This is a genomic window from Streptomyces sp. NPDC004327 (assembly GCF_042873935.1).
Lineage (GTDB): Bacteria > Actinomycetota > Actinomycetes > Streptomycetales > Streptomycetaceae > Streptomyces.
On record NZ_JBIAME010000003.1, the window covers coordinates 750,107 to 801,737 of the forward strand.

50 protein-coding genes and 1 pseudogene (1 of these 51 only partly in view) are annotated in these 51,631 nt (G+C 73.8%); 23 read left to right on the top strand and 28 right to left on the bottom strand.

Annotated elements, in window-relative coordinates; genetic code table 11:
• Both ACFYU9_RS14000 and hutH read left to right on the top strand, forming a co-directional pair.
• Positions 1 to 517, top strand: the 3' end of a protein-coding gene (locus ACFYU9_RS14000; RefSeq protein ID WP_389344712.1) for a tetratricopeptide repeat protein. 1,625 nt of this gene lie to the left of the window's left edge; only the last 517 of its 2,142 coding nucleotides appear in the window; its start codon lies off the left edge, out of view; it ends in the stop codon at positions 515 to 517.
• 110 nt (positions 518 to 627) lie between these two features.
• On the top strand, positions 628 to 2,169 hold the full coding sequence (gene hutH / locus ACFYU9_RS14005; protein WP_389344778.1) for a histidine ammonia-lyase: 1,542 nt from the start codon (positions 628 to 630) through the stop codon (positions 2,167 to 2,169).
• A gap of 149 nt (positions 2,170 to 2,318) precedes the next feature.
• On the opposite strand, the gene ACFYU9_RS14010 is transcribed toward hutH, so the two are convergent.
• The gene (locus ACFYU9_RS14010; protein ID WP_389204599.1) at positions 2,319 to 2,597 is read right to left on the bottom strand and encodes a hypothetical protein; all 279 of its coding nucleotides are present in this window, start codon (positions 2,595 to 2,597) and stop codon (positions 2,319 to 2,321) included.
• Between the two features lie 145 nt (positions 2,598 to 2,742).
• Between ACFYU9_RS14010 and ACFYU9_RS14015 the strand changes: the two genes are divergently transcribed.
• Together ACFYU9_RS14015 and ACFYU9_RS14020 are read left to right on the top strand one after the other, a co-directional pair.
• The gene (locus ACFYU9_RS14015) at positions 2,743 to 3,087 is read left to right on the top strand and encodes a hypothetical protein (protein ID WP_389204598.1); all 345 of its coding nucleotides are present in this window, start codon (positions 2,743 to 2,745) and stop codon (positions 3,085 to 3,087) included.
• Between the two features lie 193 nt (positions 3,088 to 3,280).
• Complete coding sequence (locus ACFYU9_RS14020) at positions 3,281 to 4,549, top strand: Ig-like domain-containing protein (protein WP_389204597.1); 1,269 nt, start codon at positions 3,281 to 3,283, stop codon at positions 4,547 to 4,549.
• Positions 4,550 to 4,728: 179 nt separating this feature from the next.
• On the opposite strand, the gene ACFYU9_RS14025 is transcribed toward ACFYU9_RS14020, so the two are convergent.
• Positions 4,729 to 5,595 carry a helix-turn-helix transcriptional regulator gene (locus tag ACFYU9_RS14025; RefSeq protein ID WP_389204596.1) on the bottom strand — a complete coding sequence of 289 codons (867 nt, stop codon included), beginning with the start codon at positions 5,593 to 5,595 and terminating at the stop codon, positions 4,729 to 4,731.
• Between the two features lie 129 nt (positions 5,596 to 5,724).
• Between ACFYU9_RS14025 and ACFYU9_RS14030 the strand changes: the two genes are divergently transcribed.
• Positions 5,725 to 6,768, top strand: coding sequence for an NAD(P)-dependent alcohol dehydrogenase (locus tag ACFYU9_RS14030; RefSeq protein WP_389204595.1), 1,044 nt, complete (start codon positions 5,725 to 5,727; stop codon positions 6,766 to 6,768).
• 77 nt (positions 6,769 to 6,845) lie between these two features.
• Complete coding sequence (locus ACFYU9_RS14035) at positions 6,846 to 7,253, top strand: DUF1330 domain-containing protein (protein ID WP_389204594.1); 408 nt, start codon at positions 6,846 to 6,848, stop codon at positions 7,251 to 7,253.
• Here the strand turns inward: ACFYU9_RS14035 and ACFYU9_RS14040 are convergent.
• Positions 7,239 to 7,667 (bottom strand): VOC family protein, encoded by a 429-nt coding sequence (locus ACFYU9_RS14040; protein ID WP_389204593.1) that lies wholly within the window; start codon positions 7,665 to 7,667, stop codon positions 7,239 to 7,241. The two genes, ACFYU9_RS14035 and ACFYU9_RS14040, sit on opposite strands and share 15 nt — an antisense overlap.
• Before the next feature lie 52 nt (positions 7,668 to 7,719).
• On the opposite strand from ACFYU9_RS14040, the gene ACFYU9_RS14045 reads away from it, so the two are divergent.
• Entirely contained in the window at positions 7,720 to 8,550 is an 831-nt protein-coding gene (locus tag ACFYU9_RS14045) for a helix-turn-helix transcriptional regulator (RefSeq protein ID WP_389344713.1), read from the top strand.
• Positions 8,551 to 8,565: 15 nt separating this feature from the next.
• Here the strand turns inward: ACFYU9_RS14045 and ACFYU9_RS14050 are convergent, their stop codons facing one another.
• Positions 8,566 to 9,096, bottom strand: coding sequence for a hypothetical protein (locus tag ACFYU9_RS14050; RefSeq protein WP_389204591.1), 531 nt, complete (start codon positions 9,094 to 9,096; stop codon positions 8,566 to 8,568).
• A gap of 179 nt (positions 9,097 to 9,275) precedes the next feature.
• Here ACFYU9_RS14050 and ACFYU9_RS14055 point away from each other — a divergent pair, with 179 nt between their 5' ends.
• Positions 9,276 to 9,395 carry a CGNR zinc finger domain-containing protein gene (locus ACFYU9_RS14055; protein ID WP_389344715.1) on the top strand — a complete coding sequence of 40 codons (120 nt, stop codon included), beginning with the start codon at positions 9,276 to 9,278 and terminating at the stop codon, positions 9,393 to 9,395.
• Positions 9,396 to 9,465: 70 nt separating this feature from the next.
• Here the strand turns inward: ACFYU9_RS14055 and msrA are convergent, their stop codons facing one another.
• Both msrA and ACFYU9_RS14065 read right to left on the bottom strand, forming a co-directional pair.
• Complete coding sequence (msrA, locus tag ACFYU9_RS14060; protein WP_389344717.1) at positions 9,466 to 10,128, bottom strand: peptide-methionine (S)-S-oxide reductase MsrA; 663 nt, start codon at positions 10,126 to 10,128, stop codon at positions 9,466 to 9,468.
• Positions 10,129 to 10,199: 71 nt separating this feature from the next.
• Entirely contained in the window at positions 10,200 to 11,306 is a 1,107-nt protein-coding gene (locus tag ACFYU9_RS14065; RefSeq protein WP_389204588.1) for a hypothetical protein, read from the bottom strand.
• Between the two features lie 73 nt (positions 11,307 to 11,379).
• On the opposite strand from ACFYU9_RS14065, the gene ACFYU9_RS14070 reads away from it, so the two are divergent.
• Complete coding sequence (locus ACFYU9_RS14070; protein WP_389204587.1) at positions 11,380 to 12,534, top strand: cystathionine gamma-synthase; 1,155 nt, start codon at positions 11,380 to 11,382, stop codon at positions 12,532 to 12,534.
• Between the two features lie 161 nt (positions 12,535 to 12,695).
• On the opposite strand, the gene ACFYU9_RS14075 is transcribed toward ACFYU9_RS14070, so the two are convergent.
• The 4 genes from ACFYU9_RS14075 to ACFYU9_RS14090 form a co-directional block, all read right to left on the bottom strand.
• A complete protein-coding gene (locus ACFYU9_RS14075; RefSeq protein ID WP_389204586.1) occupies positions 12,696 to 12,887 on the bottom strand; it encodes a DUF1059 domain-containing protein in 192 nt (63 codons plus the stop codon).
• Positions 12,888 to 12,956: 69 nt separating this feature from the next.
• A complete protein-coding gene (locus tag ACFYU9_RS14080; RefSeq protein WP_389204585.1) occupies positions 12,957 to 13,211 on the bottom strand; it encodes a hypothetical protein in 255 nt (84 codons plus the stop codon).
• Complete coding sequence (locus tag ACFYU9_RS14085; protein WP_389344719.1) at positions 13,208 to 13,663, bottom strand: sigma factor-like helix-turn-helix DNA-binding protein; 456 nt, start codon at positions 13,661 to 13,663, stop codon at positions 13,208 to 13,210. Before ACFYU9_RS14085 ends, ACFYU9_RS14080 begins: the two co-directional genes overlap by 4 nt.
• A 46-nt stretch (positions 13,664 to 13,709) precedes the next feature.
• Positions 13,710 to 14,222 carry a MarR family winged helix-turn-helix transcriptional regulator gene (locus ACFYU9_RS14090; RefSeq protein ID WP_389204583.1) on the bottom strand — a complete coding sequence of 171 codons (513 nt, stop codon included), beginning with the start codon at positions 14,220 to 14,222 and terminating at the stop codon, positions 13,710 to 13,712.
• 215 nt (positions 14,223 to 14,437) lie between these two features.
• On the opposite strand from ACFYU9_RS14090, the gene ilvA reads away from it, so the two are divergent.
• The 3 genes from ilvA (at position 14,438) to ACFYU9_RS14105 (ending at position 17,761) form a co-directional block, all read left to right on the top strand.
• Complete coding sequence (ilvA, locus tag ACFYU9_RS14095) at positions 14,438 to 15,733, top strand: threonine ammonia-lyase (protein WP_389344721.1); 1,296 nt, start codon at positions 14,438 to 14,440, stop codon at positions 15,731 to 15,733.
• A gap of 121 nt (positions 15,734 to 15,854) precedes the next feature.
• Entirely contained in the window at positions 15,855 to 16,907 is a 1,053-nt protein-coding gene (locus ACFYU9_RS14100) for an ATP-binding cassette domain-containing protein (RefSeq protein ID WP_389344723.1), read from the top strand.
• Positions 16,904 to 17,761, top strand: a complete 858-nt coding sequence (locus ACFYU9_RS14105) for an ABC transporter permease (protein ID WP_389204580.1) — start codon at positions 16,904 to 16,906, stop codon at positions 17,759 to 17,761. The genes ACFYU9_RS14100 and ACFYU9_RS14105 overlap by 4 nt, the downstream gene beginning before the upstream one ends.
• A gap of 29 nt (positions 17,762 to 17,790) precedes the next feature.
• Here ACFYU9_RS14105 and ACFYU9_RS14110 read toward each other — a convergent pair whose 3' ends face one another.
• The 4 genes from ACFYU9_RS14110 to ACFYU9_RS14125 form a co-directional block, all read right to left on the bottom strand.
• Positions 17,791 to 20,127: a protein kinase gene (locus tag ACFYU9_RS14110; RefSeq protein ID WP_389344725.1), complete on the bottom strand. Its 2,337-nt coding sequence runs from the start codon at positions 20,125 to 20,127 to the stop codon at positions 17,791 to 17,793.
• A gap of 48 nt (positions 20,128 to 20,175) precedes the next feature.
• Entirely contained in the window at positions 20,176 to 22,782 is a 2,607-nt protein-coding gene (locus ACFYU9_RS14115; RefSeq protein WP_389344727.1) for a PQQ-binding-like beta-propeller repeat protein, read from the bottom strand.
• 107 nt (positions 22,783 to 22,889) lie between these two features.
• On the bottom strand, positions 22,890 to 23,387 hold the full coding sequence (greA, locus tag ACFYU9_RS14120; RefSeq protein ID WP_389204577.1) for a transcription elongation factor GreA: 498 nt from the start codon (positions 23,385 to 23,387) through the stop codon (positions 22,890 to 22,892).
• A 213-nt stretch (positions 23,388 to 23,600) separates the two neighbouring features.
• A complete protein-coding gene (locus tag ACFYU9_RS14125; protein WP_389344728.1) occupies positions 23,601 to 24,002 on the bottom strand; it encodes a DUF4307 domain-containing protein in 402 nt (133 codons plus the stop codon).
• Between the two features lie 121 nt (positions 24,003 to 24,123).
• Here ACFYU9_RS14125 and mca point away from each other — a divergent pair, with 121 nt between their 5' ends.
• On the top strand, positions 24,124 to 25,005 hold the full coding sequence (mca, locus tag ACFYU9_RS14130; protein WP_389204575.1) for a mycothiol conjugate amidase Mca: 882 nt from the start codon (positions 24,124 to 24,126) through the stop codon (positions 25,003 to 25,005).
• Positions 24,998 to 25,240, top strand: coding sequence for a hypothetical protein (locus tag ACFYU9_RS14135; RefSeq protein ID WP_389344730.1), 243 nt, complete (start codon positions 24,998 to 25,000; stop codon positions 25,238 to 25,240). The genes mca and ACFYU9_RS14135 overlap by 8 nt, the downstream gene beginning before the upstream one ends.
• Positions 25,241 to 25,315: 75 nt before the next feature.
• Here ACFYU9_RS14135 and ACFYU9_RS14140 read toward each other — a convergent pair whose 3' ends face one another.
• Entirely contained in the window at positions 25,316 to 26,290 is a 975-nt protein-coding gene (locus ACFYU9_RS14140) for a GlxA family transcriptional regulator (RefSeq protein WP_389344732.1), read from the bottom strand.
• A 109-nt stretch (positions 26,291 to 26,399) separates the two neighbouring features.
• Between ACFYU9_RS14140 and ACFYU9_RS14145 the strand changes: the two genes are divergently transcribed.
• The 3 genes from ACFYU9_RS14145 (at position 26,400) to ACFYU9_RS14155 (ending at position 28,941) form a co-directional block, all read left to right on the top strand.
• Complete coding sequence (locus tag ACFYU9_RS14145; RefSeq protein WP_389344780.1) at positions 26,400 to 27,329, top strand: NADP-dependent oxidoreductase; 930 nt, start codon at positions 26,400 to 26,402, stop codon at positions 27,327 to 27,329.
• Between the two features lie 282 nt (positions 27,330 to 27,611).
• Entirely contained in the window at positions 27,612 to 28,007 is a 396-nt protein-coding gene (locus tag ACFYU9_RS14150) for a rodlin (protein ID WP_389204572.1), read from the top strand.
• A gap of 430 nt (positions 28,008 to 28,437) precedes the next feature.
• Positions 28,438 to 28,941 (top strand): nucleoside deaminase, encoded by a 504-nt coding sequence (locus ACFYU9_RS14155; protein ID WP_389204571.1) that lies wholly within the window; start codon positions 28,438 to 28,440, stop codon positions 28,939 to 28,941.
• 89 nt (positions 28,942 to 29,030) lie between these two features.
• On the opposite strand, the gene ACFYU9_RS14160 is transcribed toward ACFYU9_RS14155, so the two are convergent.
• Positions 29,031 to 29,648 carry a histidine phosphatase family protein gene (locus ACFYU9_RS14160; protein ID WP_389204570.1) on the bottom strand — a complete coding sequence of 206 codons (618 nt, stop codon included), beginning with the start codon at positions 29,646 to 29,648 and terminating at the stop codon, positions 29,031 to 29,033.
• A gap of 263 nt (positions 29,649 to 29,911) precedes the next feature.
• On the opposite strand from ACFYU9_RS14160, the gene ACFYU9_RS14165 reads away from it, so the two are divergent.
• Positions 29,912 to 31,936, top strand: a complete 2,025-nt coding sequence (locus ACFYU9_RS14165) for a thioredoxin domain-containing protein (RefSeq protein WP_389204569.1) — start codon at positions 29,912 to 29,914, stop codon at positions 31,934 to 31,936.
• A gap of 203 nt (positions 31,937 to 32,139) precedes the next feature.
• On the opposite strand, the gene ACFYU9_RS14170 is transcribed toward ACFYU9_RS14165, so the two are convergent.
• Complete coding sequence (locus ACFYU9_RS14170) at positions 32,140 to 33,162, bottom strand: LCP family protein (protein WP_389344734.1); 1,023 nt, start codon at positions 33,160 to 33,162, stop codon at positions 32,140 to 32,142.
• Between the two features lie 118 nt (positions 33,163 to 33,280).
• Here ACFYU9_RS14170 and ACFYU9_RS14175 point away from each other — a divergent pair, with 118 nt between their 5' ends.
• Both ACFYU9_RS14175 and ACFYU9_RS14180 read left to right on the top strand, forming a co-directional pair.
• Positions 33,281 to 33,484, top strand: coding sequence for a hypothetical protein (locus ACFYU9_RS14175; RefSeq protein ID WP_389204567.1), 204 nt, complete (start codon positions 33,281 to 33,283; stop codon positions 33,482 to 33,484).
• 171 nt (positions 33,485 to 33,655) lie between these two features.
• Positions 33,656 to 33,889: a chaplin gene (locus ACFYU9_RS14180; protein ID WP_389204566.1), complete on the top strand. Its 234-nt coding sequence runs from the start codon at positions 33,656 to 33,658 to the stop codon at positions 33,887 to 33,889.
• 88 nt (positions 33,890 to 33,977) lie between these two features.
• Here the strand turns inward: ACFYU9_RS14180 and ACFYU9_RS14185 are convergent, their stop codons facing one another.
• Together ACFYU9_RS14185 and ACFYU9_RS14190 are read right to left on the bottom strand one after the other, a co-directional pair.
• The gene (locus ACFYU9_RS14185) at positions 33,978 to 35,252 is read right to left on the bottom strand and encodes an FAD-dependent oxidoreductase (RefSeq protein ID WP_389344782.1); all 1,275 of its coding nucleotides are present in this window, start codon (positions 35,250 to 35,252) and stop codon (positions 33,978 to 33,980) included.
• 267 nt (positions 35,253 to 35,519) lie between these two features.
• Positions 35,520 to 36,860 (bottom strand): ATP-grasp domain-containing protein, encoded by a 1,341-nt coding sequence (locus tag ACFYU9_RS14190; protein WP_389344736.1) that lies wholly within the window; start codon positions 36,858 to 36,860, stop codon positions 35,520 to 35,522.
• A gap of 172 nt (positions 36,861 to 37,032) precedes the next feature.
• Between ACFYU9_RS14190 and ACFYU9_RS14195 the strand changes: the two are divergent.
• Positions 37,033 to 38,202, top strand: a pseudogene (locus tag ACFYU9_RS14195) (glycoside hydrolase family 26 protein); the annotation flags it as partial.
• Positions 38,203 to 38,946: 744 nt separating this feature from the next.
• On the opposite strand, the gene ACFYU9_RS14200 reads toward ACFYU9_RS14195, so the two are convergent.
• The 9 genes from ACFYU9_RS14200 to ACFYU9_RS14240 form a co-directional block, all read right to left on the bottom strand.
• A complete protein-coding gene (locus ACFYU9_RS14200) occupies positions 38,947 to 40,158 on the bottom strand; it encodes a GNAT family N-acetyltransferase (protein WP_389344737.1) in 1,212 nt (403 codons plus the stop codon).
• Positions 40,155 to 40,817 carry a lipopolysaccharide biosynthesis protein gene (locus ACFYU9_RS14205; RefSeq protein ID WP_389204562.1) on the bottom strand — a complete coding sequence of 221 codons (663 nt, stop codon included), beginning with the start codon at positions 40,815 to 40,817 and terminating at the stop codon, positions 40,155 to 40,157. The genes ACFYU9_RS14200 and ACFYU9_RS14205 overlap by 4 nt, the downstream gene beginning before the upstream one ends.
• Positions 40,818 to 40,836: 19 nt before the next feature.
• A complete protein-coding gene (locus tag ACFYU9_RS14210; protein WP_389344784.1) occupies positions 40,837 to 42,000 on the bottom strand; it encodes a glycosyltransferase in 1,164 nt (387 codons plus the stop codon).
• A gap of 8 nt (positions 42,001 to 42,008) precedes the next feature.
• Positions 42,009 to 42,797 carry a polysaccharide deacetylase family protein gene (locus ACFYU9_RS14215; RefSeq protein WP_389344739.1) on the bottom strand — a complete coding sequence of 263 codons (789 nt, stop codon included), beginning with the start codon at positions 42,795 to 42,797 and terminating at the stop codon, positions 42,009 to 42,011.
• Positions 42,709 to 44,532 carry a murein biosynthesis integral membrane protein MurJ gene (murJ, locus tag ACFYU9_RS14220; protein WP_389205260.1) on the bottom strand — a complete coding sequence of 608 codons (1,824 nt, stop codon included), beginning with the start codon at positions 44,530 to 44,532 and terminating at the stop codon, positions 42,709 to 42,711. Before murJ ends, ACFYU9_RS14215 begins: the two co-directional genes overlap by 89 nt.
• 403 nt (positions 44,533 to 44,935) lie before the next feature.
• A complete protein-coding gene (locus ACFYU9_RS14225) occupies positions 44,936 to 46,243 on the bottom strand; it encodes an O-antigen ligase family protein (RefSeq protein WP_389344741.1) in 1,308 nt (435 codons plus the stop codon).
• 23 nt (positions 46,244 to 46,266) lie between these two features.
• A complete protein-coding gene (locus tag ACFYU9_RS14230; RefSeq protein WP_389204559.1) occupies positions 46,267 to 47,706 on the bottom strand; it encodes an exopolysaccharide biosynthesis polyprenyl glycosylphosphotransferase in 1,440 nt (479 codons plus the stop codon).
• Positions 47,703 to 48,869, bottom strand: a complete 1,167-nt coding sequence (locus ACFYU9_RS14235; RefSeq protein ID WP_389344743.1) for a glycosyltransferase — start codon at positions 48,867 to 48,869, stop codon at positions 47,703 to 47,705. Before ACFYU9_RS14235 ends, ACFYU9_RS14230 begins: the two co-directional genes overlap by 4 nt.
• A 49-nt stretch (positions 48,870 to 48,918) precedes the next feature.
• Entirely contained in the window at positions 48,919 to 50,037 is a 1,119-nt protein-coding gene (locus ACFYU9_RS14240; protein WP_389204557.1) for a DUF3344 domain-containing protein, read from the bottom strand.
• Positions 50,038 to 50,416: 379 nt separating this feature from the next.
• On the opposite strand from ACFYU9_RS14240, the gene ACFYU9_RS14245 reads away from it, so the two are divergent.
• Positions 50,417 to 50,656: a chaplin gene (locus ACFYU9_RS14245; protein ID WP_389204556.1), complete on the top strand. Its 240-nt coding sequence runs from the start codon at positions 50,417 to 50,419 to the stop codon at positions 50,654 to 50,656.
• A 301-nt stretch (positions 50,657 to 50,957) separates the two neighbouring features.
• Positions 50,958 to 51,485 (top strand): hypothetical protein, encoded by a 528-nt coding sequence (locus ACFYU9_RS14250; protein ID WP_389344744.1) that lies wholly within the window; start codon positions 50,958 to 50,960, stop codon positions 51,483 to 51,485.
• The last annotated feature ends 146 nt before the right edge of the window (positions 51,486 to 51,631 follow it).

Genomic DNA, 51,631 nt, shown 5'->3' on the forward strand with positions numbered 1-51,631 from the left:
CGAGCAGGTCCTCGCCGACAGTGAGCGGCTCTTCGGACCCGAGGATCCGAACACCATCGCCGAGCGGCACAACCTGGCCTCCTCCTACTACCGGATGGACCGCTTCGACGAGGCCGTCGCTCTGGGCAGGCGCGTGGTCGTCGACTGCGAGAGCGTCTTCGGCGCCGACCACCCGGCGACCCTCTCCGCCCGGGCGAACCTGGCGGTGGCGCTGCAAGCGACGCTGGGGCCGGACGAGACGATCGAGCTGGAGGAGCAGGTGCTCGCCGACCGCGAGCGGGTCCTGGGCACGGAGCACCCGGACACCATCACGTCCCGCGCCAACCTCGCCGCCTCGTACAGCAGGGCGGGGCGCGACGCCGATGCCCTCGCCCTGCTCACGCAGGCCGTCGCCGAGGCCGAGCGCGTGCTCGCGCCCGGCCACCCCGACCTCGTCGTGTATCAGGAGGCGCTTGCCATGCTGCTCCACGCCCACCCGCGCCCCCGCCCCCGCCTGCGCCGGCTCTTCCGCCGCTGAGCGGAGGCCGCAGAGCGGCGCCGGGGCACAGACTGGAAGCGGGCCGGCGCCCAACCGCCGGCCAGCTAGTGACATGTCGCTCTTCAGTCCGTAGGGTGCTGAATATGGATATGCAGACTGTCGTCCTTGGGACGTCCGGCACCACCCCGCAGGACGTCATCGACGTCGCCCGCCACGGCGCGCGCGTCGAGCTGTCATCCGACGCCGTCCAGGCGCTCGCCACCGCCCGCGCCAGCATCGACGCGCTCGCCGCCAAGCCCGAGCCCGTCTACGGCGTCTCCACCGGCTTCGGCGCGCTCGCCACCCGGCACATCGGCCACGACCTCCGCACCCAGCTGCAGCGCAACATCGTGCGCTCGCACGCCGCCGGCATGGGCCCGCGGGTCGAGCGCGAGGTCGTCCGCGCGCTGATGTTCCTGCGGCTGAAGACCGTCGCCTCCGGTCACACCGGCGTCCGCCCCGAGGTCGCCCAGACCATGGCCGACGTGCTCAACGCCGGCATCACCCCGGTCGTCCACGAGTACGGCTCGCTCGGCTGCTCCGGCGACCTCGCCCCGCTCTCCCACTGCGCGCTCGCGCTCATGGGCGAGGGCGACGCCGAGGGCCCCGACGGCGTGGTCAAGCCGGCCGGCGAGCTGCTCACCGCCGCCGGCATCGAGCCCGTCGTGCTGAAGGAGAAGGAGGGCCTCGCCCTCCTCAACGGCACCGACGGCATGCTCGGCATGCTGATCATGGCCCTCGCCGACCTCGACACGCTCTACAAGTCGGCCGACGTCACCGCCGCGCTCTCCCTCGAAGCCCTCCTCGGCACCGAGAAGGTCCTGGAGCCCGAGCTGCACGCCATCCGCCCGCACCCCGGCCAGGCCGCCTCCGCCGCCAACATGCTCGCCGTCCTCAAGGGCTCCGAGCTCACCGGCCACTACCAGAGCGGCGAGGCCCCGCGCGTCCAGGACGCCTACTCGGTGCGCTGCGCCCCGCAGGTCGCCGGCGCCGGCCGCGACACCATGGCGCACGCCCTGACCGTCGCCGAGCGCGAGCTCGCCGCGGCCGTCGACAACCCGGTCGTCCTCGGCGACGGCACCGTCCGCTCCAACGGCAACTTCCACGGCGCCCCGGTCGCGTACGTCCTCGACTTCCTCGCCATCGCCGCCGCCGACCTCGCCTCCATCGCCGAGCGCCGCACCGACCGGCTCCTCGACAAGAACCGCTCGCACGGCCTGCCGCCGTTCCTCGCGGACGACGCCGGCGTCGACTCCGGCCTGATGATCGCCCAGTACACGCAGGCCGCCCTGGTCAGCGAGATGAAGCGGCTCGCCGTCCCGGCCTCCGCCGACTCCATCCCGTCCTCGGCGATGCAGGAGGACCACGTCTCCATGGGCTGGTCCGCCGCCCGCAAGCTGCGCACCGCGATCGGCAACCTGAACCGGGTCATCGCCGTCGAGCTGTACGCCGCCACCCGCGGCATCGAGCTGCGCCACGGCCTGGCCCCGGCGCCGGCCTCCGCCGCCGTCATCGAGGCGCTGCGCGCCGCCGGCGTCGAGGGCCCCGGCCCGGACCGCTTCCTCGCGCCCGACCTGGCCGCCGCCGACGCCTTCGTCCGCGAGGGCCGCGTGGTCGCCGCCGTCGAGCCGGTCATCGGACCGCTCGCGTAACGCCCCGCGGTCACCGGACCGCTCGCGTAACGCCGCGCGGTCACCGGACCGCTCGCGTAACGCCGCGCGACGCGCGCACCGCGTACGGCATCGCGTACGACCAGGGCCGCCCCCGACTCGACGGGGGCGGCCCTCGTCGTGCGTACGGATCAGGAGGCCCGGCCGCCGCGCCGCATGGCCAGTGTCACGAAGCCCGCGCCCGTGCCCAGGAACAGCGTCCCGCCCAGGAGGTACGGGACCGAGTTCGGGCCGCCGGTCTCCGCGAGTCCCTCATCGCCCTGCGAGTCCGTCACGTCCGTCACGGACGACTGCGGGGCGTCCGATCTGCCGCCCCCGCCGGAGGCGTTCGCGTTCGGCACGAACCAGAGCGCAAAGAGCAGGGTCCCCGCTGCGGTGGCGGTGATCAGCGGGCGTCGGGCGACGGACACGTTCTTTCGATCCCCCTTGAGGAAACCGTCAATTGACACGGCGTGACACCGTGCGCGAGCACCGGGAATCGGTGGGTGCGCCGATGCTAATGAACACACCGGGTCGCGGGAAAGCCGAGGCCTCCCGGCGCTCTACGCTCCGGCCATGAGCACTTCCGAGACATCACGCTATGTACGGCTTCGCATCGATCTCGTCCTGGAGATCGACGGCCCCGCCGAACTGGCCGGCGCCGCCGCCCTCCGGATCGACGCCGATCCGGCGCTGCCGGAGGAGGAGCGCGTACACGCCCGGGCCGCCGTCGCCGAGGACAGCGCCGAGGCCCTCGCGTACCTCGTCGAGCCCTTCGACGTGGTCACGGCCGTGCCCGGCGTGGAGGTCGTCCAGGCGTCCTGGACCAGCGAGGAGATCGAGTACGACCCCGATGCGATGGAGTGGGAGCCCGACGACGAAGATGGTGGGTGGGAGGACGACGAACCCAACCGCGCCTGACCCGCCCCGGCCTTCGGGGCAGGGCCCCGGGACGGCCGCGTCCCGGGGCCCTCGCACGCCGTGGGGAAGGACCGGGAACCGGACGCTCCGCGGGCGCGTGTTGATCAGTGGTGTTCCCCACAAACCCCCGGGGAAGGCAACCGGAGGGGTACTCATGGGTGTTTCAGTGGGAAGTGGCAGGTAGTCGGCGACGATGGAGAAGCGTGTGATGACGGACGGCAAGCGCCGTAGGGGCCTGGCGGCCGCAGCCGCGGTGCTCGGCGGCGTGCTGGTGCTCTCGGCGTGCAACGACGGCGACAAGGGCGGCAGCGCCGACGCCTCGCAGAGCGCGCAGTCACAGGCTCAGGTCGACGAGGCCGCCGCGCAGAAGACGTCGAAGGCGCAGATCACCATCTCGCCGAAGAACGGCTCGCAGAACGCCTCGATCAACAACGACGCCAAGGTCACCGTCAGCGACGGCAAGCTCACCGAGGTCACCATGACCGCCGAGGGCGGCGGCACGGTCGAGGGCAAGATATCGGCGGACGGCCTCAGCTGGCAGCCGAGCGTCCAGCTCAAGCGCGCCACGGTCTACAAGATCGCCGCGACCGCGAAGGACGCCGACGGCCTGGAGGCCCACGAGAACGGCTCCTTCACCACCGTCTCGCAGGCCAACAGCTTCATCGGCAACTTCACGCCGGAGGACGGCTCGACCGTCGGCGTCGGCATGCCGGTCTCGGTCAACTTCAACAAGGCGATCACCGACAAGAAGGCCGTCCAGGGCGGCATCAAGGTCACCTCCAGCTCCGGCCAGGAGGTCGTCGGCCACTGGTTCAACTCCCAGCGGCTCGACTTCCGCCCGGAGCACTACTGGGCCGAGGGCTCCACCGTCACCATGAAGCTGGACCTCGACGGCGTCCAGGGCGCGAACGGCGTCTACGGCGTCCAGCAGAAGACGGTCACCTTCAAGATCGGCCGCAACCAGGTGTCCACGGTCGACGTCAAGACCAAGACGATGACCGTCACCCAGGACGGCAAGACGATCAAGACGATCCCGATCTCCGCCGGCTCCCCGCAGAACACCACCTACAACGGTCAGATGGTGATCTCCGAGAAGTTCAAGGAGACCCGGATGAACGGCGCCACCGTCGGCTTCACCGACTCCGACGGCAAGGGCGAGTACGACATCAAGGACGTGCCGCACGCCATGCGCCTGTCCACGTCCGGCACCTTCATCCACGGCAACTACTGGGGCTCGCGCTCGATCTTCGGCAGCGTGAACACCAGCCACGGCTGCGTGGGCCTCGCCGACGTCAAGGGCGCCGGCGACCCCAACCAGCAGGCGGCGTGGCTGTTCAACAACTCGATCGTCGGTGACGTCGTCATCGTCAAGAACTCGGCGGACAAGACGATCGCGCCCGACAACGGCCTGAACGGCTGGAACATGAGCTGGTCGGCCTGGAAGGCCGGCTCGGCGCTCTGACACGGGCACGGACACGGACGGCGGCCCCCTCACCGGACTCGGTGAGGGGGCCGCTCCGTACGCCGACTGGTCTCTCGTACGCCGACTGGTCTCTCGTACGCCGACTGGTCTCTCGTACGCCGACTGCTCTCTCGTACGCCGGCTGCTCTCGCGCGCGCCGCTGCGCTCCCGTACGCCCGCTACTTCGGTACGTCCACGGGCTCGTCCACGCCCCACTGCGCGAGCAGCCGCAGCGCGTCCGCCGACGGCGAGCCCGGCTCCGCGTGGTACGTCACGAGCACCAGGTCCGGATCGTCGCCGGACACCTTCAGCGACTCGTAGGCGAGCGTCATCTCGCCCACCAGCGGATGCCGCAGCCGCTTCGTGCCGTGCCCCTTGTCGGTCACCGTGTGCGCCGCCCACAGCGAGCGGAACTCCTCGCTGCGCACCGACAGCTCGCCGACCAGGGCCATCAGCTCCGGATCGTCCGGGTAGAGCCCCGCGCACAGCCGCAGCAGGCTCACCACCTCGACGGCCTTGCACTCCCAGTCGACGTACAGATCGCGGGCGTTGGGGTCGAGGAAGACCATCCGGGCCGTGTTCCGGTCGCGCGGCTCCCACGCGGCGAAGTCGCCGAACAGCGCCCGGGCCATCCGGTTCCACGCCAGGACGTCCATCCGGCGGCCGACGACGAAGGCCGGCACGCCCTCCATGGCGTCCAGGAGCTGTGCCAGGCCGGGCCGGACCTGCTGCGGGCGGCTGATCGCCGCGCGCTGCCGCTTCTTCACGGTCGGCCGCGCGAGATGCGTCAGGTGGGCACGCTCGGTGTCGCCGAGCCGCAGGGCCCGCGCGATCGCGTCGAGGACCTCCATGGACACGTTGCGGCCGTTGCCCTGTTCGAGCCGGGTGTAGTACGCCACCGACACCCCGGCCAGCTGCGCCAGCTCCTCCCGGCGCAGCCCCGGCACCCGGCGGCGCCGCCCGAAGTCGGGCAGCCCCACGTCCTGCGGCTTCAGCCGGGCACGCCGTGAGCGGAGGAATTCGCCGAGTTCGGCACTGGGGTCCATGCGTCCCAAGTATTCCCGCTCCGGCCGGCGACCGGACGTACGTTCCTGACCCTGCCAGTGGTAGGAACGGCAGTCGTAGGCAGAGCAGGGGGCTGGGTGGCGGCGGAACGGTCCGGCAGGCTTGCCGCCATGACCACGAACGTTTCCGCCATCGCCGCCCCCGCCGCGGGCGCCCCCCTCGCCCGCACCACCGTCCCGCGCCGGGCGGTCGGCGAGCACGACGTCCTGATCGAGATCAAGTACGCCGGCATCTGCCACTCCGACATCCACCAGGCCCGCGACGGCTGGGGCGAGGGCATCTACCCGATGGTCCCCGGCCACGAGATCGCCGGCATCGTCACCGAGGTCGGCACCGGCGTCACCCGGCACAAGGTCGGCGACCGGGTCGGCGTCGGCTGCTTCGTCGACTCCTGCCGGGAGTGCGAGCAGTGCCGCCAGGGCCTGGAGCAGTACTGCACCGGCGGCGGCACCTCCACGTACAACGCCCTCGACAAGAACGGCGAGCCGACCTACGGCGGCTACTCCACCCACATCGTCGTCGACGAGAACTACACCCTGCGCATCCCCGAGGGCATCCCGCTCGACGCCGCCGCCCCGCTGCTGTGCGCCGGCATCACCCTCTACTCGCCGCTCGCCCGCTGGCAGGCCGGCCCCGGCAAGAAGGTCGCCATCGTCGGCCTCGGCGGCCTCGGCCACATGGGCGTCAAGATCGCCCACGCGCTCGGCGCCGAGGTGACCGTGCTCAGCCAGTCCCTGAAGAAGCAGGAGGACGCCCTCAAGCTGGGCGCCGACCACTACTACGCCACCAGCGACCCGGAGACCTTCACCGCCCTGCGCGGCAGCTTCGACCTGGTGATCTCCACCGTCTCCGCGCCGCTGGACTTCGACGCCTACCTGAGCCTCGTCAAGATCGACGGCACCATGGTCAACGTCGGCGCCCCGGAGGAGCCCGTCAAGGTCGGTCTCTTCTCCCTGATCACCGGCCGCAGGACCCTGGCCGGCTCGATGATCGGCAGCATCGGCGAGACCCAGGAGATGCTCGACTTCTGCGCCGCGCACGGCCTGGGCGCGGAGATCGAGGTGATCACCGCCGACCAGGTCAACGAGGCGTACGAGCGGGTCATCGCGTCCGACGTGCGCTACCGCTTCGTGATCGACGCGTCGACGATCTGACCGTGTCGCCGCAGGCCGCCGGGGCATGACGTCCGGGGTAATCGACCCCGTACGGCATGCCCCGGCACGCTGTTCCCATGACCGCGTACGCCATCGGAAACCTGCACCCGAAGCCCGTCCTCGACGAGGAGGTCCTCGTCTACATCGAGCGCATCCAGGCCACCCTCGACCCCTTCGGCGGCCGCTTCCTCGTCCACGGCGCCCCCGCCCGCGAGGTCCGCGAGGGCAGCTGGCCCGGCGCCGTCGTCATCATCGCCTTCCCGGCCTACGAGGACGCCCGCGCCTGGTACGACTCCGCGCCCTACCAGGCCCTGATCCCGCTCCGCACCCGCCACATGGCCGGCGACGTGCTGCTCGTCGACGGCGTCCCGGACGGCTACGAGGCCACCGCCACGGCGGCGGCCCTGCGCGCGGCGACCCGCGCGGCGGCCGGTTCGCCGGCATGCTCGCCGACGGGCTCGCCGACGGGCTCAGCGGCCGAGTGAGTCCGGGCGGTGCTCGACGTACTCCACCACCGTGCCGTCGGCATGCCGGGCCGTGAACCCGGATCCCGTCGGCACCGGCCGCAGCGGGTCGAGCACCTCGCCGCCCTCCGCGAGCAGCCGGTCCAGACGACCGCGCGCCGAGTCCACCAGGAGCGTGCCGTGGACGTGACGGAACGGTGCCAGATCCGCCGCCTCGCCCTCCACGAGGAGGAAGCCGCCGACGACGGCGAGGGCGAGCCGCTTCTGCGGATACGTGAACCACATGTCGCGCCGCACGCCCTGGACGCGCTCGTAGCGCGCCGTCAGCTCCTCCAGGGTCCCGGGCGCGGTGAAGACCCGGATCAGGGCACGCGGGGAAGTCAGGCCGGACGAGTCGTTGTTGAGCCGCCACAGGACGGTCGTGTCTTCGCTCATGGGAGCGAGCCTCGCGGGGAGAACGCGCCGGAACCAGAAAGGCGTTCATGCTGTGACCGACACTCACAGGCTCGCCCGCCGCCGCGAACTCGGCGGCTTCCTGCGGGCCCACCGCGAACGGCTGGGGCCGGGCGACGTCGGGCTCCCCGCGACCGGCCGGCGCCGCACCCCGGGGCTGCGGCGCGAGGAGGTCGCCGCCCTGTCGGGCGTCGGCCTCGCCTGGTACACCTGGCTGGAACAGGGCCGCGTGGGCACCTCCCGCGAGGTCCTGGAGGCCGTCGGCCGCACCCTGCGCCTCGACCCCGACGCCCGGGCGCACGTGCTGCGGCTCGCGGGCTACGCCGAGCCCGAGCCCGAACCGGAGCCCGAGCCCGAGCACGAGCCGGAGTCAGGGCCCGGGAACGGGCCGGAGTCCGCGGGCCGCCGCGCCGGCGTCGCGCGTCTCCTGGAGAGCTGGCCGGACAGCCCGGCGGTGCTCCTCGACGGCGCCCTCGACATGACCGCCTGGAACGACGCGTACCGCAGGACCTTCCCCGACCCCGCGCGGCTGCCCGCGGCCCGCCGCAACCTGCTGCTCCAGCTCGTCGCCGACCCCGCTCACCAGCGGATCCTCCCCGACTGGCAGCCCCTCGCGATCGACCTCTACCGCCACGTCCGCACCCGCGCCGACGCCCGCCCCGACGACCCCCGCCTGCGCGCCCTGACCGCGCTGCTCGCCGCCGACCGGCCGGACCTGGCCGACTGGTGGGCCTGCCGCTCGGTCGGCGCCTTCACCTCCCGCACGGTCGAGGCGCACCCCGGGGCGGAAGGCGCCCGGACGTACCGCGTGACCATGCTCCACACGCCGGACGCGCCGGGCGCCGCGATCCTGTTGTGGGTGTGACGACGGGCCGGGCGGTCAGGCGACCTTCTCGCAGAGCGAATCGGCCGAGCCGTGCAGGAAGGTCAGCGTCTTGTAGCCGGTGGGCGAGACCTCCAGGGTGTAGGCGCCGTCGACCGTGTACAGGCCGCGCGGGACGTTGCCGCCGCCCTCGCCGAAGCCGGCCAGGATCGGGCCGACCACGTACCACGTCTGGGAGCGGTCGGGGTGGAGCGCGACCAGGGCGCGGCCGCTCGCGTCGGCGTCGTACGTGGCGCCGGTCGCGGAGTTGAGGAGGCGGACGACGAGGTCGCCCTTGTACTCGACGAGCTTGGTGCCGTCCGCCTGGACGCCGACCGTGCGGCGCACGACCTCGTCCACCACGGGCGCGCCCTGGACGGCGAAGTCGCAGCGTGCGCCGGCCGGGTAGGACCAGGCGGGCGAGGGCGCGGGCTCCCAGCCGGTGCCGGGGCCGGTGGCTGTGCCGGTGGCGCCGGCCGGGGCGGCGGTGGTGAGGAGGGCGGCGCCGACGGCGGTGAGGGAGACGAGGAAGACAGGAATCCGTCGCACGGAAACTCCTTGGCGATAAGGGTGGTTGGTGCCTTCGCCCACACTCTCCGCCCGCCCCCTGACCACAACCTGACCAGTCGCCCTAAGGTGGCCCGCACCATGGACTTCACCCTCCTCGGCCCCTTCGAGGCCCGCCACGAGGGCGTACGCGTGCCGCTCGGCCGCCGCCGTCAGGAGCGGTGCGCCTCACCCTCCGCGCCTGCCCGAGCCCGGACTGCGGCTGGCTCTTCCTGGACGAGTCGGGCCGACGGCGCTGGTGCTCGCTGGCGACGTGCGGGGGCGGCGACCGGGTCGTCTGAACACGGCCGGGACACGGCACGACGGACGGCCGGACAGCCCTGCCGAGAGCTGCCCGCGCAAACGCGGCCGTCAGCCGTCGGCCTTCGCCACGCCGATCGGGCACGACACGCCCGTCCCGCCGATGCCGCAGTAGCCCGCCGGGTTCTTGTCCAGATACTGCTGGTGATATGCCTCGGCCGGATAGAAGGTGCGGCCCTCGGCCGGGAGGATCGTGGTGGTGATCTCGCCGTAGCCGGAGCCGGTCAGGACGCGCTGGTAGGCGTCGCGGGAGGACTCGGCCGTGGCGGCCTGCTCGGGGGTGTGGGTGTAGACGGCCGAGCGGTACTGGGTGCCGACGTCGTTGCCCTGGCGGAAGCCCTGGGTGGGGTCGTGGGACTCCCAGAAGAGCTTCAGGAGGCGCTCGAAGGAGACGGCGGCCGGGTCGAAGACGACGCGGACGACCTCGGTGTGGCCGGTGAGGCCCGAGCAGACCTCCTCGTACAGCGGGTGCCGCGTGAAGCCGCCCTGGTAGCCGACCAGGGTCGTGTACACGCCCTCGGTCTGCCAGAACTTGCGCTCGGCGCCCCAGAAGCAGCCCAGCGCGAAGTCGGCGACCTCGAGGCCCTCCGGGTAGGGGCCGAGGAGCGGGGTGCCGAGGACCGTGTGGCGCTCGGGGACCGCGAAGGCGGGCTCGTCGCGCCCGCGCAGGGCCTGCTCGGGCGTGGGGAGGACGGGGGTGCGGGACAGGAACATGCTGCATCTCTCCTCGGCGTTCGGCGCGACAGGCACAACACCGCCCGCCCTCCCCGTGTTCCCCGGCGGCGTCAGTGCGGCAGCGTCGCCGGGCTGCCGCCGTTCGCCTCGTACCCGGCCACCACCAGGTTCCGCACCACCGTGTACGCCGCCGCCGGGTCCTCGCTCAACGTCCACGGCAGCGCGCCCACGTACCCGTCGACCTGGACGAGCAGCCGCATCGCCTCGGCCCAGCGATCGGCGCCGACCAGGAAGTGCACGAGCAGGTGCCGTACGTGCGCGAGCATCGGGTCGTCGGGCCGGGCCGAGTGCACCGCGTACATCGCGCCCTCGACGGCCTTGGTGACGACGGCCGTGCGGTAGAAGTCGACACCGACCACGATCTCCGGCCGGTTCTCGAAGACGGAGAACAGCGGCAGCGCGGCGAGCAGCGAACCCTGCGGGGCGCGCGCCGCGGCCGTCGTCGCGAAGCGGTCGGCGTCCTCGCGCGAGCCGTGCCACTTCGCGCACCAGTAGTGCAGGGCCGCCAGATGCGCGCCCATGTGCGCCGGCGCGCGGTCGATGACCTTCGCCCACAGCAGGTCGAACTCCTCCGGGGAGTCGCCGAGCCCGCGCGCCACGGCCAGCTCGGAGACGTACGGCACCGGGTCGCCGGGCGAGAGCAGCGCCGCCTGCCCGCACGCGGCCCGCGCCTCCTCCAGGATGATCCGGAAGTCCTGCGCGCCGGACGCCGAGGTGCGCCACGCCTGCTGCACCAGGAACTCCGCGTACACCTGCGCCCCGCCCGGGTCCTTCGGCGCGTCCGCCCGCCACGAGCGCAGCCACGCGCCGCCCGCGCCCGGCCGCTCGGCCAGTTCGAGCGAGGCCGCGCCCGCGAACGCCTGCACGCGCTGCCAGCGGACCTCGCCGTCCTTCGGCGTCCCGAGCAGCAGCTGCGACGCCGCCCGCCAGTCCTGCGTGGCCTGCACGACGGCAAGCACGTCGAGGAGGTCCCGGTCCGGCCCGGGCAGCCGTACGTCCTGCTCCTCCTGGCGCAGGAAGCCGTAGGCCTCCGGGTCCGCCGCGTCGGGCGAGCCCGGGGCCACCACCTGGATGCCGCCACGGCGCCGGCGCAGCACGAAGGGACCCAGGGCGCCGAACAGCAGCCCGAGCGCGATCAGGAACCAGAGAATCTCCATGTGTCCATTGTCCAGGACGCCCCGTGAGACAGAAGGCGGCGAGGGGGCCGTCACGGGACTACGCTCCTGACCCATGAGCGACCAGCACACCCACCAGAGCTTCGAGACCCGCGCCATCCACGCGGGCAACACCGCCGACCCGCTGACCGGCGCGGTCGTGCCGCCCATCTACCAGGTGTCCACCTACAAGCAGGACGGTGTGGGCGGGCTCCGCGGCGGCTACGAGTACAGCCGCAGCGCCAACCCCACGCGCACCGCCCTGGAAGAGAACCTGGCGGCCCTCGAAGGCGGCCGCCGCGGTCTCGCCTTCGCCTCCGGCCTCGCCGCCGAGGACTGCCTGCTGCGCACCCTCCTGGTCCCCGGCGACCACGTCGTCATCCCCAGCGACGCGTACGGCGGCACCTTCCGTCTCTTCGCGAAGGTCGTCCAGCGCTGGGGCGTCGACTTCTCCGTCGCCGACACCTCCGACATCGAGTCGGTGCGCGGCGCCATCAACGACCGCACCAAGCTGATCTGGGTGGAGACCCCGTCCAACCCGCTGCTCGGCATCACCGACATCGAGGCCGTCGCGGGCGTCGCCCGCCAGGCCGGCGTCAAGCTGGTCGTCGACAACACCTTCGCCTCGCCGTACCTCCAGCAGCCGCTGTCGCTGGGTGCGGACGTCGTCGTGCACTCGCTCACCAAGTACATGGGCGGCCACTCCGACGTCGTCGGCGGCGCCCTGATCGCGGCCGACGCCGAGCTCGGCGAGGAACTGGCGTACCACCAGAACGCGATGGGCGCGGTGGCGGGCCCGTTCGACTCCTGGATCGTGCTGCGCGGCATCAAGACGCTCGCCGTGCGCATGGACCGGCACACCGAGAACGCCGGCAGGATCACCGAGATGCTGACCCAGCACCCGAAGGTCACCCAGGTCCTCTACCCGGGCCTGCCGGAGCACCCGGGCCACGAGATCGCGGCGAAGCAGATGCGTGCCTTCGGCGGCATGATCTCCTTCCGCGTCGCGGGCGGCGAGGAGGCGGCCGTCCAGGTCTGCAACCGCGCCAAGCTCTTCACCCTGGGCGAGTCCCTCGGCGGCGTCGAGTCCCTCATCGAGCACCCGGGCCGCATGACGCACGCGAGTGTCGTCGGCTCCGCCCTGGAGGTCCCGGCGGACCTGGTGCGCCTGTCGGTCGGCATCGAGAACGTCGACGACCTGATGGCGGACCTGCGCGAGGCGCTCGGTTAATCCCCGTACGGGTACGGGTACGGGCCGGGCCCCCGCCGCGGGGGTCCGGCCGCGTGCGTGCAGGAGCCGCGGGCGTGGAGAAGCCGCCTGCGTTCGGGAGCCGCGTGCTTTGAGAAGCGGCGCGTGTTCAGGAGCCGCGTGCTTTCAGGAGCCGCGTGCTTTCAGGAGCCGGGCACCGGGTCCTTCATGCTCGCCTTGACCTCTTCGCGCAGCTGGGGGCTGTCGGTGTGCCCGTGCACGGCGATCACGTGCGCGACGGCCGCCTTCAGGAGTTCGTCCTCCTCGCCCGCCATGTACATCGTGCAGTTGGAGACGCTGGGGAAGTCCCGGCAGTCGGTTGATTTCCTGGTCATGTCGACCTTCTCTCGAGCCCCCCGCACGCTCCTCATCCCAGGCTAGGCCGGTTGCCCGGGGCCTTCGAGTCAGAAGCCTTCGAGCGGTGGTGTCGTCCCCGCCGGCGGGACCTCCCACGGCCGCGCGACCGACGCCCAGACGACGAACGCGGCCACCGCGAGCGCGAGCAGCGCCCACCCGATGCGCCGGACGACCCGGTCGCGGCGCAGCAGCCGGGTGCCGCGGGCCACGGCCCGGGCGGCGAGGTCGCCGGGCACGTGCGGGTGCTGCCCGGTCTCCATCAGCCGGCGGACCTCGTCCTCCTTGCGCTCGTGGCGGCTCATGACGCCGCCCGCAGGTGGCTCACGGAGCGCGCGCAGATCGCCCGGATCCGCTCCTCGGGCAGCCCGAGGAGGGCCGCGGTCTGCTCCTCGGGGACTCCCTCGTGCAGCCGGAGCACCACGACGAGCCGTTCCTGCGGCGTGAGCGCGGCGAGCACGCCGCCCCGGCCGCGCTGGTGGCGCCAGGCGGTGCGGGCGAAGCGCAGGGCGAGTTCGGAGCGGGTGCGCTGGTAGGGGTCCTCGCCGCGCAGCCGCTCCCAGTGCGCGTAGGTGTGGGCGAGGGCGGCGGTCAGCAGGGCCTGGGCGAGCGGGTTCCTGCGGGCCGGCTCGGCGGTGAGCAGCGTCGCGACATGCAGCAGCCGCCCCGACCCCCCGGCGACGAACGCGTGGAACTCCCGGGAGCGAGCGGTGTTTTCGGCTATGTGGCCGGGAGGGCCACTGTTCGACTCGCGCACGTCCTCATATGAGGTCAGCGCGGGCCCGTGGTCAAGACTGTTGTGGTCAAGACTTGGGCGCGGACTCGTCCTTGGCGATCGGCAGGCCCGACTGCCGTGCGGAGAGTGCCGAGTTGAAGCGCGTGAGCAGGGTGCAGAAGGACTCCCGCTCGTCCGGCGTCCAGCCGTCGGTGACCTCGGCCATCAGCTGCCGGCGCGAGGCGCGGACCTCCTCCAGGCGGGCCTGGCCGCGCGGCGACAGCTGGAGCACCACGGCGCGCCCGTCCTCCGGGTGCGAGGTGCGCTTGACCAGGCCGGTGTCGACGAGCGGGGCGACCTGGCGGGTGACCGTGGAGGAGTCGATGCCCATGCCGGCGGCGAGCGCCTTCACGCCCATCGGGCCTTCCTGGTCGAGCCGGTTGAGCAGCAGATAGGCGGCGCGGTCCATGGAGTTGCGCAGCTGCCCGGTGCCGCCGAGCCTGGTCTGCTCGGCCCGCCGGGCGAAGACGGCCACCTGGTGCTGGAGGGCGTCGAGGAGACCGGGTTCGAGCTCAGTCGTCATGTCCTGGGACGTGGGCATGGCTGTGGTGGCTCTCCTGTGCGGGGACGGTGGGTTCGGGGGGGCATGCGGGGGCATGCGACGGGTTGCGGTGGTGCGGTGTCGCGCGGTCGGTGGGGGACAGAGTACGCGGACGGGACCCGGTCCGTACCGGCGCTGCGCGAACCGGATTCGAACGGGGTACGGCGGCCGCTCGCCGCACGGCCCCGGCCCCCGTGAGCTGCGAGACTGCCGTCATGAGCTTCGGCACGCCAGACCCCTTTCACCCGCTGAGCCACTTCCCGGGCCACGGCCGGCCGCGGCCCGTGCACCACGCGGCGCACCCGCCGCTGATCCTCGACGACGTCCGGGGCGCGCAGAAGATGCTCGCCGGGGTGGCCCGGGTGACCGCGATGGAGGGCAGCCGCCATCTGTCGTCGCTGGTGGGCGCGCCGGTGCACCTCAAGTGCGAGAACCTCCAGCGCACCGGCTCGTTCAAGCTGCGCGGCGCGTACGTGCGGATCGCGGGGCTGCGGCCCGAGCAGCGGGCGGCCGGCGTGGTCGCCGCCTCGGCCGGCAACCACGCGCAGGGCGTGGCGCTCGCCTCGCACCTGCTCGGCGTGCGCGCGACGGTCTTCATGCCGGTGGGCGCCCCGCTGCCGAAGGCGGCGGCGACCAGGGAGTACGGGGCGGAGGTGCGGCTGCACGGGCACGTCGTCGACGAGACCCTCGCGGCGGCGGAGGAGTACGCGCGCGAGACCGGCGCGGTCTTCATCCACCCCTTCGACCATCCCGACGTCATCGCCGGGCAGGGCACGGTCGGTCTGGAGATCCTGGAGCAGCGCCCGGAGGTGCGCACGATCGTGGTCGGGGTCGGCGGCGGCGGTCTGGTGGCGGGGATCGGGCTCGCGGTGAAGTCGGTGCGGCCCGACGTGCGGGTCGTCGGCGTGCAGGCGGAGGGCGCGGCGGCCTATCCGCCCTCGCTCGCGGCCGGGCACCCGGTGGCGATCGACGCGCCGGTGACGATGGCCGACGGCATCAGGGTGGGGCGGCCCGGCGACGTGCCCTTCGGGCTCGTGAGGGAGTACGTGGACGAGGTGCGCACGGTCTCCGAGGACGCGCTCTCCTCGGCGCTGCTGCTCTGCCTGGAGCGGGCGAAGCTGGTGGTCGAGCCGGCCGGCGCGAGCCCGGTGGCGGCGCTGCTCGCCGATCCGGAGGCGTTCCGCGGGCGGGGCCCCGTGGTGGCGGTGCTGTCCGGCGGCAACGTGGACCCGCTGCTCATGCAGCGGGTGCTGCGGCACGGCATGGCGGCCGCGGGGCGCTACCTCAGCCTGCGCCTGAAGGTGACCGACCGGCCGGGGACGCTCGCGACGCTGCTCGCGGTGCTGACGGTGGCCGACGCGAACGTGCTCGACGTCAGTCACGTGCGGACCGATCCGCGGCTCGGTCTGACGGAGGCGGAGGTCGAGCTGCACCTGGAGACGAAGGGCCCGGAGCACTGCGAGGAGGTCACGGAGGCGCTGCGGGGCGCGGGGTACACGGTGCTCGCGTAAATCCGTTGTGTGTCGCGATGTATCGCGTTAGCGTGTGGTCCAGGTCACTCGTACGCCGGGCGTTGCCCGCTCGGCGTACCTAAACTTGGACAGAAACTCTCACATCACCTGGGGGAGACACATGCCAGGCGCGATCCACGCCGAGGGTCTGGTGAAGACCTTCGGCGACGTACGAGCTCTGGACGGCGTGGACCTCGACGTGCCGGAAGGCACCGTCCTCGGCCTCCTCGGGCCGAACGGCGCGGGGAAGACCACCGCCGTGCGCGTGCTCACCACCCTCCTCAAACCCGACAGCGGCCGGGCCGTGGTCGCCGGGCTCGACGTGCTCAGGCACCCCACCGAGGTGCGCCGCTCCATCGGTCTGTCGGGCCAGTTCGCCGCCGTCGACGAGTATCTGACCGGCCGCGAGAACCTCCAGATGGTCGGCCGGCTCTACCAGATGAACGGCCGGGCGGCGAAGGCCCGCGCGGGCGAGCTCCTGGACCGGTTCGACCTCGCCGACGCCGCCGACCGCCCCGCCAAGACCTACTCCGGCGGCATGCGCCGCCGCCTGGACCTCGCCGCCGCGCTCGTCGTCTCCCCGCCCGTCATGTTCATGGACGAGCCCACCACCGGCCTCGACCCCCGCAACCGGCAGGCCCTGTGGGAGGTCATCCAGGAGCTCGTCGCGGGCGGCACCACCCTCCTCCTCACCACGCAGTACCTGGAGGAGGCCGACCACCTCGCCCACGACATCTGCGTCATCGACCACGGCCGCGTCATCGCCCGCGGCACCTCCGACCAGCTCAAGGCCCAGACCGGCGGCGAGCGCGTCGAGGTCGTCGTCCACGACCGCGACATGATCCCGCAGGCCCGCGGGGTCCTCGCCCGCTACGGCCTGGCGGGCATCGGCCACGGCGACATCTCCGTCGAGGAGCACACCCGCAAGCTCACCGTCCCGGTCACCGGCGGCGCCAAGATCCTCGCCGAGGTCATCCGCGACCTCGACGCCCTCGACATCGAGATCGACGACATCGGCCTGCGCCGCCCCACCCTCGACGACGTCTTCATCTCGCTGACGGGCCACGCGGCCGAGCAGCGCGAGGAGGAGAGCAGGAAGAACGGCAAGAAGGAAGGCAAGAAGGACGGCAGGAAGGCGGCCGTGCAGGCGAGCGAGAAGGAGGCCGTCAAGTGACCTCGGTGACCGACACCTTGGCGACGCCGAAGACGCGTGGCGCCATCGCCCAGTCGATCAGCGACTCGCTGGTCATCACCAAGCGCAACCTGATCCGGATGACGCGCATCCCGGAGATGGTCATCTTCGGACTCATCCAGCCCGTGATGTTCGTGATCCTCTTCACGTACGTGTTCGGCGGCTCGATGAAGATCGGCGACACCACCGACGCGCAGGTCTACAAGAACTTCCTGATGGCCGGCATCTTCGCCCAGACCGTCACGTTCGCCACGGCCGGCGCGGGCGCGGGCATCGCCGACGACATGCACAAGGGCCTCATCGACCGCTTCCGCTCGCTCCCGATGGCCCGCGGCGCGGTCCTCACCGGCCGCACCCTCGCCGACCTCGTCCAGACGGCCCTGACGCTGCTCGTCCTCGCGATCGTCGGGCTCCTCGTGGGCTGGCGCCCCGGATCCGCGGAGCCGACCAACGCCGCCAAGATCATGGCCGGCTTCGGTCTGCTGCTCCTCCTCGGCTACGCGTTCACCTGGATCGGCGCCCTGATCGGCCTGTCCGTCCGCACACCGGAGGCGGCGACGTCCGGCGGACTGATCTGGCTCTTCCCGGTCACGTTCATCTCGAACGCGTTCGTGGACTCCAACCAGATGACGCCGTGGCTGCAGCACGTCGCCGACTGGAACCCGTTCAGCGCCACCGTCCAGGCCTGCCGCAAGCTCTTCGGCGACCCGGGCCTCTCCCAGTCCTCGGCCTGGCCGATGCAGCACCCCGTCTGGGCCTCGCTGATCTACTCGGTCGCGATCGTGGTGATCTTCCGGACGCTGTCGGTCCGCAAGTACCGCAGGGCGGAGGGCTGACGGCCCGCCCCCGCGGGGCGAGCCGCGGATCAGGGCAGATAGCCGGAGATGACGAGATCGCTGAAGGGGAGGAAGACGGCGCCGCCGGTGACGAGCGCGCTGTGCGGGACGAGCCGCGTGGCGTCGACGCCGTCCGGGACCACGCTGTCGCGCACCACGACGTCCCGGTCGCCGACCGGCCCCGAGAGCGGGAGCGACATCGCCTGCGTCTCGCCGGCGGCCATGATCCGGTCGCCGGCGAGGTAGACCCGGTCCAGCGCGGCGTCGAAGGACCTCGCCTGTGCGCGCCGCACCTCCCGGCCGCTCGCCAGGTCGTAGGTGACGACGGTGCGGCCGGCCGGGCCGCCGACCACGGCCACGGTGCCGTCCGCGTGCACCGCGGGCACGCCCGTGATCCGCAGGTCCCGCCCCAGCGTCCGCCTCGGCTTCAGGGTCCGGGCGTCGAGCACGGGGATCCCGCCCTGCTGCGAGGTCCGGCAGAGCACCGCGTCCTGGTGCACGACGATCGTGGCGCACTGCGTCCCGCTCGCCGCCCGCGCCGTCTCCCGGCCCGTCCCGGCGTCCAGCGCCACCGGCACGACACCGTTGACCGTCACGTACACCCGGCCACCGGCCGCGACCAACTGCTCGGGGATGGCGCCGAGGTCGTGCCGCCACAGCTCCTTGCCGCCGCCCTTGCCGTCCAGCTTGACGGCGGAGACGAGGCCCTTGCCCGGGTCGGCGCGGTTCAGATAGCTGGAGTAGAGCACGCCGCCGAGGAGATCGGAGCCCTTCTCGGCCCACAGCGGCCCGGGCGCCGGGACCGTGCCGCGCTCCTTGCCGTCCTCGACGCCGTACGCGGTCAGGCCGTCCCGGCCCGTGATGTACGCGGTGTCGCCGACGACCGCCGGATAGCCCGGCGACGACGGCACACCCTCGTCCTCCGCGGCGACCCGGGCCTTCACCGACCACAGCTTCGTGCCGTCCGAGGCCCGCAGACCGACCGCCGCGCCGCCGCTCCCCGCGCACACCAGCACCTTCGGGTGCAGCGCACAGCCGTCGATGCCGGTGCCCGCGTCGAGCTTCGCCGTCCACGGCGACCAGTTCGCCGGGCGGGCGGCGGAGTCCGTGGCCGCCTTGCCGAAGTCGCCGGTGTGGCCCTCGCCGCCGTACGGCAGGACCACCTCGCTCAGCGTCCGGGCCACGCCCGGACCGGAAGGCGAGGCCGAGGCCGAAGGTCCCTGTGCGGTCGAGCCGCCCGAACCACCCGCCCCGCCCTGCTGGTTGACCAGGACCACGCCGACGGTCGCCACCACGGCCACCGCGACCGCCACCGCCGCGAACCGCCCCCATGGGCGCTTCCGTCCGGACGGGATCTCCACTTCAGGCGCGGGCCGTGCGCCAAGCGCCGTGGGGGAGTACGGCACCTGGACCACCGGCGCGAGCGTCGGCAGATCCGCCACGCCCGCCTCCGACGAGGCCGCCTCCCCGATCCGCCGCGCCGCGTCCCCGTACTCCGCGAGCAGCGACAGCACCCCGCCCGGCCAGGGGAAGGCGTCCACGGCCCCGGGAGCCAGCAGGTCCACCAGCTCCGCCGCCGACGGCCGCTCCGCCGGGTCAAGCCGCAGACACCGCGCCACGACCGGCCGCAACTCCTCCGGCACGCCCGACAGTTCGGCATCGGCCCGGCTGATCCGGTAGATCACCGCCGCCATCTCGTCGTCCTGGAACGGCCCCCGCCCGCTCGCCGCGAACGCCAGCGCCGCGCCCAGACAGAACACGTCCGACGCGGGCACCACGGCCCGGCTGCCCACCAGGTGCTCCGGCGACATGAAGCCCGGGGAGCCGACGACCAGGCCCGTCGACGTGAGCGCCGTCGCCTCGAAGGCCTGCGCGATGCCGAAGTCGATGAGCTTGGGTCCGGTCGCGCCGAGCAGCACGTTCGCCGGCTTCAGGTCACGGTGCAGCACCTGCGCCCCGTGCACGGCGTCCAGCGCCCGGGCCAGCGTCGCCCCGAGCGCCCGTACCGCCGCGACGGGCAGCGCCCCGCCGCGTACGACGGCCTCGGCGAGCGAGGGGCCCGGCACGTACTCGGTCGCCAGCCAGGGCGCGGGCGCGTCGGCGTCCGCGTCCACGAGCCGGGCCGCGTACGGGCTGTCGACCGCCCGCGCCGCCGTGATCTCGCGCCGGAACCGGGTCCGGAACTCCTCGTCGAGCTCCAGGTCCTCCCGCACGGTCTTCACCGCGACCATGCGGTACGGATCGGCCGTCGGCGCGTCCGCGCGGCAGGCCAGATGGACCTCGCCCATGCCACCGGCGCCGAGCCGGGCGAGCAGCCGGTAGGGGCCGACGAGCCGCGGCGGCCCGGCGGGCAGTGCTTCCAGCACGGAAGGCGTCCTCTCAGTACGTCGCTTGCGTCGCTTGCGTCACTTGCATCACTTGGGGAGCTCTACGGACACGACGGCACCCTTGTCGTACACGAGGTACGCGATCCCGCCGACCGGCAGCACCTCCGGCTGCCGGACCGTCTTGGAGATGATCTGGCCCCAGTTGTTCTCGTCCAGCGAGTGCTCCTCGGCCCGCGGGCCCGGCGCGCCCGGCACGGACGTCACCTTCAGGCCGCCCGGCTTCCCGTCGGGGCCGAGCCGCACGGTGTACAGGGACGCGAAGTCCGCGTACACCACCTGGTCGCCGGCGAGCAGCGGTGTCGACCAGCCCTGCGAGAGCCCGGCCGGCGTGGGCTTCGCCGCGTACGAGGCGAGTGCGCGGCCGTCCTTCGGATCGGTCACCTTCAGCGTGGCGACGGACTCGGTGCCAAGCCCGGCGCTCGCCCACTCGTTGCGCCCGTCGCCGAAGCCGACGACGGCCTTCGGGGTGATCACCTCGGGGGTGAGCGCGCCGGCCGGGACGGGGAGGCTGCCCTTGGAGGCGAGGGTCGCGGCGTCCAGGATCCGCAGCTGCGGCTGCACGCCGTTCTCGTGCGGGACGGTCAGGCAGTACGCCGACGCGCCGATCACCTTGATCGTCTCGCAGTCGCGCGCCTCCCGGTCGACCTGCCCGCGCAGGGCGCCGGTCTTCGCGTCGTAGGCGACGATCCCGCCGTCGCTGAGCGCGTACACCGTGCCCTTCGCGTAGGCGACCGGCTCGAAGCCGCGGCTGTCGGAGAACGGGATGTCGTCGTTGGTGAGCGCCTTCGACCACAGCTTGCGGCCGTCGGCGAGGGCGTACGCGGTCATGCTGATCCGCTTGATGTCGACGTCGCTCGTGGTGGTGTTCGTCGCCGCGAAGACCATGCCGTCGGCGACGACCGGCCGCGACGGCTCGTCCTGGGTGCCGAACGGCTCGCCGTTCTTCTCCCAGCGGACCGCTCCGCCGCGCAGGTCGCGCACCTGGAGCTTTCCCTCACCGGCCAGCACCACGACCGAGTCGTGGACGGTCGGCCGGGTGGCCTTGTCGACGATCCACGGGCGGCCGTGGCCCTGCCGGACGCTCTCGCCGCCCGGCTTGCCGCCGCTCAGCCCCGCCTCCCACAGCCGCTTCCCGTTCGCCGGGTCGACCGCCTCGTAGAAGCCGTCCGTGCGCCGGCACACCAGCGCCTTCTCGTTCGCCGAGCAGCCGAACGCCGGTGCCCCCAGCTTCGTCCGCCACGGCTTCCAGGCGGCCGGCCGCTGGACGGCGCTCTGCGGGACGATCCCGGAGGCGTCCGCCAGTCCCCGGTCGTCCACGCCGGGGACGCGCGGCCCGGCGGCGGCCGGCGGGCCCGCCACGGGCTTCGCCGGCTCCTTCTCCGGCCACAGCAGATACGTGCCGAGGCCGCCGCCCAGGACCGCGAGGGCCACCACGGCGGCGATCAGCCCCCGGCGCCGTCGCTTCCGCGGAGTCTCGGAGGCGGCCTTCGGCGCCCCGGTCGGCGCGACCGTCGGCGCGAAGTGCAGCCCCGGCGGGCCCGAGGTCACGACGGGCGCGTTCGCCGGGACCGGCGGCACCTCGAGCAGTGGGCCGCCCGCCGCGACGAGCTGGGCGAGCTCCCGTCCGTACTCGCCGATGTGCTCCCGTACGGCCTCCGGCCAGGCCGGAAGCCGTACGCCCGGCTCGCCCTCGCCGCCGAGGAGCTCCACCAGCGCCTCGGGCGTGGGCCGCGCCGCCGGGTCCCGGTCCAGGCACGCGGCGACGATCCCGCGCAGCTCCTCGGGCACCCGGTCCAGATCCGCCTCCGCCTGCGAGACGCGGTAGAGGACGGCGGCCAGCGGCCCGTCGCCGAACGGGTCCTCGCCGGTCGCCGCGTAACAGAGGACCGAACCCAGGCAGAAGACGTCGGACGCGCCGGTGACGTGCCGCGCGCCCGCCACGTGCTCGGGCGACATGAAGGCGGGCGTGCCGACCATCATCCCGGTCGCCGTCATCGTGGTGGCGCCGCTGGCGCGCGCGATGCCGAAGTCGATCAGGCGCGGGCCGTCGACGGCGAGCATGACGTTGCCGGGCTTGAGGTCGCGGTGCAGCACGCCGGACGCGTGGACGTCGGCGAGGGCGCGGGCGATCCGAGCGCCGAGCGCGCGCACGGTGGCGACGGGCAGCGGGCCGCCGCGGCGCACGGCCTGGGAGAGGCTGGGCCCGGGGACGTAGGCGGTGGCCAGCCAGGGCACCTCGGCGTCGGCGTCCCCGCCGAGCGGCGCGGCGGCGTACGCGCTGCGCACGAGCCCGGCGACCTTGATCTCGCGCCGGAAGCGGTCACGGAAGGCGGGCTCGCCGGCGACGTCACGCCGTACGGTCTTGACGGCGACGTACTCACCGGAGGGCAGCCCGTGCCCACCGGGCCGGCCGGCGGCGGACCCGTCCGGCCCGCCCGCCGCGTCCGCCGCGCCAGGCCCGTCCGCCGCGCCAGGTGCACCCGCCGCGCCAGACCCGTCCGGCCCTCCCGGTGCGGCGGCCGGCGTCGTGGCGCGGCCCAGGTACACCTCGCCCATGCCGCCGGCGCCGAGCCGGGCCAGGATCTCGTACGGTCCGATCCGTCGTGGCGCGCCCTCGCGCAGTGGTCCCAGCATCTGACCCGTCCCCCTTGTCCAAGCCGACGGAGCTGATCATTGCATGGGCATGGCGAAGGGCCGGACCCCTTCCGGAGGTCCGGCCCTTCACCCGCGCATGGAGCGGATCAGCCGGTGTACGGCTTCGCGCTGAGGATCTTCACCATGGCCATCTTGCCGTTCGGCAGCTCGTACTGCGCGTCGTCGCCGGCCGACTTGCCGATGACGCCCACGCCGAGCGGGGACTGCGGCGAGTACGTCTCGATGTCGTCGCTCGCGTACTCGCGGGAGGCGAGCAGGAAGGTGAGCGTGTCGTCCTCGTCGCCGTCGAAGGCGATCGTCACGACCATGCCGGGCTCGACGATGCCGTCGTCCGCCGGGGCCTCGCCGACCTTGGCGTTCTGCAGGAGCTGGGTGAGCTGGCGGACCCGGAGCTCCTGCTTGCCCTGCTCCTCCTTGGCCGCGTGGTACCCGCCGTTCTCGCGCAGGTCGCCCTCCTCGCGCGCCGCGGCGATCTTGGCGGCGATCTCGGTACGCGCGGGACCAGACAGGTACTCAAGCTCGTCCTTGAGCTTGTTGTACGCCTCCTGGGTGAGCCAGGTGACGTTGTCGCTGGTCTGGGTCACAGGTGCTCCTCGTAGGTACTGGGAATACAAAGCTCGCCCTGCGCGAATGCGCACGCTTCAGCTTCCGCTTCCAGCGTGCGCCTTTCGAACGGGCGAAACCACGAGCCTAACAATGAGTGGCGAAAAGCGGGAGGACATAAACCACGGTCTTTGCGTCACCCCAGGTCACCGAGGTGACCCCGCGGCGGCTCTTCCCGCCTTCCCTACCCACCGCTACTTCGCCGTACACCCCAGCAGCTCGGCGTTGGTCGCCTTCGCGGTCGTACGGATCGAGTAGACCTTGTCGAGGCGGGCGGCGGGCTCGTCGACGCTGACGTCCTTGCGGCCGACCTCGGCTCCCTCGGCGGAGCGCGAGCGCAGGGTGCAGACGCCCTTGGTGCCGGCGTCCTTGCGGATCTCCAGGTGGACCTGGACCTCGGTGTCGCTGACGACCTCGAACTTGATCAGCTCGGCGCTGATCTTGTTGTCGACGACGTAGTACCAGCCGAACCAGCCCATCAGGGCCAGGAAGAGGGTGCCGAGCACGGCGCCGGCGACCTTGAGCTTGCGGTCCGCGCGCTCGTCCGCGGAGCGTCCGTACCGCCCCTCGGGCAGCGACTCTCGCACCGCGCTCATGATCGTTCCTCTCGCCGTCTCGCCGACCCGGCGCCTCACCTCGGGGGGCCGGAATTTTTCGCACCCCCGATTCCGTCACTATAGAGACCTTCGAAGGCGACGAATCACTGAGGATCGAGTCTTGACTGAGCAGCTGCGACTGATGGCCGTTCACGCCCACCCCGACGACGAGTCGAGCAAGGGCGCGGCGACCATGGCCAAGTACGTGTCCGAGGGGGTGGAGGTCCTGGTGGTGACCTGCACGGGCGGCGAGCGCGGCTCCATCCTCAACCCGAAGCTCCAGGGCGACCCGTACATCGAGGCGAACATCCACGAGGTGCGCCGCAAGGAGATGGACGAGGCCCGCGAGATCCTCGGCGTCGCCCAGGAGTGGCTGGGCTTCGTCGACTCGGGCCTGCCCGAGGGCGATCCGCTGCCGCCGCTGCCCGAGGGCTGCTTCGCCCTGGAGGACGTGGACGCGGCCGCCGGCCGGCTGGTCCGCAAGATCCGCGCCTTCCGTCCGCAGGTCATCACGACCTACGACGAGAACGGCGGGTACCCGCACCCGGACCACATCATGACCCACAAGATCACGATGGTGGCCTTCGAGGGCGCGACCGACACCGAGAAGTACCCCGAGGACGAGTTCGGCCCGGCCTACCAGCCGTCGAAGCTCTACTACAACCAGGGCTTCAACCGCCCGCGCACCGAGGCCCTGCACGAGGCCCTCCTGGCGCGCGGCCTGGAGTCCCCGTACGGCGACTGGCTCAAGCGCTGGGACGAGTTCTCCCGCAAGCCGCGCGAGCTCACCACCTACGTGCCGTGCGCGGAGTTCTTCGAGACCCGCGACAAGGCGCTGATCGCCCACCGCACCCAGATCGACCCCGACGGCGGCTGGTTCCGGGTCCCGATGGAGATCCAGAAGGAGGTCTGGCCGACCGAGGAGTACGAGCTCAGCAAGACCCTCGTCGACACCTCCCTCCCCGAGAGCGACCTCTTCGCGGGCATCCGCGACAATGTCTGACATGAGCGCACACCTGGCACTGACCCAGCTCGTCCCGTTCGCCGCCAAGGAACTGGACGAGAACAAGGTGACCCCCGGCGTCCTCGGCTTCGTCGTCTTCGCCGTCCTGGCCCTCGCGGTCTGGGGCCTGATGAAGTCCATGAACCGCCACATGCACAAGATCGACTTCGCCGAGGCCCCCGACCCGGCCACGGCCGGCGCCCCGGGCGCGTCCGCCGAGGGCGCGTCGAAGTAGCGGCACCCACGCGTACGGGCTCCGGCATCGCCGGGGCCCGTACAGGCGCTGCCCCACCGCCGGCGGCGTCCGCGCCTAGGGCCCGTCCCGGCGCGGCGGCCGGAACGTCCTGCGGTACGCCGCCGGCGTCACGCCGGTCGCCGCGCGCAGGTGGCGGCGCAGCGACACGCCCGTGCCCAGGCCCGAGCGGTCGGCGACGACGTCGACCGGGAGGTCGGTGGTCTCCAGGAGGTGGCGGGCCAGGTCGACACGGCGGGCGGTCAGCCATTCGCCCGGGCTGGTGCCCACCTCGTCGCGGAAGCGGCGGGTGAAGGTGCGCACGCTGACGCAGGCGTGGGCGGCCATGTCGGCGAGGCCGAGGGGTTCGCCGAGGTGTTCCAGGAGCCAGGCCTGGGTGCGGGCGGTGCCGGGAGACGCCGGCTCGGGGACCGGCCGGCGGATGTACTGGGCCTGGCCGCCGTCCCGCCAGGGCGGTACGACGCAGCCGCGGGCGACCGCGTTGGCGACCTCGCTGCCGTGGTCACGGCGGACGATGTGCAGGCACAGGTCGATGCCCGCGGCCACCCCGGCCGAGGTGAGGACGTCCCCGTCGTCGACGAAGAGGACGCCGGGATCGACGCGTACGCGCGTGAACAGGCGCTGGAGGTGGTCCGCCTCCAGCCAGTGGGTGGTGGCCGGGCGGCCGTCGAGCAGGCCGGCCGCGGCGAGCACGTAACCGCCCGTGCAGATCGCCACCATCCGCGTCCCGGGCCGGATCGCGGCCAGCGCCGCCCGCAGCTCCTCGGGCAGCCGGCCCTCCTCGCGGATCGGGCCGAGGCCGTGGGACGGCGGGATGACGACGGTGTCGACGGCGGCGAGCAGCGTGGCGTCGTGGCCGACGGTGAGCGCGTAGTCGGCCTCGGCGCGGACCGGGCGGCCGTCGACGCTGCACGTGGTGACGGAGTAGAGCGGGCCGCCCGAGGCGTCGCGCGCGGCGCCGAAGATCCGTGCGGGGATGCCGAGTTCGAAGGGGACGACCCCGTCCAGGGCCAGGACGCCGACACGGTGCATGGCCCGATCTTTTCATTCCGTGACCGCCGGGCCGCTACTGGCCGACGGCCGGTCGCACGACTCTGAGGGCACACCGCCGAACCCTCCGAGGAGCAGCAGCATGGTCACGATGAACGCCGTCACCCAGGAAGCCGCCGGAGGGCCCGGCGTCCTCAGGCTCGTCGAGCTGCCGCGGCCCGTGCCCGGGCGGGGCGAGGTCCTGGTCCGGGTACGGGCCGCGGGCGTGAACCCGGCCGACTGGAAGAGCCGGCGGCTGGGCATGTTCGCCGACGGCTCCGTGCTCGGCTGGGACGTCGCCGGGGTCGTCGAGGAGGCCGGCGCCGGCGTGACGCTGTTCCGGGCCGGCGACGAGGTCTACGGGATGCCGCGCTTCCCGCACCCGGCCGGCGGCTACGCCGAGTACGTCACCGCCCCGGCCCGGCACTTCGCCCCCAGCCCGCCCGGTCTCACCCCCGTCGAGGCCGGCGCCCTGCCGCTGGCCGCGCTGACCGCCTGGCAGGCGCTGGTCGACACCGCGGCCGTACGCCCCGGGCAGCGCGTCCTGGTCCACGCGGCCGCCGGCGGCGTCGGCCACCTGGCGGTGCAGATCGCCAAGGCGCGCGGCGCGTACGTCATCGGCACCGCGAGCGCCGCCAAGCACGAGCTGCTGCGCTCCCTCGGCGTCGACGATCCGGTCGACTACCGCGCCCGGGACGTCGCCGAGGCCGTCCGTGACGTGGACGTCGTCCTCGACGCGCTCGGCGGCGACAGCCCGGCCCGCTCGCTGCGCACCCTGCGGCCCGGCGGCACCCTGGTCTCGCTCCTCCCGCCGGACGACGCCTTCCCGGCGGCCGAGGCCGCGAAGGCCGGGGTGCGGGCGGTCTTCATGCTCGTCGAGCCCGACCACGCGGGGCTGCGGGAGATCTCCGCGCTCGTCGGGAGCGGCCGGCTGCGGGTCTTGGTGGACGAGGTGTTCCCGCTGGCGGAGGCCGCCCGGGCCCATGAGCGCGGGGAGAGCGGCCGGACGACCGGGAAGCTCGTCCTCGCCGTCGGCCCCTGACCCCGCCGCCGCGGGGCGATCTCTCGAACTGTCCGGTTTCCGGTGACCGGCGCCGCCCCGGCGCGCGGCGCGGCGCGAGCCCGCGGGCCGGTGTTCCCAAGGGATCCCGGCCGGGGCCGTGGTGCCCCGAACGGGTGCCCGTCGACCGGCCGTCCGATGGCGTTCATCTGACGGATACCGCGTCCGGGTGACGCGCCGGAACCAAAACTTCTGCGGGCAGTTGATCAGGGCGCTTCGGACAACGGAGCAGTTCAGGGCCATCGAGCTCAAGAAGGAAGACTCGTGATCAAGAAGGTTCTCGCTACCGCTGCTGTCGCGGCCTCCGTCGTCGGCGTGTCCGCCACCGGGGCGATGGCGGCCGGCAACGACGGCGGCAGCGCCAACATCATCGGCAACCAGTCGAAGCAGTCCATCGGCAGCAACTCCACCGGTGGCTACATGAGCCCGAACTTCGGTCTCGTCAACGGTGGCGTCCTGCACTGCTTCGACGTGCAGAAGGTCGAGGCGCAGGTTCCGATCGGCGCCCTCATCGGTGTTCCGATCGCCGTCCAGGACGTCCTCGGCAACCCGGTGTCGAACCAGACCTGCACCCAGAACTCCGTGCAGCAGAAGGGCGACGACGCGCTGTCGCACATCCTGGGCGAGGTCCTCTCCCAGAACGGCAACGTCGGCGGCTGATCCTCGGCACCGCGCCGAAGCGGCCCCGTTCCTCGCAGAGCCAATGCGAGGAGCGGGGCCGCTTGTCGTATGAGTGCCCCGTCCGCCACGGTTTTCACACCCCGTGCACAAAGGGTTAACCCGGGGTGACGACTCGGCCGCCCGGCACTTGTAGAAATCCACGAAGAGCCCATCCGGGGCCGCTCAGGTCTTCATGTCTTCCGTCTCTGGCTGGTTCCGCACGCCCGGCTGTGTACTCCTCACAGGGCGAACGAAGCAAGGGAACGGGGTGCCGTGAACCGAATCGACGGAGCGGGCCGACCCGACCTCGCCGTCCGGCGTGCGCGGCGCCGGCGAGCCGCCCACCCTCTCCGCCACAGCCATCCCCACCCCGGCGGCGCCCCGCGGCGCGGCCCGGGGAATCCCCCAGCACCGCCGAAAAGGAGCCACCGTGTCTGCTCACACCCTTGAGACGAGCACCCAGGAACTCGAGCGCACCTGGCTGGACAAGGCCATCGAGCTGGCCACCACCAGCGTGGCGAACGGCGGCGGCCCCTTCGGCGCCCTCATCGCCAAGGACGGCGAGATCGTCGCGCTCGGGAACAACAAGGTCACCTCGAACCTGGACCCGACGGCACACGCCGAGGTGACCGCGATACGCGCCGCCTGCCAGGCCCTGAACACCTTCTCGCTCGAGGGCTGCGTCCTCGTCACGTCGTGCGAGCCGTGTCCGATGTGCCTGGCCTCCGCCCTGTGGGCGCGCGTCGACCGGATCGTCTTCGCCGCCGACCGCGACGACGCCGCGGTGGCCGGCTTCGACGACCGCAAGTTCTACGACCTCTTCGAGGCGCGGGCGGAAGCGGCCTGGCCGGCGGCGGTCGAGCGCCTGGAGATGCCGAACCGCACGGCGCCGTTCGACGCGTGGCTCGCGAAGACGGACCGCGTCGACTACTGAGCCCCGGAGCTCTGCCCGCACGGCACCCCGGCCCCGGTTCCCGCCCCGAGACGACGCGGGAACCGGGGCCGGGGCGTCCGCGAGCGGCGTCAGCCGAGGTGAGCCGTGTCGTTGAGCGACCGTACGGTGCCGGTCCCGGCGCCGTCGTACGTCACCGCCGACACCGACGCCGCCGCCACCTCCATCCGGAACAGCGCCTCGTGCGGGGCGCCGAGCGCGAGCCGGACCAGGGTCCGCAGCGGCACCACGTGCGACACGACGAGCACCGTCCGCCCCTCGTACCGCGCGAGCAGCCCGTCCCGTACCCGCGCGACCCGGCGCGCCACCGCCTCGAAGGTCTCGCCCGTGCCGCCCGGCACCGCCGCCGGAGACGCGAGCCACGCCGCGTACTCCCGCGGGTGCCGCTCGCGCACCTCGGCGAAGGTCAGCCCCTCCCAGGCGCCGAAGTCCGCCTCGCGCAGCTCCTCGTCGACGCCGACCCCGAGCCCGAGCCGGCCCGCGGCCGCGGCGGCCGTCTCCCGGCAGCGGCGCAGCGGCGAGGACACCACCGCCCCTACGGGTCCGAGCCCGGCGATCCGGCCGGCGGCGGCCTCGGCCTGCCGCCGCCCGGTCTCGGACAGCGCCGGGTCGGCGCCGCTGCCCGACAGGCGCCCCTCGGGCGTCAGGGCGGTCTCGCCGTGCCGCAGGAGCAGCAGTGTGGTGGCCATTCCTCTCCTCGTCTGCCTGGGGGATCCGCGTGAAGGACGGGACTTCCGAGTAGACCGTCAACCGCGCGCGGCCGGCCAGGGTTTGAATCCATGAAGACGCCGGCCCCGCGGTGCCGGCTCTTCGTAGGTGACTACAAGGTCCGGCCGTGGCGCCCCCGGGCCGCCGGCCGCCGCGGCACGCCTGGCCCCGGACCGCCGCCCGCCGCAGCACGTCGTTCCGCCACTTCCCGACGGTGCGCCCCGGGGTGCGCGAGGATGGACCCATGCCGAACCGACTGGCGGACGCCACCTCCCCGTATCTGCTCCAGCACGCCGACAACCCCGTCGACTGGTGGGCGTGGGAGCCCGCCGCCTTCGAGGAGGCCCGGCGGCGCGACGTGCCTGTGCTCCTGAGCGTCGGCTACAGCTCGTGCCACTGGTGCCACGTCATGGCCCACGAGTCCTTCGAGGACGAGACGACGGCCGCGCTCATCAACGAGCGCTTCGTCTCGATCAAGGTCGACCGCGAGGAGCGGCCCGACGTCGACGCCGTCTACATGGAGGCCGTGCAGGCCGCCACCGGCCAGGGCGGCTGGCCGATGACCGTCTTCCTCACCCCGGACGCCGAACCCTTCTACTTCGGCACCTACTTCCCGCCCGAGGCCCGGCACGGCATGCCGTCCTTCTCCGACGTCCTCGAAGGCGTCTCGCACGCCTGGACCGAGCGCCGCGACGAGGTCGGCGAGGTCGCCGGGAAGATCGTCAAGGACCTCGGGACCCGCTCCCTGGCGTACGGCGGCGAGGGCGTCCCGGACGACTCCGAGCTCGCCCAGGCGCTGCTCGGCCTCACCCGCGAGTACGACACCACGCACGGCGGCTTCGGCGGCGCGCCCAAGTTCCCGCCGTCCATGGCGCTCGAGTTCCTGCTGCGCCACCACGCCCGCACCGGCGCCGAGGGCGCCCTGCAGATGGCCGCCGACACCTGCGAGGCGATGGCCCGCGGCGGCATCTACGACCAGCTCGGCGGCGGCTTCGCCCGCTACGCCGTGGACCGCGCCTGGGTCGTGCCGCACTTCGAGAAGATGCTGTACGACAACGCGCTGCTGTGCCGGGTCTACGCGCACCTGTGGCGGGCCACCGGCAGCGACCTGGCGCGCCGGGTCGCCCTGGAGACCGCCGACTTCATGGTCCGCGAACTGCGCACCCCCGAGGGCGGCTTCGCCTCCGCGCTCGACGCGGACTCCGACGACGGCAGCGGCCGGCACGTCGAGGGCGCCTACTACGTGTGGACCCCCGACCGGCTCACCGCCGTCCTCGGCGCGGACGACGCCGCCTACGCCGCCCGCTACTTCGGCGTCACCGAGGAGGGCACCTTCGAGCACGGCAGCTCCGTGCTCCAGCTCCCTCAGGACGCCGGCCTCGCCGACGCCGAGAGGATCGCGGACATCAGGCGGCGGCTGCTCGCCGCCCGCGAGGAGCGCCCCCGCCCCGGCCGCGACGACAAGATCGTCGCCGCCTGGAACGGCCTCGCCGTCGCCGCGCTCGCCGAGACCGGCGCCCTGCTGGACCGCCCCGACCTGATCGACCGCGCCACCGAGGCCGCCGACCTGCTCGTCCGGCTGCACCTCGACGACGGCGCCCGGCTGACCCGTACCTCCAAGGGCGGCCACCCCGGCACCAACGCCGGCGTCCTGGAGGACTACGCCGACGTCGCCGAGGGCTTCCTCGCGCTGGCCGGCGTGACCGGCGAGGGCGTGTGGCTGGAGTTCGCGGGCTTCCTGCTCGACATCGTCCTCGACCAGTTCACCGCCGAGGGCGGCGCGCTCTACGACACCGCCCATGACGCCGAGCGGCTCATCCGCCGCCCCCAGGACCCCACCGACACCGCCACCCCGTCCGGCTGGACCGCCGCGGCCGGCGCGCTCCTGTCGTACGCCGCGCACACCGGCTCCGAGCCGCACCGGGCCGCCGCCGAGGCCGCGCTCGGCGTGGTCAAGGCGCTCGGCCCGCGCGCGCCCCGCTTCATCGGCTGGGGCCTGGCCGCCGCCGAGGCGCTGCGCGACGGGCCCCGGGAGATCGCCGTCGTCGGCGCGCCCGACGACGAGGGCTTCCGCGCCCTGTGGCGCACGGCCCTGCGCTCCGGCGCGCCGGGCGCGGTCATCGCCGCCGGGCTGCCCGACGGCGAGGAGTTCCCGCTCCTGCGGGACCGGCCGCTGGTCGACGGCCGGGCCGCGGCCTATGTCTGCCGGCACTTCGTGTGCGACGCGCCGGCGACCGACCCGGAGCTGCTGGCCCTGCGACTGCGCTGACGCGGCGCACGGGCCGCGGGCCGCGGCGGGGCCTGTCCGGCGGATCAGGTCCGGCGGATCAGGGTCGGCGGATCATGGCCGGGGCCGCGCTCGACCCGCCGGACGGGCCGTCGCCGCAGGGCGGCCCGGGCCCGCCCGAACCGCCGGACGGGCCCCCGTCGCATAGCGGCCAAGGCCCGTCCGGTCTCATCCGCCGGGCACCCCTAGTCGCAGAGCAGCGTCTTCCCGCCCAGCGGCCGGTACTCGCCCAGCTTGGTCTCGCTGGGGTACTTCTTCGGGTTGGGCTTCGGCAGCCTGCGGTCCGCGCGCACCTGCGCGAAGATCTCGTCGGCGTACTTCACGTCCCACGAGATCGTCGCGCCGACGCCCGGGATGAGCGGGTTGATCTTCTTGATCGGCACGGTGGCGAACTCGGTCTTGTCCGGGGTGAGGCCGCGCAGCCGGCCCGCGAGCGTCAGGAGCTCCGGCGCGCTGATCGCCCGCTCGGCCGCGGCCTTGCCGCGCAGGGTCTCGGCGAACCAGCGCAGCCAGTCGCGGTCCCGGAACAGATGGGCGCGGACCTCGCGCAGCGTGTTGGTGATGAAACGCTGCTGCTTCTTGATGCGCCCGAAGTCCGCCTCGCCGTCCGCCTTCCGCGAGCGGACGTACTGGAGCGCCTCGCCGCCGAGCACCTTGCGGGTGACGCCCGGCTTGAGGTCGATGCCGGTGGCCGGGTCCTTCAGCCGCTTCTTCGAACAGACCGGCACGCCGTCGATGACGTCGACCGTGTCCATGAAGCGACGGAAGTCGACCTCCAGGTAGCGGTGGACGGGGACCTTGGTCATCGCCTCGACCATCTCGATGACGAAGGACGGCCCGCCCAGCTTCCAGGCGCTGTTGAGCTTGGCCTGATGGGCCGGGACCAGCTCGCCGGTCTGCCGGTCGCGGTGCTTGGGGAGCACGGTGAGCGAGTCGCGGGGCAGGCTCACCACGCTGACCCGGTCGTTCCTGGCGGAGACGTGCACCAGCATCATCACGTCGGTGCATCCGCAGTCGTGGTTGCCGATGTTGTACTTCTTGCGCTCGGTGGGCGTGACGCCCGCCCGTGAGTCGACGCCGACGAGCAGGATGTTGAGGCCCTTGTCCGGGGACGGCAGGCCGGGCGTGGCGGCGGCGAGGGCGCCGCCCGCGCCGAGCGTGGCCAGAGCCGTGGACAGGAGCAGCAGACGGCTGCCGGGAATTTTCATGGAGAAACGTTAAATCGGGCGTTGTCGCACAGAGGTACGCGACGCGACATGGACAGTTCGAATCACCCTCCCGCTGCGCCTGTGCCATGATGCCGGAACCTCAGCGGAAGGAGCGAATATGGCGCCCGATCCCGGGAAATGGGAGCGGATGGCCTTCATTCCGAAGAGCCGGTACGTATCCGACCCACCCGCCGCCGACCGGGAGCCGTTCCCGCTCTATTCCCTGCTCGCCCACCAGTGGATCCAGGCCGGCCGGGCCGTGCCCGGACTGCCGGACCGGGAGTGGGAACGGCTCATGAGAACACCTATCTGGCCGCGTTGAAGCGGAAGTCGACCCGGCAGCCGGGTGAACAATGCCGGTCGGACCATCTGACGGTTTCTTTTCCGTGGCAGGGTCGTTGAGAACCGTGCAGCGGAATGCGGGCGCACCCCGTGCGCGCCCGCTCGTCACGAAAGCCGTGAATTCTTCCGCCGCAGAAAGGATCCAGACGAAATGAAGTGCAAGAAGGCTGCGGTCGTCGTCGCCGGTCTGCTCATGGCCATGGGTGCCGCCGCTCCCGCGATGGCCGACTCGTACGCCGAGGGTGCGGCCATCGGTTCCCCGGGCGTCCTGTCCGGCAACGTGGTCCAGATCCCGATCCACCTGCAGGCCAACGTCTGCGGCAACAGCGTGAACGTCATCGGCGCGCTGAACCCGGCCGCCGGCAACATCTGCATCAACGCCTGACGTTTCCCCTCCGGCAGACCGCCGGGACCGGGCCGGCCCCGGGGAGTGACCACCACACTCCCCGGGGCCGGTCCCCTTTTCCCGCCGGCTACGGGGCCGGGGTGGCCATCCGCCGGGCGTCCGAACCCGAGCGCGGCCGGCCCAGCACCCCACCGCCGCCGGTCCCGCCGCGCAGCCGCTGCCGCACCCCCTTCACCAGGCGCCCGGCCGTATAGCCCGCACCGAACACGAAGCGCATCGACGGCCCGTACGACGGCGCCGTCAGCAGCCCCGCGAGGAACAGCCCCGGCCAGGACGACTCGAAGAGCGCGCCCACCTCCGGCGCCCCGCCGGCCCCCACCCGCCGCAGCCCGGCGCGCAGCCCGGGCGCGAGCACGTCCGCCCGGTCCAGGCTCGGCACGAAGCCGGTGGCCGCGACGACGTGGTCCGTCTCCACCACGCCCGTCGTCCCGTCCTCGCCCGTCACGTCGAGCCGCAGCCGGTCGTCGGCGGTCACCGTCGCGCACATCACCCGCTGCCCCAGCCGGACGTCCTCGACCGCCGCGAACCGCTCGCGCAGCCACCAGGCGCCGGCCGGCCCCAGCGCCGAGTCGAAGAGCCGCTCGCGGGTGGCGGCGGGCAGCCGGCGGAAGACGCCGGGGGTGTCCGCGTAGAGCCGGTTCTGCCAGCCGCAGCCGAGCCCGGTGTGCGGGGCGCGCAGGTTCTGCCAGCGGCCCCGGTCGAGCGCCGGCGGCACGGTGTTCCAGTTCAGCCGGCCGGCCCGGGCCAGGATCCGCACCGTCGCGCCCTGTTCGGTGAGGATCGCGGCGGTCTCCAGCGCGGCCTGCCCGGCGCCGATCACCGTGACGTCCTGCCCGGCGAAGCCGTCGAGCTCGCCGTGGTGGCTGGAGTGCGTCACGTACCGGCGGGGCAGCCCGCGCAGCGGCCCCGGGACCTCCATGAAGGGCAGCACGCCGACGGCGAGCGCGACCGTGCGGGCGCGGACGGTCTCGCCGTCCTCCGCCGTCACCGCGAAACCGCCGCCGTCCAGCGGCGCGACCGTGGTGACGAGCCGCTCGTCGAGCCCGGGCACCGCGTGCCGCGCGAACCAGTCGCCGTACGCGGCGAAGAAGCCGACCGGCAGCGGCACCCCGTGCTCGGCGCGCACGCCCCGCTCGGCCGCGTAGGCGTCGAGCCCGTAGCGGCCCGCCGGGTCGGAGAGGTGGGAGGCCCACGGCTCGGACTTGAGGAACATCCCCGAGGGCATGGCGTGCCAGCACTCCATGGTCCGGCCGAAGGCGCGCAGGCTCAGGCCGTGGGCGGCAGCGTGGGCGGCCACGGACAGGCCGTAGGGGCCCGCGCCCACAATCACCAGGTCGTACATCGTGCGTTCCACCTTCACAGGTCTGAGGATTCGGAGGCTCTGGGGTGAGGGAGCCGAGGGGGTTGAGGAGGCCGAGGGGGCTGGGGGGTGAGGCGGCCGAGGGGGCCGGGTGGGCCCACGGGGCTGAGGAGGTGAGAGGGCCGAGGAGGCTGAGGAAGCCCAGAGAGCCGAGAGGGCTGAGAAGGCTGAGAGGGCTGAGAGGGCTGAGAGGGCCGAGGGTGGCGGGAGAGCCGGAGGGGCGGAAGAGGCCCGGGAGTCCTGGGGGCGTCATCGCTGGGGCATCCGGTCCGAGGGGGTGGTGCTGCCGCGGTCCCGGACCGACGGCGGCGGCACGGCGGCCGCCCACCGGGGCCGGCCGGCCGCGCCGCGCAGCCCCCGACGGAGCGTCAGCAGGCCCTTGCGCAGCAGATGGGAGACCCAGCCGCGCAGCATCGCGAGCGCCGGCCCGAGGTCGTCGGCCGCGAACCAGGCGGCCTCGCCGGCCGCGCCGCCGGCGGCCGTCCGGGGCTCGGGCGCGTAGCGGCGGCCGGGCGAGGAGACGTACGAGAGCGCCGCGTAGTTCTCGACGACGAAGCGCCGTCCGTACAGCGGCAGGTGCGCGGGTACCGCGCGGCCGGTGAGGTCCAGGTGCATCGCCCGGACCACGTCGAGCCCGTCCCGGTCGGCGAACAGCCGGAACTGCGCGCCGGGCCGCGGGTTGAAGTCCAGCAGGTGGTAGGCGCCGGTCGCCCGGTCGAGGCGGAAGTCGAGGTCGCACACGCCCCGGTAGCCGAGCGCGGCGAGCAGCTCGCGGGCCAGCGTGTCCACGGCCGGGTTCGCGGTCCAGCGGCCCACCGCGGTGAGCCCGGCGCCGTCGGGCCAGGAGCGCTCTTTGCGCCCGGTCGCGCCGGTCGAGCAGCCGCCGCCGGAGTCCACGTACCCGTGGAAGAACCAGTCGAGGTCCCGCCCGGCCGGCAGCAGCTCCTGGAGCAGCAGCCGGCTGCCGGCCTGCGGGGTGCGCTCGTACAGCTCGCGGACCTCGGCGAGCGAGCCGACGATCGTGGTGCTGCGCAGCCGGCCGCCCACCGGGAGCAGCCACGGCCGGCTCCACTTGGCGATCACCGGCAGTCCGAGCGACCAGGCCATGGCGGCGGCCTCCTCGGCACTGGTGGGCAGTTCGGTGCGGGGGTGGGGCAGGCCCAGGGAGCGGCAGGTCTCGGCGAGCTGGGCCTTGTCGGCGACCCGGGCGAGCTGCTCGGGGGACTGGTCGGGCAGCAGATAGCGGCCGGCCAGCTCGGGGCGGCACTCGGCGAGGGAGAGGGCGGTGATGTCGTCGAGGGGCACGAGCAGCGCGGAATGTGACGCGCCGTCGGCCGGGCGCAGGCGCAGCTGGTCCGCGACGCGCAGCAGCAGGCGGGTCAGCTCGGCGGGGGAGGGCTCGACGGGGCGCAGGTGCGCGCCGCGCAGATAACGGGAGCGGACGACCGGGCTGGAGAGCGATTCGACCACCGCGTGCACCGCGACACCGGCCCGCCCCAGGGACCGCGCGGCACCGAGCGTGCCGTGGTGAAAGGGGTTCGGGTCGAGCCGCACAAGGACCGCGGGGACGCGGGTGTCAAAACTCGGCACGGCATGTCCTTCGTCTCGGGTGCCCCAACTGGGCGATGGGAAATCCTCTAATGGACTATTGGGCAGATCAAAGCGGAGTTCTCGGACGGCTTATTAGGAATACTTTCGGAACATCAGAACTCAACTGCCTGACTGACGGACCATCAAGCGGCGTTAGAGACAAGGAGCTGCCATGGTCAACCGAAAGCGGAGAACTTCGAGCGTGTGGCTGGGGGTGTTCACCGCCGGCCTTCTTGCGTCAGGTTCCGTCGTGCTGTCGTCTCCCGCTCATGCCCGCGATCGCGCTCGCGCCGCCGAAGCCGAATCCGTTGCCGCATCCGCAACCGCATCCGTAACGACTCCGGACCCCCGGCGGACTCTGTCCGGCGCGATGGGAGCGTTCCTGGAGTCCGGCCCGCTCGGACCGGCGCGCATCGCCCAGCTGTCGCGGTGGCTCGGCGGCCGCGAACTCCGGGTGGCCCACACCTACCTGCCCGGCGACCGCTGGTCGAGCATCGAGGGCGCGCCCGGCTTCCTCGACGCCTGGGCGGCCTGGCGCGCCGAGCAGGCCGACCGCATGCTCGTCCTCAACGTGCCCATGCTGGAACGGAACGAGGCCGGCGTCTCCGACCACGAGGTCCGCCGCCAGCTCCAGCTCGGCGCCGCCGGCTACTACGACCACCACTTCCAGGCCCTCGCGGAGCGTCTGGTCGGCCTCGGCGCCACGGACACCGTCATCGACCTCGGCTGGGAGATGAACGGCACCACGTACACCCACCGGTGCGCGCCCGATCCGGAGTCCTGGAAGAAGTACTGGACCCGCATCGTGACCGCGATGCGTTCCGTGCCGGGGCAGAAGTTCCGCTTCGACTTCAATCCGAGCCGCGGCCTCGACGCCATTCCGTGGACGGACTGCTATCCCGGTGACGACACCGTCGACATCATCGGCATGGATTCCTACGACCAGCCGTCCGGCGCGAGTTTCGACGAACACGTGCGCGAACCGTACGGTTTGCAGGCGCAGGTCGATTTCGCGGCCGAGCACGGGAAGCAGATCTCCTATCCGGAATGGGGCCTGTTCCGGAACGGAGACAACCCCGCGTACATGCAGCGCATGCTGGAATGGATGAGGCAGCACAAGCCGCTGTATCACACGATCACCGACTACTGCCCGCACGGCGTCTGGCAGTGCGACGAGAACCCGCGGTCCTCGCTGGTGTTCCGTCAGATGCTGTACGGAACGGACCCGACGGACCCGACGGAGCCGCAGGTCCCGACCGAGCCGACCGAGCCGACCGAGCCGACGGAGCCGACCGAGCCGACGGAGCCGACGGAGCCGCAGGTCCCGACGGAGCCCACCGAGCCGACAGTCCCGACGGACCCGACTGTCCCCACGGACCCGACCGTCCCGACCGTCCCCACGGACCCGACAGTGCCGGTGGACCCGACGATTCCCGTGCCGAAGCCGGAGCCGAAGCCGGAGCCCAAGCCGGAACCGAAGCCCGAGCCGAAGCCGGAACCGAAGCCCGAGCCCAAGCCCGAGCCCAAGCCCGAGCCCAAGCCGGAACCGAAGCCCGAACCCGTCCCCACTCCGACTCCCACGCCCAAGCCGGAGCCCAAGCCGGAACCGAAGCCGGAACCCGTCCCCACTCCCACCCCGACTCCCACTCCGACCCCCACCCCCACTCCGACGCCCACGCCCACTCCGACTCCCACTCCGACCCCGACGCCCACTCCGACCCCGACGCCCACTCCGACCCCCACGCCCACCCCGACGCCCACTCCCACCCCGACGCCCACGCCCGTCCCCGTCCCCAAGCCCGACTGCTGGACCCTGAACCTCGGTTCGTGGGTCGAGAGCTGGATCGGTGGGCCGGTCTGCGTGCCCAAGCTCTCCGGGGACTCCTGGAAGCAGCCCGCGAAGCCGGCCCTGCCGAAGCCGAACCCGTCGAGGCCGAAGCCGGTCCTCCCGAAGCCGGTACCGCCCGCGCCGAAGCCGGCGGCCGGCGGCTGGCAGGAGGGTCTGAAGATCGACTGGAAGGGCGCGTTGCAGGGGGTCTGGCCCTTCTGACGAGCCGCTCGCGGCCCCGAACGGCGGCGGAGGAACTCATCCTCCGCCGCCGTTCGCGCCGTTGGAGCCATGGGCGCCGTTTCCGCCCTGCGGCGTCCGGCCGAGCGCGCGGCCCAGCCACTCCCGCCGCCGGACCTGCCCGGCCGCCCAGCGCCGGCCGTGCGCCGCGCCCGCGAGGGCCCAGAGCAGCGGGGCCGTGCCCCGTCCGGCCAGCATGAGCCGCTGGTTGGGCACGGTCTCGGGGCGCCAGTGGTGCTTGTACGGTTCGGTGCCGCGCAGCATGCTCAGCGTGGCGCGGCCGCCGGCGCTGCTCTCGCGCGCCGCGTGCCGCAGCAGCATCGCGGCGACGTCGACCTTGCGGGCGCGCAGCGCCGGGTCCGCCCCGTACAGATAGCCGCCCGCGAGCCGCGGCGACATCAGGGTGAGGTCCGCGCACAGCACCTCGTCGCCGAGGCGGTACTCGGTGACCATGGCGTCGCCGTGCTCGACCATCGGCCGCACCGCCCGGGCCAGGTGCCGGGCGAAGCGGTCGCTGGTGTGCTCGGCCGTCACCTGGCGGCCCTGCCACTGGAGCTGGTGCAGCCGGAGCAGCCGCTCCAGGGCGGCCGGGACCTCGGGTCCGGACACGACGTGCTCGTGGATGCCGAGCGCGTCCAGCTTCCGGAACTTCGCCCGCATCCGCTGCGCCTTGCCGGACGGGATGCGTTCGAGCAGCGCCTCCATCGGTACGGCCGGCAGCTCCAGGCACTCCGAGTCGGCGAGCCGCCGCCGGGGCCCGCGCCACACCGCGTACAGCCGCTCGGCCGCCGCCCCGGGCCGCACCTCGCGCAGGTCCACCACCGCGCCGCGCGCCGCCCGGGCGAGGGCGCGGGCGAGCGCGGGCGCCGCGTCCGGGCAGTCGTCGTCGAGCAGGACGTCGGTGAAGTCGGTGATGGCGCCGCCGAGCGGGACGAGCACGGGCAGCGGGCCGCGCGCCCGCGTCAGCGCCGCCGCGCCGACCAGGGCGCCGTCGGCCCGCCGCACCAGGACCACCCGCAGGGCGCCGGGCCGCCCGTACGACAGCCACCAGGAGTGCAGCCAGGCGTGCGACTGGAACGGCGTCGCCGCCGCGCAGCGCCCGTACAGCGCCTTCCACTCGGGCCCGAGCCGCCCGAAGGCGTCCTCGTCCCGCACGATCTCGGCGCGGAGCGCGCCGGACGTCCGCGACCCGGTCCCGGTCCCGGCCGGTGCGAGCTCTCCGAGCGTCACACCGCCTCCGGTTCCGGCTGTGCGGCCGGTGCCGGGCCCGGCACCGACGCCGTGCCCTGCCGCGAGTGCCGGGCGGCACCGTCGCGCACCTGCCGCTTCGGCCGGACGAGCAGCGCGAGCCCGCCGAGCAGCCCGCCGGCACAGGCGCCGACGAGCGCCGAGAGGGCCGCGGACGGCGACACCGGCGCGACCGGCTTCGTCGCGCGCGAGAACTGGACCACCTTCACGCCCGTGTTCCCGGCCACGTGCGAGCTGTTGAGGACCAGGGCCCGGGCCACGCCGTCGGCCATCGACACGGCCGCCGAGGGCTTCGGCGCCCGCGCGGTGATCGAGATCATCGGCGCGTCCGGCGAGGTCGCCGCCTGCACGCTGGAGCGCAGCGTGTCGGCCGAGACGCCCGCCCACACCTGGGCGTCGCCGGTCACCGCGATGTCCGTGGCGACCCGCCCGTACGCCTGGGCGAAGCCGAGCGCCGCCGTCGGGTCGGACTTCTCCCCCGGCACGACGATGACGTAGCTGGTCGCCGCGTACTGCGGCGTCTTCACGGTGCCGTAGCCGCCGCCGAGGGCGGCGCCGGCGAGCACGGCGGCCGGCAGCACCATCCAGCGGGCGGGGGTGAGGAGGAAGGGGCGTGGCGGTGTGGCGGTCTTGGGGGTCATGGGGGTCATGGGGCAGCTCTCACTTCACGGGGAGGGTGCGGGCGGAAGGGTGGGGGCCGTGGACGGCCTGCTGGTAGAGGGACAGCAACTGCTCCGCGCTGTGCGCGATGTCGTAGCGGCGGATCGCCGTGGGCGGCGGCAGCCGGTCCGGCCCGCCGGCCGCCCGCGCCCGCGCGGCCTCGCGCAGCGCGCCGACCAGCTCGGGCACGGACTCGCCGATCCGGCGGGCGCCGGGCGCCGCGCCCGGCGGCAGGTCGTCGATCGCCGGGCACGCCACGTACAGCGCGGGCAGGCCCGCCGCCAGCGCCTCGACGACCGCGAGGCCGAAGGTCTCGTCGGGAGAGGTGGACACGAACACGTCCATCGCGGCGAGCAGCGACGGCAGATCGGGCCGCCCGCCCGCCGGATGCTCCGGCGGGTCCGGGAACGCGCCCGGCAGCAGCACCCGGTCCGCCGCCCCGCACTCCGCCGCGATCCGCAGCAGCTCCGCCCGCCGGTCGCCCTCCCCGACGAGCAGCAGCCGCGCCTCCGGCACCGACGCCACCGCCCGGACGAGCCGGTCGAAGCGCTTCCCGGCCGCGAGGCGTCCCACCCCGCCGACCACGAACGCGTCCGCCGGCAGCCCGAGCGCCGCCCGGGTCATCGTCCGGGCCCGTGGCCGGAAGGCGAAGCGGCCGGTCTCGATGCCGTTCGGCACCACCCGGATGCGGGACGGGGCCACGCCCCAGTCGGCGAGCCGGCGCGCCACGCTCGGCGACACCGCGACCGTCGACGTGCCGAGCCGCTCCGTCGCCAGATACAGCGCCCGGGTCCCGGCCGACAGCGGCCGGCCCTCGATCTGCGCGTCGCCGAGCGAGTGCTCCGTCGCGATCACCGGCCGCACCCCGGCGAGCCGGGCCGCCGGCCTGCCGTACACGCACGCCCGGTACAGATGGGTGTGCACGAGGTCGTAACCGCCCTGCCGGATCAGCCGGGTGAGCCGCGGCAGCGCGCCGACGTCCCGGTTGCCGGTCATGCCGAGATGGGCGACGGGCGTGCCGTCGGCCTCGATGCCCTCGGCGACCGTGCCCGGGTTGGTGAGCGTCACCACCCGGCTGCGCACCGGGAGATGACGCAGCAGCAGTCTCAGCTGCTGCTCGGCGCCGCCGATGCCGAGACCGGTGATGACGTGCAGCACCCGCAGGTCGCGCCTCATGACAGCACCGCCCGGTCGGCGGGGCCGCCCTGCGCCGGGAGCAGATCGGCCGGCCGGCGCCGCCGCAGCGGGTGCAGCACGCGCTTCGCGGTGAGCCGCCAGGAGGTGTCCTCCTCGCCGATGTGCACCCGCGGCAGCGCGTACGTGCCGGACAGCGGGCCCGGGTCGATCGCGCAGCCGTACGCGTACCCCGCCTTGCGGACCGCGCGCATCGCGCGCGCGTCGACCGTCCCGTACGGGTAGCAGAAACCGGCCACCGGCTCGCCGGTGATGTCCTCGACCAGCTCCCGGCTGCGCCGGGTCTCGGCCGTCAGCGTCGCGTCGTCCGCGTCCGTGAGCGAGACGTGCCGCAGCCCGTGCGAGCCGATCTCCATGCCGGCCGCGGCCGCCTCGCGGACGCCGTCCTCGTCGAGCAGCGGCCGGCGCGGCCCCCGCTCGTCCCACGCGTTGTCGCCGCCGAGCCGCTCCGCGACGACGTACACCGTCGCCGTGAAGCCGTGCCGGCGCAGCAGCGGCAGCGCCGACTCCACGAAGTCCGCGTAGCCGTCGTCGAAGGTCAGCCCCACCAGGCCACGGGCCCGGCCCGCCGCGGTCGCCGCGAGCAGCTCCCGCACGGACACCCCGCGCAGCCCGCGGTCGCCGAGCCAGTGCAGCTGGCGGGCGAAGCGGACCGGGGAGACGGTCACCTTGTACGGATCATCGGGGGTGTCCGCGATCGAGTGGTACATCGCCACCCACAAGGGAGGCTTCGGCAGCAGACGGCGCAGCACGGCGGGGGCGGGCATGGCGGGTCCTTCGGTTCCTTCGGCTCGGGGCTGCGCGCCGGCTCGGTTCGCGGCGCCGGTCGCGGTTGCGGCAGGGCGAGTGGGGCAGGGGCGGGATCTCGGGCGCCTTGGCGGCGCACGCGATGAACAGCAGGAAGACGGCGACGACCACGAGCGCGGCGAGGGCGAGGCCCAGCACCGGCCCGTCGACGAGCAGCGCGCACAGCCAGCCCGCGCCGGTCGCCCACGCGCCGGCGGTCGCCAGCCGCAGCAGGCCCTCGCCGAGCCGGCGCACGTCGACCGGCACGGCCTGGCGGTGGGCGCCGGTCAGCAGCAGCACGGCGGTCACCGTGATGCCGAGCGCGTTGGCGCCCGCGATGCCGGTCGCGCCCCACACGGACGCGCCCACCGCCCCCGCGACGGCGGTCGCGGCGAGCCCGGCGCCCATCGCGACGGCCGGGTACCAGAGCGGCCGGGCCGCCGAGAAGTAGCAGCGGACCAGGGCGCCCACCATCGTCTGGCCGAGCAGCCCGAGCGCGTACACCCGCATCACCGCGGCCGTCGCCGCCGTGTCGGCCGCGTCGAACGCGCCCCGCTGGAACAGCAGCTCGACGATCTGCGGCGCGGCCGCGATCACCGTCGACGCGCCGATCAGGACCACGACCGCGGCGAGCAGCAGGTCCCGCTCCACCCGGCGCCGCGCCCCCTCCGCGTCACCCGCGGCCAGCGCGCGGGCGACGACCGGGAAGCTGACCGTGCACAGCATCAGGGAGAGGATCATCGGCATCTGCGCGACCTTCTGCGCGTAGTTCAGATGCGAGATCGCCCCGGCCGGCAGCGGCGAGGCGAGGAACCGCTCGATCAGGATCTGCGACTGCCGCGACAGCGCGAACACCACGACCGGCGCGATCATCCCGAGGACGAGCAGCCGCCCCTCGCCGGGCGGCAGCGGCTTCGGCTGGTCCTTCGGCACCGGCCGGCTGCGCAGCTCCCGCAGCAGCGACGGCGCCTGGACGAGGACCATCAGGACCCCGCCGACCGCGACCCCGGCCGCCGCCGCCCGCACCCCGAACGGTTCGCGCAGCACCAGCGTCGTGCCGATGATGCCGACGTTGTACGCCACGTAGATCGCCGCCGGTGGCAGGAACGAGCCGTGCGCCCGCAGCGCCGCCGAGCAGTACCCGGCGAGCGCGAACGACAGCACGCACGTCGCCGTGAGCCGCGTGCAGTCGACGGCGAGCCGCGGATCCGGCAGCCCCGGCGCCAGCGCGTCGACGAGCAGCGGCGCCAGCGCCACGAGCAGCGCCGACACGGCGGCGACGGCGAGCACCAGGCGCGGCAGCGTCGTCCGTACGAGATGACGCACCGGATCCCCGAACAGCGACGCGGAGCGCCGCGCGAGCGCCCTCGAGAACGCCGGCACCAGGATCAGCGCCATCGCGTCCTCGATGAGCAGCGTCGAGGCGAACTCCGGCACCGTCCACGCCACCAGGAACGCGTCCGTCTCCGCCCCGGCGCCGAAGTACCGCGCCAGGATCTGGTCCCGTACGAGCCCCAGCACCGCACCGGCCGCCGTGAGCCCGGCCGTCACCACCGCGGCCCGCAGCAGGAACCCCGACCCGCGCCGCGCGTGCCGCGCCCCGCCCGGCCGGCTCGCGGGCGCGCTCTCCACGGGCCGCGCCCCGTACCCGAGCGGCCGCCCGCCGAGCAGCACCGGCCGCTCGGCGCGGGTGGCGCGCACCGTGGCCGTGCCCATCGGCGCGTCCTGCCAGGCCCGCGGGGCCTCGCCCCGCGGCAGCCCGCACAGCGCGTCGACGGCGAAGGCGCCCCAGGGATCGTCGTCGGATCCGGCGCCGCGCCGGAGCCGCAGCGGCAGGGTGTCGTCGGGCGCGAGCGGCCGTGCCGGAGGCTGCGACTGCGGCAGCCCGCACAGCGCGTCGGCGGCGAACACCGCCCACGGGTCCTCGGGCCCGGGCCCGGTCCCGCCGTGGTTGACGTCCCGCGGGTCCTGTCCCGGGGCCGGGCGGGCGTCACGCCACGCCGGAGCCGGATCGGACACCGCGGGGCCCCGGCCGCCGGTCCCGTTCAGACACTGCCCGGAGTTCACCCGCGCCTCCCGTCCCGGCGCCCGGGTCACCGTCGACGGTTCCGACCAGGGGTCACGCACGGCGCACCTCCGTCAGGGACCACCAGGCGGCGAGACCGAACATGACGGACATCAGGACCGTCGACGGGCCGCCGATGTCCGCGTAGAAGAAGTCGATGAGCTGCCAGGCGAGGATGCCGACCGCGACCAGCGCTCGGTCCGCGCCGAGCCGCAGCCGGCGCAGCGCCGCGACCAGCAGGGCGACCCAGCTGCCGGCCAGCGCCAGCAGGCCGATCAGGCCCTGCTCGCTCAGCACCAGCAGGTACATGTTGTGCGGGGACAGCAGCGGCTGGCGGGCGAAGGCCGCGCCCGCGCCCGCGGTGTCGCTGCCCGACGACAGCGCCAGCGACGCGTTCGAGTCGCGGTAGGCCGGGAAGCCCTTCAGGCCGACGCCGGTCAGCGGGTCGTCGCGCCACATCCGGCCCGCCGCCGCCCACAGCGTGTACCGGTCCGTCACCGACTGGTCGGGCGCCGCCGCGACCTGCGTGATGCTGGTGACGCGCTCCTTGACCATCTCCGAGCCGACGCCGAAGCCGCCCACCAGGACGACGCCGAGCGCCGCCACGGCGAGCGCCGCCCGCGCGGCCCGCCGCAGGCCCGAAAGCAGCAGCTGCACCCCGCAGGTGAGGACCGTCGCGATCCACGCGCCGCGGCTGAAGGAGAGCACCAGCGGCACGAAGAGCAGCCCCGCGCAGACCAGCGCCGCCGTCCGCACCCGCCCGGCACGGCCGCCGAGGGCGAGGCCGGTGGCGATGACGAGGGCGTACGCGACGACCGTGGCCATGCCCATCACGTCGGTCGCGCCGAACGTGCCCACGGCCCGGATGTCCGCGCCCTGGTACGAGGCGCCCGTCCCGGTCAGGTACTGCACGACACCGACCGCGCCCTCGAGCAGCCCGAGCCCGATCAGCGCCCACGCCACGACCGCGAAGTCCCGCCGGTCCCGGATCATCACCATGACGGCGGCCGGGACCAGGACGAAGATCTGCACGTAGCGGGCGACGCCCGGCAGGCTCGCGCCGGGGTCGTTGGAGGTGATCGCGGCCAGACAGATCCCGAACACGGGCAGGCCGAGCACGACGGCGGCGGTACGGGTCAGCGGACGCGCCCCGCCACGCACCACCCGGATCAGGCAGATCAGCACGAGCAGCCCCGACGCGGCGTCGGCGATCGTGCCCGTGCCGCCCGTGCCGCCCTGCGTACCGCCCCCGCCGCCCGGCACGAGCAGCAGCGCGATCACGGCCAGGACCGGCGACAGCGCCCCGGCCCGGCGCGCCCACTCCCGTACCCCCGGGGCCGTGCCCGGGTCCGCGTTCCCCACGGCTACCGCCACTGTCGTCATCGTCAGCTTCCCGTCGGTCGCACGAGACCGGCCGCCGTGCGCAGCAGGATGCAGACGTCCTGCCAGAGCGACCAGTGGTCGATGTAGTGGTTGTCGAAGCGGCAGCGGTCCTCGATCGAGGTGTCACCGCGCAGCCCGTGCACCTGGGCCAGTCCGGTCAGGCCCACGGGCATCCGGTGCCGGGCCGCGTAACCGGCGTGCACCCGGCTGAACTGGGCGACGAAGTACGGCCGTTCGGGCCGCGGCCCGACCAGGCTCATGTCGCCGCGCAGCACGTTCCACAGCTGCGGCAGCTCGTCCAGCGAGGTCTTGCGCAGGAAGTGCCCGGCGGCGCTCATCCGGTGGTCGTCGGCGACGCTCCACCGGGTCGCCGACTCCGTCTCGTCGGCCGGCCGCAGCGTACGGAACTTCAGCAGCGTGAACAGCCGGCCGTTCTGCCCCACCCGCTCCTGACGGAACAGCACCCCGGGCCCGTCCGAGAGCCGCACCGCGAGCGCGCACAGCAGCAGGACGGGCAGCGCGAGCGCCAGCGCGGGCCCGGCGAGCGCCACGTCCAGGGCCCGCTTCGCGGTCAGCCCGCGCCGCTCGACGAGCGGCACGAGCCGGCGGCAGCCGTAACCCCACAGGTGGTCGCCCATCGGCTCCCCGGCCGCCTGGCCGCCGACCCGCCAGGTGGCGCAGCCGTAGAACTGGAAGAGCGACACGAGACCCTCGTCGTCGGTCAGGAACACGGCGTCGCGGACGGTGTTCTGGATGACCGCCCGGCGGATCTCCTCGCGCGTGGTGAGCACCGGCAGGCTCCGCTCCCTGGCGGCCTGCTCGTGGACCCGCTCCTCGTCCTGCCGGGTGCCGGCGACGCCGACCACCCCGACCGGCCGGATGCCGTACTCCGGGTGCTGGGCGAGCGCCGAGGCGAACCGCCGGGCCGCGCCCGGCACGCCGACGACGAGCGCCGAACGCGGCTGCGCCCGGGCGATCCTCCGGCGCCGCCCGTGCGCGAGACCGCGCACCACGACGACGGCGGTCACATGCGCGGCGTACGCGGCGCACAGCCGCAGCGGGCCGATCACGAGCGCCGGCGCGTACGCGGCGGCCGCGGCCGCCGTCACGCACCAGGCGACCCCCGCGCGGGCGGCGAGCGCCGGCAGCTCGTCGAGGACGCCGGCCGGCCCGGCGGCCGGGCGGTAGAGCCCGGCGCGGCCGTCGAGCAGCACGACGAGGCCGGCGACGAACAGCGCCAGCTCCCAGCGCCGGTGCGCGGCCGACAGCAGACCCACCGCGAGCAGCACGGCGAGCGCGTCGGCCGCGAGCAGCGGCACGCCGGTGAACCGCCGCCGGGCGCGCCGGCGCGGTGGCAGCGCGAGCCGGTGGGACGCGCGGCCCGGTGCGGCGAGACGCCGCGAGGGGAACGAGGAAGGGACGCTGGTGCTTTCCGTGGTCACTGCGCAATCGGCTCTCTGTGCTCCGTGCCCCGCACTCCGGCCAGTTCGCGGTAGAGCTCCGCGACGGCCGCGCCGGTGCGCCGCACATCGAATCTGCTGAGTACGTGCTCGCGGGCCTCCCGGCCCAGCGAGTGCCGCAGCCCGGGCCGGCCCAGAAGGCGGCGGAGCGCGGCGGCGAGCGCGGCCGGGTCCCCGGGCGGGACCAGGCACAGCGCCTCGTGGCCGGGCGGCAGGCTCTCCCGCGCCCCGTCCACGTCGGCGACGAGCACGGGCCGGCCGCTCGCCATGGCCTCCAGGGGCGCGAGCGCCATGCCCTCCCAGCGGGACGGCAGGACGACGACGTCGGCGGCCCGGTACCAGGGCGCGGTGTCCGCCACCGCCCCGGCGAACCGCACCGCGGCCCCGGCGGCCGCCCGCAGCCGCTCCGCCTCCGGCCCGTCCCCGACGAGCACGAGCCGCGCGTCCGGCACCGCGTCGAGGACGGCGGGCCAGGCGTCGAGCAGCACGTCCTGCCCCTTCTGCCGGCACAGCCGCCCGACACAGACGACGAGCGGCCCGGCGTCCGGCTCCGCCCCGCCCGGCGAAGCGGCCGGACCCTGCCCGGGCACGCCCGGCAGGGCGGCTCCGGCGCCGTCCGCCGGCCCCGGCGCGAAGCGGTCGGTGTCCACGCCGTTGTGGATCACCGACCAGCTCGCGCGGACGCCCGCCGCCTCGCCGCGCAGCCGCTCGGCCCCGCTGACGCAGACGACCCGGGCCGTCCAGCGGGCCGCGGCCCAGCGCTCCCAGCGGAGCGCGAGGGCGGCGGTGGTGCCGGTGACCGCCTCGAAGGACCAGGCGTGCGGCTGGTAGACCGTCGGGAGCCGGCCGCGCAGGGCGAGCCGGGCGCACAGTCCGGCCTTGGCGCTGTGCGCGTGGACCAGGGCCGGGCCGGTGGCACGGATCAGGCGGGCGAGGCCGCGGGTCTCGCGGAGCAGGCGCGGGCCGGGGTCGCGGCCGGCCGTCCAGTCGTACGCGTCGGCGCCCTCCGCCCGTACCGCCGCGGCGAGTTCGGTGCCGGGCGGGCAGGCCACGGCGACCCGCAGGCCCGCCGCGAGCTGCCCGCGCACCAGGTCGGCGACCACCCGGGCGACCCCTCCGTCACCGGGCTGGACGGCGTGCAGCACGTCAGGCCGCGCGTCCGGACCCTTTCGCGTACGCGCATTCCCTTCCGGGTCAGCGTGTGATGTCCGCCTGGACGAAGAGCGCGCCGAGCCAGACGGCGTCCTTCGGGCTTCCGAGTCGGATGTGGAAACGATCGGCCCCATGGTGCAGCGCCCCCCGCAGATCGAAGACGTCCGAGTCGTACCCCAGGGTGGTGAGATGAGCGGGCAGTCGTTCCATCAGACTTGTTCCCGATTCCGTGATGCTGGAGTTCATCACGTCGTCCGCGGAATTCGCGGAATCGGAGATCACGCTGCGCGTGACGCTCTTCGCCAGGCCCGTTTCCACCGCGAGGTAATCCCCGGAAGTCCCGCGGTCGCCGTCGTACGCGACGAGGCCGAGCCGGCCGTCCGCATCCCGGGGAATGCGGTCCTGGCCGAGCACGAGCGGGATTTCCAGCTCGTGGTTGCGCGGGCCGAGCGATTCGAAGCCGTCCCACACGGTCAGCTTCCGCAGCGGCTCCTCGGCCTTCTCGTACGCCGCGACCAGCGTCCAGCCGCCCCAGCCGCCGACCGCCGAACGGCCCATGGCGACGTTCACCTGGGCGACGGTCCACAGGCCCGGCCGGGCCGAGCGGACCAGCTCGGTCACGTCGGCGGACGCCTGGAAGGCGTCGGCGCCGTCGGCCGTGCGGTGGCCGGTCGTGGTGTCGGCGAGCACCGCCTTGTAGCTGCCGCCGGGCTCGGCGATCAGCACCCGCCCGTTGTCCTTGGGCGGCTTCTGCTCGCCCACGCGCAGGTTCCCGCCCCAGTACAGGCGGGCCCAGCTGACCCGGGCCCCGGCCGGGACCCGCAGTTCGGCCCGGCTGGAGTTGTACGTGTTGGCGTCGTCGTCGACGTCGACGTACGCGATGGTGGCGCCGTCGTTGACCGTCTCGTCCCCTTTGGCGCCCCGCGCCGAGGAGTTGGCGGCCCGGACGATCCCGCCGTGCTGCACCGCCGAGTACCGCGCCGCGAACGGCAGCCGGGCGGCCTCCGCGGCCGGCGGTGCGGGGGAGGGCACCGGTGCCGGCACGGGTGGCGCGACGGGCGGCGCCACGGCGAAGGCGGCCGGGAGCACGGCGGAGAGCGCCGCTCCCGACACGGCGCACACCACACCCCGACGTACGGCAAGAACAGCTGAATTCCGCATACAGGTGCTCCGCTTTGATGAGAGAAGGAAGGGAAGACCCGTGGAGACCGGGGGAGGGGAACAAGTCGGCCACGCGAAATGGATGAACGCGCGACGGGACCGGAAGCAACGTTCGGGACCGTTATAACCCCCGAGCCGGGCGATAGTAAGCATTAGATGCCCGGGAACGCGAACTCCCGTATCCACACGGCACGTTCCTCGTTGAGCGTGTTGCGCCTTTCTGGATCCGGTCGGACGAATGACCCTCCTATGGCCCAAAGATCGGCTGAACGTCACCCGTTCGGGAGAGCAACCGATGAAAACCAGGGGCGTTGATGAATGCGCCGGACGATTCCGTCCGCGCCGTCCGAGTGATGAATCGATCGAGGAGACGTTTCCCATGTCCCGTATCGCGAAGGCTGTCGCCCTGTCCGTCGGTGCCGCCGCTGCCGTTGCCGGTGCCGCCGGTGTCGCCGCCGCCGACGCCGGCGCCGAGGGTGCCGCCGTGCACTCCCCGGGCGTGCTGTCCGGCAACGTCGTCCAGGCCCCGATCCACATCCCGCTCAACGTCTGCGGCAACTCGGTGAGCGTCATCGGCGCCCTGAACCCGACCTTCGGCAACACCTGCATCAACGCCTGACCGCACACGCCGGATCGTGGTCCTTCCGAGGCCGGCGCGCCGCCCCCGCCGGGGCCGCGCGCCGGCCTTTCGCCGTCCGCTCACCGAGTGGTGAGTCCTCCGGGCGCACTCCGTGCGCCGCCGGGTGCAACGGCGTACGCCCCCCGGAGGAGCAGGTCAGAAGAGTGAATTCACTCGAACGGGGGGTGTCGCTCAGTAATTCCCCAGTTGCGGAGCGCTATATCCGCAGGCACGGTGACGGGGAAGTTGTCCGACGCATAAAGAAGAGAGAACACGTATGCGTCCCCGAGCATCACGCCGCTTGCCGGCCCTCGCGATATCCGTCGCGATCACCCTCGGTACGGCGGGCCCCGCCTTCGCCGACGAACAAGGCCCGTCCCACCGGGCGCCCCTCCCCGGCACCGCCCCGGCGGCACCCGCCGACGGCATCGGTGACGTCCTCGCCACCGTCCAGAAGGCGGTGGCCGACCTGGTGGCCTCCGCCGCCTCCGGCAACGTCACCGCGATCGCCTCGACGGTGACCTCACTGGTCGACGATGTCGTGGCGGGAGCCCTCGGCAGCGGCCTCGCCGCACCGGCCCTGCCGGCCCTGCCCGACCTCTCAGGCCTCACCGGCGTCCTCCCCGGCCTGCCCGCAGCGCCCGCAGCGCCCGCAGTGCCCGGCACGTCCGGCCAGACGACGGCCGATCTCCCGGTCACCCCGCCCGCGGCCCCGGCCGACCTCCCGGTCAAGCCGCCCGCCGCACCGGCCGATCTCCCCGTCAAGCCGCCGGTCTCCGCCGGTGAGCTGCCGGCGCTGCCGCCGGCACCGGCGCTGCCGGCGCCCTGACCGGTCGTACCCCGGCCGTGGGCGCCCCCCCCGCCGGGGGGGGGCCCGCCCGGGGCGCCCCGGGGGGGGGGGGGGGGGTGGACGGGGGGGGGGGGGGGGGCGCGCGCGGGGGGGGGGGGGGCCGCCCGGGGCGGGGCCCAGAGCCC

Coding starts and splice junctions, on each gene's coding strand:
- ilvA (WP_389344721.1), top strand. CDS start 14,438: ATGAGCTTCGGCACGCCAGACCCCTTTCACCCGCTGAGCCACTTCCCG.
- ACFYU9_RS14070 (WP_389204587.1), top strand. CDS start 11,380: ATGAGCGACCAGCACACCCACCAGAGCTTCGAGACCCGCGCCATCCAC.
- ACFYU9_RS14205 (WP_389204562.1), bottom strand. CDS start 40,817: ATGACCCCCAAGACCGCCACACCGCCACGCCCCTTCCTCCTCACCCCC.
- ACFYU9_RS14015 (WP_389204598.1), top strand. CDS start 2,743: ATGAGCACTTCCGAGACATCACGCTATGTACGGCTTCGCATCGATCTC.
- ACFYU9_RS14245 (WP_389204556.1), top strand. CDS start 50,417: ATGTCCCGTATCGCGAAGGCTGTCGCCCTGTCCGTCGGTGCCGCCGCT.
- ACFYU9_RS14140 (WP_389344732.1), bottom strand. CDS start 26,290: ATGCACCGTGTCGGCGTCCTGGCCCTGGACGGGGTCGTCCCCTTCGAA.
- ACFYU9_RS14090 (WP_389204583.1), bottom strand. CDS start 14,222: ATGCCCACGTCCCAGGACATGACGACTGAGCTCGAACCCGGTCTCCTC.
- hutH (WP_389344778.1), top strand. CDS start 628: ATGCAGACTGTCGTCCTTGGGACGTCCGGCACCACCCCGCAGGACGTC.
- msrA (WP_389344717.1), bottom strand. CDS start 10,128: ATGTTCCTGTCCCGCACCCCCGTCCTCCCCACGCCCGAGCAGGCCCTG.
- ACFYU9_RS14040 (WP_389204593.1), bottom strand. CDS start 7,667: ATGAGCGAAGACACGACCGTCCTGTGGCGGCTCAACAACGACTCGTCC.
- ACFYU9_RS14075 (WP_389204586.1), bottom strand. CDS start 12,887: ATGACCAGGAAATCAACCGACTGCCGGGACTTCCCCAGCGTCTCCAAC.
- ACFYU9_RS14020 (WP_389204597.1), top strand. CDS start 3,281: ATGGAGAAGCGTGTGATGACGGACGGCAAGCGCCGTAGGGGCCTGGCG.
- ACFYU9_RS14030 (WP_389204595.1), top strand. CDS start 5,725: ATGACCACGAACGTTTCCGCCATCGCCGCCCCCGCCGCGGGCGCCCCC.
- ACFYU9_RS14100 (WP_389344723.1), top strand. CDS start 15,855: ATGCCAGGCGCGATCCACGCCGAGGGTCTGGTGAAGACCTTCGGCGAC.
- ACFYU9_RS14065 (WP_389204588.1), bottom strand. CDS start 11,306: ATGGAGATTCTCTGGTTCCTGATCGCGCTCGGGCTGCTGTTCGGCGCC.
- ACFYU9_RS14165 (WP_389204569.1), top strand. CDS start 29,912: ATGCCGAACCGACTGGCGGACGCCACCTCCCCGTATCTGCTCCAGCAC.
- ACFYU9_RS14185 (WP_389344782.1), bottom strand. CDS start 35,252: ATGTACGACCTGGTGATTGTGGGCGCGGGCCCCTACGGCCTGTCCGTG.
- ACFYU9_RS14080 (WP_389204585.1), bottom strand. CDS start 13,211: ATGAGCCGCCACGAGCGCAAGGAGGACGAGGTCCGCCGGCTGATGGAG.
- ACFYU9_RS14145 (WP_389344780.1), top strand. CDS start 26,400: ATGAACGCCGTCACCCAGGAAGCCGCCGGAGGGCCCGGCGTCCTCAGG.
- ACFYU9_RS14115 (WP_389344727.1), bottom strand. CDS start 22,782: ATGCTGGGACCACTGCGCGAGGGCGCGCCACGACGGATCGGACCGTAC.
- ACFYU9_RS14180 (WP_389204566.1), top strand. CDS start 33,656: ATGAAGTGCAAGAAGGCTGCGGTCGTCGTCGCCGGTCTGCTCATGGCC.
- ACFYU9_RS14240 (WP_389204557.1), bottom strand. CDS start 50,037: ATGCGGAATTCAGCTGTTCTTGCCGTACGTCGGGGTGTGGTGTGCGCC.
- ACFYU9_RS14125 (WP_389344728.1), bottom strand. CDS start 24,002: ATGAGCGCGGTGCGAGAGTCGCTGCCCGAGGGGCGGTACGGACGCTCC.
- ACFYU9_RS14175 (WP_389204567.1), top strand. CDS start 33,281: ATGGCGCCCGATCCCGGGAAATGGGAGCGGATGGCCTTCATTCCGAAG.
- ACFYU9_RS14025 (WP_389204596.1), bottom strand. CDS start 5,595: ATGGACCCCAGTGCCGAACTCGGCGAATTCCTCCGCTCACGGCGTGCC.
- murJ (WP_389205260.1), bottom strand. CDS start 44,532: ATGGGCACGGCCACGGTGCGCGCCACCCGCGCCGAGCGGCCGGTGCTG.
- ACFYU9_RS14160 (WP_389204570.1), bottom strand. CDS start 29,648: ATGGCCACCACACTGCTGCTCCTGCGGCACGGCGAGACCGCCCTGACG.
- ACFYU9_RS14215 (WP_389344739.1), bottom strand. CDS start 42,797: ATGCCCGCCCCCGCCGTGCTGCGCCGTCTGCTGCCGAAGCCTCCCTTG.
- ACFYU9_RS14135 (WP_389344730.1), top strand. CDS start 24,998: ATGTCTGACATGAGCGCACACCTGGCACTGACCCAGCTCGTCCCGTTC.
- ACFYU9_RS14170 (WP_389344734.1), bottom strand. CDS start 33,162: ATGAAAATTCCCGGCAGCCGTCTGCTGCTCCTGTCCACGGCTCTGGCC.
- ACFYU9_RS14035 (WP_389204594.1), top strand. CDS start 6,846: ATGACCGCGTACGCCATCGGAAACCTGCACCCGAAGCCCGTCCTCGAC.